Raw genomic sequence first — 57671 nt, forward strand, 5'->3', positions numbered from 1 at the left:
GACCTGGCGGCCGCGCGCGCGGCCCTGGGCGCCTCGCTCGAGGCGGCGCGGCCCTGAGGCGCCCGCCGAGCCAAACCGGCCCGGCGCGCTGTGGCTCGATCGCGTCGGACCCCATCAGCTCGCCCGGTCTGTCATTCGCATCGGTTTGCGGCCATCTGGCCGAGTTTCACAACCGATTCGAACACATCGCGGACAATGGCCATTTTGTGACTGCGCCCGTGCCCGGCGCGTCGTCCCGGCCTCGCACCCAGCCTGCCGACCGGCCCCGCTCGCGTGATAGAGTGCGACGTGATCCGTCTTATCGACCCTCGCGGGCTGCGTCCCGCCGCGAGGTCTTTGCTAAAATTCAAACCATGTCAAAGAGTTCCGATCGCATCAATCTCACCAACCAGTTCCTGATCGCGATGCCGAGCATGTCGGATCCGACCTTCTCGGGAACGGTGGTCTACCTTTGCGATCACAGCGAACGCGGTGCGTTGGGCCTCGTCATCAATCGTCCCACCGACATCGACCTCGAATCGCTGTTCAATCGCATCGACCTCAAGCTCGAGATCGAGCCTCTCCTGCATATCCCCGTCTATTTCGGCGGCCCGGTCCAGACCGAGCGCGGCTTCGTGCTGCACGAGCCGGTGGAGGGCAGCAGCTACAGCTCCTCGATGACGGTGGAGGGCGGCCTGGAGATGACCACCTCCAAGGACGTGCTGGAGGCGGTCGCCTCGGGCAGCGGGCCGAAGCGCTTCCTGCTCACGCTCGGCCATGCCGGCTGGGGCGCGGGCCAGCTCGAGGACGAGATCTCCAAGAACGGCTGGCTGACGGTGGCCGCCGATCCGCGCGTGGTGTTCGACACGCCGGCCGAGGAGCGCTTCGAGGCCGCGCTCGGCCTGCTCGGCGTGTCCTCGACGATGCTCTCGGGCGAGGCGGGCCACGCATGAGCGGTGTCCCCGCGCGCGAGGCCACCCTGCTCGCGTTCGATTATGGCGAGAAGCGCATCGGCGTGGCCGTCGGCAATACGCTGACGCGCACGGCGCGCGCGCTCGTCATCGTGTCCAACCTGAATCGCGAATATCGTTTCGAGGCCGTCGGCGCGCTGATCGCCGAATGGCGGCCGGACGCGCTGGTGGTCGGCCTGCCGATGCACCCGGACGGCACGCCGCACGAGATGACGCAGCAGGCCAAGCGCTTCGGCAACCAACTGAACGGCCGCTTCAACCTTCCCGTGAGCTGGATCGACGAGCGCTATTCGTCGGTCGAGGCGCGCGCCGGTTTGCGCGCGCGCGGCGCGAAGGCCGATGCGGCCATCGACGCCGAGGCCGCCCGCGTGATCCTTCAACACTATCTCGACCAGTTGCCCGACCATCATGAGTTCCATTGACGCCGAAGCGCTCTACCGCGCGCTGCTCGACCAGATCCGCGGCGCCTACGGCGACGCCGCCTTCGCGGCCAGCGACGGCCCGGCGATCGCCGGCATCCACAGCGGCGGCGCCTGGCTGGCCGAACGGCTGGCGCGCGACCTGAAGGCGCCGGGCTTCGGCGTGGTCAACGTGGCGCTGCATCGCGACGACTATGCCAAGAAGGGCCTGCACAGCCAGGCGAGCCCGACCTCGCTGCCGTTCGCGGTGGAAGGCCGCCGCATCCTGCTGGTCGACGACGTGCTGTACACCGGCCGCACCGTGCGCGCGGCCCTCAACGAGCTGTACGACTACGGCCGGCCCGCCGCGGTCGAGCTCGCGGCGCTGGCCGATCGCGGCGGGCGCGAGCTGCCGGTGGCGGCGCGCTTCGTGGGCGGCACGCTCGAGGTGCCGGCCGAGGCGACCCTGGTGCTGGCCCACGACGCCGACCTCCATTTCACGTTCGAACTCGAGGCGCGCGCCCACTGAGCGCGCCTCAACCGGCGCCCGCCGCGCGTGTTCGCGCGCGGGCGCTGCCCCGGCAACACCTTGGATTCACGTACACCATGACCACCGACACCTCCGGCCGCAGCGGCGCCCAAGCCGCGGCCGCGCCCGCCCAACGCTTCCGCCCCGGCTTCCTGAAGGGCAACCCGCAGCTCACGAAGAACGGCGAGCTCAAGCATCTGCTGTCGATCGAGGGCCTGCCCAAGTCGATCGTCACGCACATCCTCGATACCGCGGAGCAGTTCGTCAGCGTGACGGACCGCGAGGTGAAGAAGGTGCCGCTGCTGCGCGGCAAGTCGGTGTTCAACCTGTTCTTCGAGAATTCGACGCGCACCCGCACCACCTTCGAGATCGCCGCCACGCGCCTGTCGGCCGACGTGCTGAACCTCAACATCAACGCCTCCTCGACCAGCAAGGGCGAGTCGCTGCTCGACACCATCAACAACCTCTCGGCGATGCACGCCGACCTGTTCGTGGTGCGCCATGCCTCGAGCGGCGCGCCCTACCTGATCGCCGAGCACTGCGCGCCACACGTGCACGTGATCAATGCCGGCGACGGGCGCCATGCGCACCCGACCCAGGGCCTGCTCGACATGTACACGATTCGCCACTACAAGCGCGACTTCACGCAGCTGCGCGTGGCGATCGTCGGCGACATCCTGCACTCGCGCGTGGCGCGCTCCGACATCCACGCGCTGACCACGCTCGGGGTGCCCGAGATCCGCGCGATCGGCCCGCGCACGCTGCTGCCTGGCGGGCTCGAGCAGATGGGCGTGAAGGTCTATCACAACCTCGACGAAGGCCTGAAGGGCGTCGACGTGATCATCATGCTGCGCCTGCAGAACGAACGCATGAGCGGCGCGCTGCTGCCCTCGGCGCAGGAGTACTTCAAGAGCTGGGGCCTCACGCCCGAGCGTCTCGCGCTGGCCGCGCCCGACGCGATCGTGATGCACCCGGGCCCGATGAACCGCGGCGTCGAGATCGACTCGCAGGTGGCCGACGGCCCGCAGTCGGTGATCCTCAACCAGGTCACCTTCGGCATCGCGGTCCGCATGGCCGTGATGGGCATCGTCGCGGGCAACAGCGACTGACCGGCGCGGCCCGGCGCCACGCCGGCCGGCCATCGAATTCAACGCATCCAACGCATTCGCAGGCAGCACATGAAGATTCATATCAAGGGCGGCACGCTGGTCGATCCGGTCGCCGGCACCGAACAACAGGCCGACGTGTTCATCGCCGCCGGCAAGGTGGTCGCGATCGGCGCGGCGCCGGCCGATTTCCACGCGGCCAGGACCATCGACGCGAGCGGCCTGATCGTCGCGCCCGGCCTGGTCGACCTCTCGGCGCGGCTGCGCGAGCCCGGCTACGAGCACAAGGCCACGCTCGAATCGGAGATGGCCGCGGCGGTGGCCGGCGGCGTCACCAGCCTGGTCTGCCAGCCCGATACCGACCCGGTGCTCGACGAGCCGGGCCTGGTCGAGATGCTGAAGTTCCGCGCGAGCAAGCTGCACCAGGCGCACGTCTATCCGCTGGGCGCGCTGACGGTCGGCCTGAAGGGCGAGGTGATCACCGAGATGGTCGAGCTGACCGAATCGGGCTGCATCGGCTTCACCCAGGCCAACGTGCCGATCCGCGACACCCAGGTGCTGCTGCGCGCGCTGCAGTACGCGAGCACCTACGGCTACACGGTCTGGCTGCGCCCGGTGGACGCCTTCCTCGCCAAGGGCGGGGTCGCCGCCAGCGGGCCGCTCGCCTCGCGGCTGGGCTTGTCGGGCGTGCCGGTCTCGGCCGAGACGATCGCCCTGCACACGCTCTGCGAGCTGGTGCGCGTGACCGGCGCGCGCGTGCACATCGCGCGCCTGTCCTCGGCGGCCGGCATCGAGCTGGTGCGCCAGGCCAAGGCCGAGGGCCTGCCGATCACCTGCGACGTCAGCGCCAACCACCTGCACCTGATCGACCTCGACATCGGCTACTTCGACGCGCAGTTCCGCCTCGATCCGCCGCTGCGCGCCGAGCGCGACCGCGCCGCGATCCGCGCGGCCGTCGAGGACGGCACGATCGACGCGATCTGCTCCGACCACACCCCCGTCGACGACGACGAGAAGCTGCTGCCCTTCGCCGAGGCCACGCCCGGCGCGACCGGCCTGGAGCTGCTGCTGTCGCTGACCGTCAAGTGGGCCCAGGAGGCCGGGCTGCCGCTGGCGCGCGCGTTGAACCGCATCACCGCCGGCGCGGCCGACGTGCTGAAGCTGCCGGCCGGGCGCCTCGTGCCGGGCGGCGTGGCCGACCTGGTGGTGTTCGATCCGGCCGCGCACTGGCAGGTCGAGCCGAGTGCCCTGAAGAGCCAGGGCCACAATTCGCCGTTCCTCGGCTACGAGCTGCCGGCCCGGGTGCGCGCGACCCTCGTCGCCGGCCAGGTCGCCTTCGAGCGTCGCTGAGCGGGGCGGGCATCATGAAAGCGTTGCGCAAGCTGCGCCTGATCGTGCACCTGCTGCACGGCATGGCGACCATCGCCCTGCGGTTCGGCGGGGCGAGCCCGGCGCGCCGGCAGGAACTCACGCGTCGCTGGACCCTGAAGATGCTGGCACTGTGCGGCATGCGCCTGGTCGTGCATCACGACGAGGCGCGGCTCGACGCGGGGGCGCTGGTGATCGGCAACCACGTGTCCTGGCTGGACATCTACGTGATCAATGCCTGGCGGCCGACGCCCTTCGTCTCGAAGGCCGAGGTGCGGCAATGGCCGGTGGTGGGCTGGCTGGCCGAGAAGCTCGGCACCATCTTCCTGCAGCGCGAGAAGCGCAGCGAGGCCAAGCGCATCATGCACGAGCTGGCCGAGCGGCTGCGCGGCGGCGAGCTGATGTGCGTGTTCCCCGAGGGCACCACCTCGAACGGGCTCGAGCTGCTGCCCTTCCATGCCAACCTGTTCCAGGCCGCCGTCGAGGCCGGCAGCCCGGTGCAGCCGGTCTGCATCATGTACGAGGACGGGCAGGGCAGGCAGTCGCTGGCGCCCGCCTATACCGGCAAGATGTCGCTGGGCAAGTCGCTCGATCGCGTGCTGCGCGACCGGCCGCTGGTCGCGCATCTCTACGTGGGCGCGCCGATCGAGGCGGGTGAGGATCGGCGCGGGCTGTCGGCGCGGGCTCGCGCGGCGGTGGCCGATGCGCTGGCCGAGATGCAGGCCGGGTGCGGGCGGCCGAGCGCCGAGGCGCTCGCGCAACTGGCGATCGATGAAGTGCCGGGGGGGGGCGAGGCAGCCGCCGCGCCGAGCGCCTCGACCGAGACCGCCGAGGCCGCCGTGGCGTCCACGGTGGCGGCGAATGCCGCGGGCGAGACCGAGCCGGTCGCGCGTCGCGACGCCTGAAGCCCGATCGGGCAGCGCGAGGTCGGGGCGGCATCGATGCGCCTCGCCTCGCGCGATCCAATCACGCGCGAGGCGCCGTGTCCGGCGCCCCTCCTTCCTCAGTCCTTGCCTGAACCGCAGCGCTCGCAGGCCACCTGCGTGACGCGTCGCGCGGCCGGATCGTCGCTCAGCTCGACGGCCGACAGGCGATTGCCCCACACGCAGCCCGAATCGAGCGCGACCAGGTTGTCGCGCAGCATCAGCCCGAGCGCGGCCCAGTGGCCGAACACCACGGTCACGTCGGCGCTGCGCCGCCCGGGAACGTCGAACCAGGGCAGATGACCTTCCGGCGCCGAATCGGGGCCGCCGTTGCCGCGAAACTCCATGGCGCCGTCCGGCGTGCAGAAGCGGATCCGCGTGAAGGCGTTGAAGGCCACGCGCAGCCGCTCCGGCTTCGACAATCCTGCCTTCCACTGATTCGGCTCGTTGCCGTACAGGCCGCGCAGCGTCTCGCGCCAGTCGGGCGCGCGCAGCGCGCGCTGCAGCTCGTCGGCGAGTTCGAGCGCGAGCGTGACATCCCATTGCGGCAACAGCCCCGCATGCACCATCAGCTTGCCGTGCTCGAAATGCGCGAAGGGCCGCTGGCGGACCCACTCGAGCAGGGCTTCGGCATCGGGCGCCTCCAGGATCTCGGCAAGCGTGTCGCCCGCCTTCAACTGGCGGATGCCGGCCGCGGCGGCCAGCAGGTGCAGGTCGTGGTTGCCGAGCACGGCCACGCGCCGCTCGCCCAGCGCGATCACCTCGCGCAGCGTGGCCAGCGAGGCCGGGCCGCGGTTGACGAGATCGCCGGCGAACCAGAGCGGGGTGTCGTCGGAGGGCGCCAGGCGGGACAGCAACTCGACGAGGGGGGCGTGGCAACCCTGGAGGTCGCCGATGGCGATCGGCACGGGGCCGGGGGCAGAGGTCATTGCGGGATGGATGTGGTGCGATTTAACAGGGCTTTGCAGGCTGCACACACGGTATCACAGGCGCGTGGCTCGTCGTCACAGCCGTGTCACGAGTAAAAAATATCCGGATAACCCGACTTTTGAGAAAAATAAACCAAAAACTGGTGTCTTCTAACATTTGTCAAGCTGTTGCAAGATGTTAGAGCCGTGTTTTCCCGGACTCAACTGGCCGTATAATCGCGGTCTTGTGGGGTAGTGGCGACATGGTTTGTCTTCGACAGCCAGGCATAACAGACACGCGCACGTATTCATGATGCGCATTCCGGGGAGCTGGCGCGCGTCGTCGCGAGCGGCTGATCACACTTCGTTTTTCGACAAAAGGGATCCCATGATCTTGGTGACGGGCGGCGCCGGTTTTATCGGCGCCAATTTCGTGCTGGACTGGTTCGCGCAGTCGGACGAGCCGGTGCTGAATATCGACAAGCTCACGTACGCCGGTAACCTGGGTACGCTGAAGTCGCTGCAAGACGATCCGAATCATGTGTTCAGCCGTGTCGATATCTGCGATCGGGCGGCCATCGATGCGCTGCTGGCGGAGCATCGTCCGCGCGCGATCCTCCATTTCGCGGCCGAAAGCCATGTGGACCGGTCGATACACGGTCCCGCCGATTTCGTGCAGACCAACGTGGTCGGCACCTTCACCCTGCTCGAGGCGGCCCGCCAGTACTGGAACACGCTCGACGCCGGCGCGAAGGCCGCGTTCCGCTTCCTGCATGTGTCCACCGACGAGGTGTTCGGCTCGCTCTCGGCTACCGATCCGCAGTTCTCGGAAACCACGCCGTATGCGCCCAACAGCCCGTATTCGGCGACCAAGGCCGGCTCCGACCACCTGGTGCGCGCCTATTTCCACACCTACGGCCTGCCGGTACTGACCACCAACTGCTCGAACAACTACGGCCCGTACCAGTTCCCCGAGAAGCTGATCCCCCTGATGATCGCCAATGCGCTGGCCGGCAAGCCGCTGCCGGTCTACGGCGACGGCCAGAACGTGCGCGACTGGCTCTATGTCGGCGACCATTGCTCGGCGATCCGCGAGGTGCTTGCGCGCGGCGTGCCCGGCGAGACCTACAACGTGGGCGGCTGGAACGAGAAGAAGAATCTCGACGTGGTGCATGTGCTGTGCGACCTGCTCGATGAGCTGAGGCCCAGGGCGGCCGGTTCGTATCGCGAGCAGGTCAGCTTCGTCACCGATCGCCCCGGCCACGACCGCCGCTATGCGATCGATGCGCGCAAGCTCGAGCGCGAGCTCGGCTGGAAGCCGGCCGAGACCTTCGAGACCGGCATGGCGAAGACGGTGCGCTGGTATCTCGACAACCAGGCTTGGGCGGCCGAGGTTGCCTCGGGCGAGTATCGCAATTGGGTCGAGATGAACTACGCGCAGCGCGCGTGACGAGGAACGAAACCATGGCACGCAAGGGCATCATCCTGGCCGGCGGCTCCGGCACGCGTCTGTACCCGATCACGCACGCGGTGTCGAAGCAGTTGCTGCCGGTCTACGACAAGCCGATGATCTACTACCCGCTGTCGACCCTGATGATCGCGGGTATTCGCGATGTGCTGATCATCTCGACGCCGCAGGACACGCCGCGCTTCGAAGCCATGCTCGGCGACGGCGCGCAGTGGGGCATGAATATCCGTTACGCGGTGCAGCCGTCTCCCGACGGCCTCGCCCAGGCCTTCCTGATCGGCCGCGAGTTCATCGGCGGCGATCCGTCGACGCTGATCCTCGGCGACAACATCTTCTACGGCCACGACCTGGTCAGGCACCTCCGGCATGCCGACCAGCGCGCCGACGGCGCGACCGTGTTCGCCTATCACGTGCAGGATCCCGAGCGCTACGGCGTGGTCGAGTTCGATGCGGATTTCCGCGCGCTGTCGATCGAGGAAAAGCCGGCGAAACCGCGCTCGAACTATGCGGTCACCGGGCTGTATTTCTATGACAGGCAGGTCTGCGACATCGCCGCCGACATCAAGCCCTCGGCGCGAGGCGAACTCGAGATCACCGACGTGAATTCGCGCTATCTCGAGCTCGGCCGGCTCGACGTCGAGATCATGGGTCGCGGTTATGCGTGGCTCGACACCGGCACGCACGATTCGCTGATCGAGGCCGCCACCTTCATCGCGACGCTGCAGAAACGCCAGGGGCTGGTGGTGGCCTGTCCCGAGGAAATCGCCTACCGGCATGGCTGGATCGATGGCGAGCAGGTACTCAAGCTGGCGCAGCCGCTCGCCAAGAACGCCTACGGCCAGTATCTGAAGAATCTCCTGACGGAACAGGTGGCATGGCAATCCAAGTAAGCGCAACGGCACTGCCGGAAGTCAAGATCATCGAGCCGAAGGTGTTCGGCGACGCACGCGGCTATTTCTTCGAAAGCTTCAACGCGCGCGAATTCGAGGAACAGGTCGCGCCTGGCGTGGTGTTCCTGCAGGACAATCATTCGCGCTCGGCGCGTGGCGTGCTGCGCGGGCTGCATTACCAGATCGAGCATGCGCAGGGCAAGCTGGTGCGCGTGGTCGAGGGCAGCGTATTCGATGTCGCGGTTGACATCCGGCGCGATTCGCCGCGATTCGGGCAATGGACGGGTTATGTGCTGTCGGCCGAGAACCAGCGGCAGATGTGGGTGCCGCCGGGCTTCGCGCATGGTTTCCTGACCTTGTCCGAGGCGGCGCAGTTCCTCTACAAGACCACCGACTACTGGTATCCGGAGCACGAGCGCTGCATTCGCTGGAACGATCCCGAGATCGGCATCGAATGGCCGTTCGACGGCGAGCCGATGCTGGCCGCGAAGGATGCGGCAGGCCTGAGCCTGGCACAGGCCCAGGTGTATGCATGAAGGCGCCGGCATGACGGCCGCGACCGGGGCTCGACCGCGCATTCTGGTGACCGGGGCCAACGGCCAGCTCGGCTTCGAGCTAGTGCGAACGCTGGCGCCGCATGGCGAGGTGGTGGCGGCGGACCGCTCGCTCGTCGATCTGTCGGATCTCGACCGGCTGCGCGGCACGATTCGCGATATGCAGCCGGACCTGATCGTCAACCCCGCCGCCTATACCGCGGTGGACAAGGCCGAGAGCGAGCCGGATCTCGCGATGCGCATCAATGGCGAGGCGCCCGGCGTGATTGCCGAGGAGGCGAAGCGGGCGGGCGCGATCCTGATTCACTATTCGACCGACTACGTGTTCGACGGCAGCAAGGACGAACCGTATCTCGAGACCGATCCGACCGGGCCGTTGAGCGTCTACGGCAGGACCAAGCTGGCCGGCGAGCAGGCGATCGCCGCGGTCGGCGGCAGGCAGCTGGTGTTTCGTACCAGCTGGGTGTACGGCACGCGCGGCAGGAACTTCCTGCTGACCATGCGCGCGCTGGCGGAGAAGCACGACAGCCTGCGTGTCGTGGCGGACCAGGTCGGCGCGCCGACCTGGTCGGAAACGCTGGCCGAGCTGAGCGCGCGGATCGCGGCGCAACTGCTGGCCGAGCGGCGCGACGATGCCGCATGGTGGGCGGCGCACGCCGGGCTTTACCACATGACGGCGAGCGGCAGTACCAGCTGGGCGGGATTCGCCGAGGCGATATTCTCGACCAGCCGGCTGGCCCGCCGGCCGTCGGTGGTGGCGATTCCATCGGAGCAGTACCCGACGCCGGCCGCGCGGCCGCGTAACTCGCGGCTGTCGAACACGAAGCTCGAACGTGTGTTCGGCGTAAACGCGCCGGATTGGCGCGACGCATTGCAGGCCTGTTGCCGGCGTCTCGATGCCGGCACCGATCCTGCCGGTTCGTGAGCAGGGCATGAGAGAAGACGTCGGTTTGGCCGACTCAATATGAAGAGTAATGTAGTACCCATGGATTCAAGCAATCGACATCCGGCCGCCGATGCGCGGCCGGCAGCGTCCCACGGTGCCGACGAGCTGTCCGCGCGCGTCATCGAACTCGAGGCGGAACTCGCGAAGGCGCATGCCCAGGCACGCGAGGCGACTTTGCAGATGCGGCGCGCCGGCTATGAAGCGTCGGCGGCGCGAACCCGCGCGGATGCCGCCGAGCGGCAGTTGGGCGATGTCCTGTCGAGCGGCTCGTGGCGGATCACGGCGCCCTTGCGCGGCGGCGTGCGCGTTTCGAGATCGGCGCTCAGGTTCGCGCGCGATCCGTCGTGGGCGGTGCTCAAGCGCCGCGGCACGACGCTGCTGCGCGAGACGGCGCGCCGGAGCACGCTCGCACGCAAGCTGGCGTTCTGGGTGCGCGACAATCATCCCGGGATCTGGGCACGCGTCGCGCATCTCGCGGCGCCGCGCTTTGCCGGCACGCAGACCATTTCGGTGACGCGCTGGAAGGAAGGTGGCATTTCGCGCCGGAATTACGCCGAGCGAATGGCGGCACGCGTGCCGCGCTGCGATCACGCGACCATCGAGCGCTTGCTCGATACACGGGTGGCCGGCGTGGATGCCGGCAAGCTTGCCGCGCGGCTGACCGAGATCTGTGCAAGCACCGATCCCGATGGCGCCGCCACGCAGCGGTGAGCGTACCGGCTCGGCATCCCGGCCAGAATATTATGCAGAACGGAGCAACAGCCGCCGTGGCTTCCCCCTCTAGCGCAGTACCAGGCACGCACGACACGAAGGACGCATCGCAGGGCGCGCGTCCGAGGCGCGTGCGCGCGATCAACCAGTTTCACTCCGGCAGCGCGATCGCGGACGCGGTGACCAACAGCATGCTGATGATCCAGGCGATGCTGCGCGAACTCGGTTTCCAGTCCGAAATATTTGCCGAGCACGTCGCGCCGGAACTGACCGGCAGCGTCCGGTATTTCCGCGAGTATGCAGGATCCGTCGACGACGTGATGCTGCTGCATCACTCGATGGGCCATGACCAGGACGAATGGATCCTCGGCCTTCCCGGCACGACCTTCCTGGTCTATCACAACATCACGCCGGAATCGTTCTTCGACGAGCGCTCGCCGTTCCGGCATTACTCGGTCAAGGGACGTGCGCAGCTCGACACGTTCCGCGAGCACTTCGCGGCCGCCATCGCGGTGTCCAACCTCAACGCCGAGGAGCTTCGCGAGCGCGGCTACGACAAGGTCGAGACGATCCCGCTGCTGGTCGATGCGCAGCGCGTGCGCATGGCGCCGTGGAACGATGCGCTGGTCCAGGAGCAGTCCCAGATCCCGACGGTGCTGTTCGTCGGGCGTGTGTCGCCGAACAAGGCGCATCGCGACCTGGTCGAGGCGGCGGCCCAGTTGCGCGCGATCCTGCCGGGCCCGTTCCAGTTCGTCTTCGTCGGCGGATACGGCGAGGAGGAGCCTTATTACCTCGAGCTGCGCAAGCTGATCGACGAGCTCGATCTTGGCGAGATCGTCCGCTTCGCGGGGAAGGTGTCCGATGCCGATCTGTATGGCTGGTATCGCGCCGCTTCCCTGTTCCTGTGCCTGAGCGATCACGAGGGCTTCGGCGTGCCGTTGATCGAGGCGATGAGCTTCGACCTGCCGGTGATCGCCTATGCGAGCAGCAATATCGAATCGACCCTGGGCGGCGCCGGCCTGCTGGTGCACGACAAGCATCCGCGAGCGGTGGCCTCCCTGGTGCGCGTGTTGATGGAGGATCATGCCCTGCGTCGCGCCGTGGTGGCCGAGCAGCGCAAGCGGGTTCGGCAGTTCGAGCGTCCCGCGCTGCTCGAGCAATTGCAGCACTTCCTGCGCCAGCAGGGTATCGAGATTCCCGATCCGATCGAAGCGGATCCGGCGGACCAGATCAGCTCCGCGCCGCGCTACCAGGTCGAGGGACCGTTCGAGACCTCGTACAGCCTCGCGCTGGTGAACCGCGAACTGGCATTCGCGCTCGATCGGGCCCATCCCGGCGAAGTCGGCCTGTTCGCGACCGAAGGTCCCGGCGACTATGTTCCCGACCCGCAGCGGATCGCGGCGATCGCGGGGCTGCCGGCGCTCGCCGCGCGCGGCAGCAAGCGCAGCGGTGCCGATGTGGTGATTCGCGATCTCTATCCGCCGCGCGTGAACGACATGGACGGGCAGGTCAACTTCCTGCATTTCGCCTGGGAGGAGTCGGAGCTGCCCGCCGCGTGGATCGCGTCGTTCAACGAGAATCTCGACGGTGTCGCCGCGATCTCGACGTTCGTGGCGAAGGTCGCGCGCGACAACGGTTTTGCCGGCGCGATCGCGAACGTCGGCCTGGGCGTCGATCACGTCGCGCGCACGCCGCGCCGCGAGTATCGCGGCCCGCTCGGCAAGGGTTTCCGCTTCCTGCACGTGTCCTCGTGTTTCCCGCGCAAGGGCGTCGACGTGCTGCTCGAGGCGTTCGCGCGCGCGTTCAGTTCGCGCGACGAGGTTTCGCTGGTCATCAAGACCTTCCCGAATCCCCACAACACGGTGGCCGAACAGATCGCCGCGCTGCGTCGACGCCATCCCGACTGCGCCGAGATCGTCCTGATCGACGCCGACCTCGACGCGGGCGAGATCGTCGATCTCTATCAGCGCTGCGATGCCTTCGTGGCGCCGACCCGGGGCGAGGGTTTCGGTCTGCCGATGGGCGAGGCGATGTGGTTCGGGCTGCCGGTGATCACCACCGCGTTCGGCGGCCAGGCGGACTTCTGCACCGACGAGACGGCGTGGTTGGTCGATTACCGCTTCGAACGTGCCCGGTCGCATCTCGGCCTGTTCGATTCGGTCTGGGCCGAGCCGTCCGTGGACAGCCTGGTCGCGCAGTTGCAGGCGGTGCGGGCAGCGACCCCGGAGCAGCGGCTGGAGAAGACCGGGCGCGCCGCGGCGCTGGTCAAGGCCGAGTTGACCTGGGACCGCTGCGCGGCGCGCATCGCGGCCCTGGACACCGAGGTGCGCCGCATCGAGCCGGCCGCTTCGGGTCGCACGCGCCTGGCATGGATCTCCTCGTGGAATACCAAGTGCGGGATCGCGACCTATTCGTCGTTCCTGCTCAGCGGTCTCGATCCGGCGCAGTTCGACGTGCGCATCCTGGCGTCGCGCGATCCTGCCGTGGTGGTGGCGGACGGCCCCGAGGTGACCCGTTGCTGGACCGACCAGCGTGGCCGGGTCGACGAACTGATCGCCGCGCTCGATCGATGCGCACCCGAGGCGATCGTACTTCAGCATAACTACGGTTTCTTCAGCATGGCGTCGACGGCCCTGCTGGTCGAGTATGCGCATTCTCGGGCGATTCCGATCGTCATTACCTTCCATGCCACCAAGGATGTCGACACGCCGGAATACCGCGCCTCGCTATCGGAGATCGCCGACACGCTGCGCCTCGCCGATCGCCTGCTGGTGCACGGTGTCGATGACCTGAACCGGCTGCGCATGCTCGGCCTGGCGGATAACGCCACGCTGTTCCCGCACGGCGTGCATGCGCGCGTCGCCTCGGATCGCCTGGCGAGCCGGGCGGCGCTGGATATCCCGGCCGATGCGCCGGTGATCGCGACCTATGGTTTCCTGCTGCCGCACAAGGGCCTGGAGGAGGTCATCGAGGGCTTTGCGCTGCTTTCGCAGGATCTGCCGCAGGCGCGGCTGCTGATGGTGAACGCGCTCTATCCGGTCGCGGATTCCGAGGCGGTGGCCGAGCGCTGCCAAAAGCGGATCAAGGCCCTGGAGCTCGGCGAGCGGGTGCGCATGATCACCGACTTCCTGCCGGATCGGGAGAGCTTCGCCTACCTGGACGCCGCGGACCTGATCGTGTTCGCCTACCAGGACACGGCCGAATCCGCGAGCGGCGCGGTCCGATACGGCCTTGCCGCCAATCGTCCGGTTGCCTGCACGCCGATCCCGATCTTCGACGATCTCGGCGAACTGGTGCATCGTTTCGCCGGGACCGACGCGCAATCGATCGCGCTCGGGCTGGGCGAATTGCTGGCCGACCCGGCCCTGCTCGGCAGCAAGGCCGACGCGCAGGCCGCCTGGATCCGCGCCCGCTCATGGGACGAGATGTCCGCGCGGCTCGGCGGGATGGTGCGCGGATTGGCTACCGAGCGGTCGGTCGATCGGGACGGACTGATAAAATGACGCCGGTGCGCCCGCCAGGCGCGGGCCGAAACCCTGTTTCGTCGGGCTTCGCGAGCAGGGATCGCGCCGGTCCTGTCCAGGAGACATCAATGCCATCACCCCTCTCGACGCGGCACGCATGTGCCGGCGATCGGCGGCAAGACCGGGTTGCGGTCAGCGCGTCGATGCTTGCGCCGAGGACGAGATAGGCGCTTTCGTGTGTCTCGTCGCATGCGCGACGCGGCGCTTGGCCGTCGAGTCCGTGGACGACGAGACCCCATTTAATCAGGTATTGAAAAATCGATGCAGGAAAAATCACAACACTCGGCCGCGAGCTCGCTGAGGCTGGCATGGATGCTGGCAAAGCGGGACCTGAAGAATCGCTACGCGAGTTCATACGCGGGCACGGCGTGGAACGTCGGCGTGCCGCTGCTCTATTCGCTGATCAACGTGGTCGTGTTCTCGATCCTGATGCGTGGACGAATGGGCTCGCAGTACGGTGACATTCCGTTCGCGCTGTTCTATTTCGTCCCGTTCTCGCTGTGGACGGTGTTTACCGAGGTCACCGGGCGCAGCACCGGCATCTTGCGCGAGTACAGCTACCTGATCAGCAAGATCTCGTTTCCGGTCTGGGTCCTGCCGCTGATTCCGCTGATGTCCGCGCTGATCAGCCAGGGCATCATCTTCGTGTTCGTGATCGGCCTGCTGATCATCAAGGGGGTCGTGCCGGGCACGATGATCTGGATGTTCCCGGTGATCTGGGCGCTCTCGCTGGCGATTTCCATCGGTTTCGCGTACGCGATCTCGGCCATCTCCGTCTACGTGCCCGACATGGTGCCGGTCGTTCCGCTGTGCACCAACATCATCTTCTGGCTCACGCCGATCCTGTATCCGGCCGCCGTCGTCGATTCGTCGCGCATGATCTGGATGCGCAACATCGTGATGACGCTCAATCCGTTCTACTACATGGTCGAGGCCTCGCGGCAGTCCGTTTTCCCGGGTATTCCCTTCAATTGGGAATACATCGGCGTGCTCGTTGTCGTGGCCGCCGTGACGGTCGCGATCGGCGCGTACATTTTCCGCAAGCTGAAGCCCGGCTTCGCGGACGTTCTTTAAGGCTGAAGAGTTAGCTCATGTCGACACAAGATCGCTCGAAAATCATCGAGCTGGACAACATCAGCAAGATCTACCGTTCCTATTCCTCGCCGCGACATCGCCTGCTGGAGCTGATGTCGGCGGGCAAGCGGCAATACTTTCGCGAGACGAGGGCGCTGGACCAGGTGTCCTTCTCGCTCGAGCGGGGCGACAGGTTCGGCGTGGTCGGCGAAAACGGCAGCGGCAAGAGCACGCTGCTGAAGATTCTGGCCGGCGTGCTGAATCCGAGCATCGGGCAGGTGAATGTGTCCGGCCGCGTATCCGCGCTGCTGGAGCTGGGCGCCGGCTTCAATCCCGAACTGTCGGGCCGCGAGAACATCATCCAGTTCTGCATGCTGCACGGCATCCACCAGGAGCAGGCCCTGGCCGCGCAGCCCGAGATCATCCGCTTCAGCGAACTCGGGGACGCGGTCGATCATCCGGTCAAGACCTACAGCAGCGGGATGGCGGTCCGGCTGGGCTTTGCCTGCGCGGTCTACGTGCAGCCCGACATCCTGATCGTCGACGAGGCGCTGAGCGTCGGCGACGCGTATTTTCAGAACAAGTGCCTGCACAAGATCCGCACGATGCTCGACGAGGGCACGACCTTCATCTACGTCACGCACGCGGCGGATTCGATTCGCGCGCTGTGCAATCGGGGCCTGTGGCTCGATAAAGGGCGGGTTCGCCAGATCGGCAGTTCGAAGGATGTCGGTGCCGCCTACCAGAGCGAAGTGTTCAGCCGGATGGTGCGCGCCGGGATTGGTGCGACGGCGGCGGACGAGGGCGATGAGCCGACGGTCGACACGGCGGTGGCAGCAGGCAATGGGACCAACGGTGACGCATCGGCGAGCGGCGCGGGCTCGCGTCCGGACAAGGCGCGTACCAGCGCCTTTTCATCCCGTGTCGAACCGCTGCGTACCGGCACCGGCGAGATCCGGATCGACGATATCAGCGTGATCGATCCGGAAGGCAACGAATGCGATACGGTCGACATCGAAAAGACCATGCGCGTTCGGGTGTTCTTCCATGTCGAATCCCCGACGCAGCAGCGCTGTTCGCTGGCGCTCGGCATCACGGACTCCTCGGGCCGGCAGATCCTGCATTTCAGCTCGGAGGTGCAGGGCGTGTCTCCGTCGGAAGCGGCGCCGCACATCCAGCACATGATCGAGTTCTCGTTCGAGAATCCGCTGTGCCCGGGTGAATACGGTCTGATCGCTGGCATTGGCGTGACCACCGAGCATCCGGAAAACCGCGGGCAGAGTCTGGTCATGAACGTGATCGATTACTGCGTGGGTGGTGCCCGCTTTGCCGTGCGGTTTCCAGACGAAGCCGGGAAGCGCGATCTGTGGGGCGTCGTGCACATAGATTACGCAGTCTCGATGCAATCGCTGGACTGACCAGTTGTGCCTATCACCTGGACCTTCGCATGTTTCAGCGTTTGAGGACAAAAATCCGTGATCGCCTGGTCGAGGCCGTGATCGAGCGCGTGGCGGCCCGGCTGGAGCGGTCGCCGGAATTCGCGGACCGGATCGCGCGGCAGGTGGCGGCGAGGCAGTCGGCCGACCTGTTGGCGTCCGATGCTCTCATCGAAAGTCTCGCCGGGCGCATGACGCCGGCCATTGCCCGAGGACTTGTCACGACACCGGTCCTGTTCGGCGGCGAGTGGGATCGCGTCAAGTTGGGAGAGGGCGTCCAACTGGTCAATACATTGATGAACGTGTCGTCGGGAAGCATCGTGATCGGCGATCAGACGTTCTTCGGTCATAACGTCAGCCTGATCACGGGAACGCATCCGGTAACGGAGAAGTTGTCCGCCCGGCATGACTACCCTCGCGACGGGCACGACATCGTGATCGGGTCGGGGGTTTGGATTGCGTCCAATGCGATTGTCGCCGGTCCTTGCACGATAGGCGACCACGCCGTCATCGCGGCAGGGGCGGTGGTCACCTGTGGCCAGGTCGAAGCCGGCTGGCTGTACGGGGGCGTTCCGGCGCGAAAGATCCGGAAGCTGGTTTGAGACCGGCGCCCAGGTGAGCGATTGCCTGGGTGCCTCCGGCACGAGAGCGCATTGGGTTGGCCGCCCGTCATGCCGGCGTGTGATGTCATCGGAATAACGCCTTGGGCGCTGCGCCGAGAGCGCGGCAGCGCTTCACTTAGCGAAATTTGAGAGTTGAATGAAATGAAGGCAAAAGTCAGGAAAGCAGTCCGCGCCGTTGCGAGCTTGCCGGTGGTGGGGCGGCTGATGCGCATCGCGGTCGCAATCGTTCGATTGCCGGAATTCCGCGCCGAGATTCTGCGCCGCCAGGATGTGTACGAGAGAGAGCAATTGCCGATGTTGTTGCGGACGTTGTCGGAGTTGAACGATCGTCAACGGATGCTCGACAACGATCGCGACAATCTGGTCCGGTCGGTACCGGTGGCCTTGCGGCGGCTGCATGGCGACGTCAAGACCCTGAAGTCACTGATCGGGGGAGGCAATGCCTTGGGCCACGAGAACTTGCAGCAGGGTGACATCGTGGATGACTCGCCTCAGGCCAAGGTGCTTGCCGAGCAGTTGAACGAGCGTCTGAATGGCATCGACGAGTCGGTGCGCTATCTGCTCGGCCGCGTCGAATTCGTTCGTCGCGAAGTGATGTTCGAAATGCGTTATGGCGCATCGTCGCCTGTCGAACACGACGATACGCTCAAGGTGAAGGCCGAAGTCATTTCGAAGGAGAAGCTGGCTGCTGCGGCCGGCAAAGGGGAGCTGCGGCTCAATCTGGGCTGTGGCCACATCGCCTTGGACGGCTACCTGAACGTGGACCGCCGTGCGCTGCCCGGTGTGGATGTCGTGTCGGAAGTCGACGAACTGCCGTTCAAGAGCGGGGAGTTGTCGGAGATTTTCTCGGCCCATCTTCTCGAGCATTTCCCGCAGGAACAGATGACCCGTGAGCTGTTGCCGTACTGGCTGGATCTTCTGAAGCCCGGTGGCGAGTTCCATGCGGTCGTGCCGGATGCGCAGGCGATGATGCGGAACTATGTCGATGGTCACTATCCGTACGCTTACCTGCGTGAGGTGACCTTCGGCGGCCAGGATTACGATGGCGATTTCCATTTCAACATGTTCACGCCTGAATCCATGTCGGCGACCCTGAAGGAAGCAGGGTTTGTCGACATCTCGTTGATCGAGGCGGGGCGTCGCAATGGAAACTGCTACGAATTCGAAATCGTCGCGAAGCGTGCCGCGGCGGCGTGAAGCGATGGCCGGCTCGTCTGTCGTCTGCTCGGGGGGCCGGGCGTCGACGAGTACGACTTGCCGAGGCAATGCATGCGCCGAACGGCGACATGCTGCGCACGTTTCATCATTAAATTAAATAATGTACCGCTAGATCGAGGTAACCCATGTTGAGCTTTTCGATAGTCGTAAATACGCTCAATCGTGCCGGATTATTGCAGAAGACTTTGGAAAGTTTTCGCTGGATTCGCTATGCCGGCGATTTCGAAGTGATTGTGGTCAATGGTCCCTCGACCGACGCGTCGGCGGAAGTGATTGCATCGTGGGAGCCGTTCGTGCGCGCCGGAACCTGTCCGGTCGCCAATGTGTCGGTGTCCCGGAATATCGGCATCTGCATGGCGCAAGGCGACATCGTGGCCTTCATCGACGATGGCGCGATACCCGAGCCGGAATGGTTGACTCAACTGGCAGCGGCCTACGACGCCCCGGAGATCGGTGGTGCGGGTGGACTGGTGTTCGATCAAACGGGCTATACATACCGGTACAAATACAGTAGCGCTGATCGCCTCGGCAATCTCGGCCGGGCTGCCGAGAGAAGTGCGGAACACCGGTGTTTTCCAGGATCCTACGAATTCCCGTATCTCCCGGGAATCAACGCATCGTTTCGTCGTTCGGCTTTGATGGAGGTCGGCGGTTTCGACGAGGAGATCGAGTGCTACTTCGACGAAGCGGACTTGTGTTGTCGGCTGGTCGATGCTGGATACGTCATCCGCCAATTGCCGAACGCGCATGTCCACGATAAGTTTGAGCCGAACCATGTGAGAGACGAGCTCAGGATTACGCGATACCGGTATCCGCTCATCAAGAACAAGGTCTACTTCTCGCTCAAGCATGCCCGCAAGTATCTGTCGCTGGATGAGATTTTCGATGATAGTCGGAAATTCTCGCAAGAGCACGAGAACAATATTCGCTCCCATATCGATGAAGGCGGCCTCGACACGTCCGATCTCGAGAAATTCAAGGAAGAGAGTGCCCGAGCCTGGGACGCGGGCGTCGAGCGGGGGCTGCATGGGCATGCCGAACTGATCACGGCGGAAAGGCAGGCACGCGTGGTCGGCCAATTCAAGAAGTTCGAGACCTTCGGCGCGCTCGACCAGGATGCGATCGTGCTGATCGCGCGCGATTATGCGCCGGCACAGTCCGGGGGAATCGCCACTTTCAACAAGGACCTGGCTGAAGGATTAGGGGCCGAAGGGCGAATCGTCCACGTCATCACGCAGAGCCCGGATTTCAATCGCGTGGATTTCGAAAATGGCGCGTGGATCCATCGTCTCGTGACGAGGGAGATAGCACCGTCGCCGGCTGCGGCCAAGCGCAATATTCCGGCTCACATCTGGAACTGGTCCGCGACGGCGCTGGAGGAGGTCAAGCGCATCGCATCGCATCGCAAGATCGGCGTTGTCGAGGGGCCGATCTGGGATTGCGAGGGCTGTGCGTTCCTGCTCGACGGCCGGTGGCCGGTGGTTACCGCACTGCATACGACGCTTCAGGTCTGGCTTCAGACGCATCCCGAGCATGCCGCCGACGCTGGATGGATGACATCGTTCGGCAAGCCGATGCTCGCCCTGGAGGCCGAACTGATGACGCGTTCGGATGCGGAGCGCGTGGGCAGCCGCGCCATCGTGACCGAACTCGAGGCCGCGTACGGATTGAAGCTCGATCCGGGCAAGATCGTCTTCATCCCGCATGGCCTTGCGGCGAAGACGGCTATCCACGAGGAACAGCCCGTGGTGAAGTCCGTGGTGAAGTCCGATACCGTGAACCTGTTGTTCGTCGGTCGGCTCGAGCCACGCAAGGGAATTGACGTGCTGCTGGAAGCACTGTCGGAGGTCATGCCCGACCTGCCGAACCTGAAGGTGCGACTGATCGGTGATGACACGCTTCCCGGACCGGATGGACGTACCTATAAGGACGCGTTCCTCAAATCGGCCGCCGGCCGCGAGTTGGGAGAACGTATCGTATTCGAAGGCAAGGCTCCGGAAGGCGTCGTACGGGCGGCTTATGCGCAATGCGATATGTTTGTCGCGCCAAGCCGATTCGAGTCGTTCGGCCTGGTCTTTCTCGAAGCGATGCGCGAAGGAAAGCCCGTCATCGGATGTGACGCAGGCGGGATGCCGGAAATCATTTCGGCCGATGTTTCGGGCTTGCTTGCGGTACCGGGCGATGTGAAATCGCTTGCCCAAGCGATCCGGGCGCTCGCCGGTTCGCCGGATCTGCGTGAACGCATGGGGGCCGAGGGTAAAAGATTGTTCGAGGCGCGATTCACGTCCACGCGCATGGCGTCAGACAGTGCTGCACTTTACGCGCTGGCGGCTCGCAATCGGCTCGAGTCGGTCACGCAATGAAAATTTCATACCTGAACGGCGTTTGCGTAAGGAACGATGCGATCTCGAACAATATTCGCGACGAGATACGAGCCTTGCGTGGGAGCGGTGTCGATGACATTCGTTTATTCGCCTATGCATGTGAACATGAAGACATTCCGTCGAAGCTGGTCAACGACATCTCGGAGATCGCTTTCGACGAGCATTTCCTCGCAAGTGATGTAGTGATTTTTCACTTCGGTATTTACTATCCCCTGTTTGACCTGCTGCCGATCGTTCCTGCCCGAGCACGGCGCATCGTGGTATTCCACAACGTCACGCCTCGTGAGGTCGTCAAGCCGGAGAACCGTGCCTTGATTGATCGGTCCTTTTCGCAGATGTCGAATATTGCGTGGGCCGATCATGTCATCTGTGACAGCGATACCAACCTGGACGTGCTGCGCAAGGCAGGTATCAATACGCCTGCCACGGTATTGCCGCTCGCTATCCACTCGATTTCGCATGCGCCCTCGCGCAAGCCGAGTGTCGAAGACGATATCGTCCGGATAGCGTTCATCGGCCGGTTCGTCGAGTCGAAGGGGCCTCATGAATTGTTGATGGCGCTCGACCAGGTCCTGGTATCGAATCCGGCGTGCCGGCTCATGCTCGACATGGTCGGCAACCTGCTGTTTTCCGATCCTGAGCTGCTGGTACAGATCGAGACGATGATGGCGTCGCTCACGCAACGGTACGGTGAGCGCATTGCCTCGAGCATTCACGGGAATGCCTCGGATGTGCGCAAGCACGAGATCCTCCAGGATGCGGACCTGTTCGTATTGCCGACCTATCATGAAGGGTTCTGCGTGCCGATCGTCGAAGCGATTTCGAACGGGTGCCACGTCATCGCGTATGACAACTCCAATGTGCCGTCGATACTCAACGGCTTCGGGCGGCTGGTCGACACCGGCAGTATCGATGGTCTTGCCGCGGAGATTGGCCAGGCGGTCGAGATGGTGACTTCGCGGAGGTGGCGCGGGAACGGAGAGGGGAGCTACGAGGCGTTTGCCGCTCGGGCGACCCAATATGGGGAACAGTTCTCCCCCGACAAGATTGCTCGACGATTCGTCGATCTCGTCAATTGCAGCCGATGACTTGAGGCTGTCGAGTTCGCGAGCGTGCAACGAGCCCCGCTGACGCGGGCGCGGCATCTTTGTCTCCCATATCCAACGATGGCAAACGAGAAGACACCCTATTTCCCGTATATCGACGGCTTGCGCGCGTTGGCGGTGTTGTCCGTCATGCTTTTTCACCTTGACGCGCGCTGGCTTCCCGGCGGGTTCTCAGGTGTCGACGTGTTTTTCGTCATATCCGGCTTTGTGGTCAGCGCCTCGGTCGGGAACCTGGGGGCGGTATCGCCCTGGCGGCTTCTGCTGATCTTCTACGCGCGCCGGATGAGGCGGATCCTGCCGGCGCTGATCGTGGTGCTGCTGGTGACGGGTTTCGTCTCGGCGCTCTTCATCCCGTCCTCCTATCTGAGTGACAAGAGCCAGAAGACGGGGTTGTATGCGTTCTTCGGCCTGAGCAATTTCATCCTGGGCTCGGTCGGCAATGATTATTTTTCGCCGACAGCCGAATTCAACCCGTACACGCATACCTGGTCGCTCGGCGTCGAGGAGCAGTTCTATCTTGCGTTCCCCTTCCTGTTCTGGGCCTGGCTCGCACGCAAGCACTGGCGCCATCTGTCCGTGATCCTGATCGCGGCGGGCCTGGGTGCCTCGCTGGCGTGGGGGCATTGGCTGGGGCAGACCAACCAGACGCAAGCCTTCTATTTCATCTTCGGTCGATTCTGGGAGTTGGCCGCCGGCGTCCTGCTTTACCAGTGCTTCGTGCTTTCCGGATTCGTCGCGACGATCGAGTCGGCGCGCGCGCCTGCCCCCATCGGCATCAGGCTTGGCGCCTGGCTGTCTCTGCTCGTCGTGATCGCCGGTTTCGTGGTGTCCAGGTCGGATCATTACCCTTTTCCCGGCGCGATGCTTCCTGTCGCCGGCACGGTCGGACTGCTGGGATTCCTGTACGGCCGGCAGCATGCGGGCCTGATCTCGACGATCCTCGAAAGCCCCCCCATTCGTTTCATTGGCCGGATTTCCTACTCGCTCTACCTGTGGCATTGGCCGATCTACGTGGTGCTGCGCTGGACGACCGGGCTCGACGCGCCGCTTGCCATGGTCGGCGCGGTCGTGCTGAGTTTTGCGCTCGCGATTGCTTCGTATCGTTTCATCGAGGAGCCGTTCCGTCACGGATGGAGGGCGGCCGGCATGCCGCGCCTGGCCGTCGTGGTACTCGGACTATGCGTGATGTTCGGAGGCGCTTGGGCCTCGTCGAAGATGGCCGGTGCACAAGCGAGATTCTCGCTCAGTACCGTTGCCAGGCACGCGAATGACTGGTATCCGTACGGAACCGATACGAATCCCGAGTTCCCCGGCTGTCGCGCCGACGTCGCGTCGCAAGACGTGCAGGGCGGTCATCTCTGGGTCTACGCACGCAACAACTGCGATCTGCCGCAAAAGAGTCGGCACCGTGTATTCGTGATCGGTGATTCGCATGCGATGGCCTACTCGGCCATGTTCAAGCAGTTTGTGGTTCAAACAGGTGTCACGGTCTATGCGTACAACAACGCCGGGTGTCCATTCCTCAGCCTGCAGCCGTGGCGGGAGGTCGGCGATCCCGTTTGTCATCAATACGGGGATTCGGCACTGAAGGACATGCTGACCAGGCTGCAGCCAGGCGACCTTGTGTTTCTGCCGTCCCTGCGCTTGCCCCGCATGATCGATCAATGGGTGTTTTTCGGTGATGAGGCCGCGAGAACGCAGTTGTTTGGCGGCGACGCAGTCAAGGGGCGGGAGCAGGCGACCCAGGACGCCATTCCGGTGTTGGAGGATATCGAGCATCGCGGCGGCAAGGTCGTGCTGGAAGCGCCGACGCCGATTTTCCGGACGATTCCCTATCGTTGCTCCGACTGGTTCAATCGGAACAATGCCATCTGCGAGCATGGCCCGACAATCAGCCGGAGCGAAATCGATGAAATGCGGGCGCCGGTACTGGCATCGTATTCACGATTGGAGGCCGCCGTGCCGAGCGTGTACACATGGGACCCGCTGCCGTCGTTATGCTCTGCCGAAACGTGTTCGGTATATGAGGGTGATCGACCTCTGTTTTTTGATGGAGATCACATCAGCGGTTACGGAGATCTGAAGGTTCTGCCAAGCTTTGCTTCGTTCATGTTGCGACTGCTCTGATGCACCGGTTGTTCGACGCCACCCACCCGAATTTCTCGTGGATGGCTTGAATCATCCGCGAATTTCGCGTGCGATTCGTCGAGAATATTCGGCAGCATTTCACGAAGCGAGGATATATTTCCAGCGTCGAGCGATGAGGAAGAATCAGGCTGGCTGGTCGAACGGGGGCGTCATGTCCTTACGCAGGATGATCCGGCTGCGCCGGGGCGTTCGCGGTTCATGCGGAATCTTTCATTTTTTACGGAGCGTGGAAAGGAATTTGTCGGACGGGTAATGGTGAGGCCGACGAACGGATGGTCGCCGTGTATCGCACATCGGTGCGAAGGAGGCGCGTGCCTGTCGGGGTCTGTCGCTGTTGGCGGCGGCGATGGAGATGGAGCGGATTTTTTTATTGCATTGTGACCAGATGAAAGAACAATTGAGAAGAGTTGCCCGGGAAATGGCGAGCTGGCCTGTCATCGGCCGATTGATTCATATCGGCGTCGGCATCGTGCGCCTGCCGCAGATTCGCGAGTCGGTGGTGAGCGTGAGCCATCGCCAGCACGTATTCGAGGTGGAGCATATGCCGGGGCTGTTGCGCGCGCTATCCGCCGCGGATCATCATCAGGTCGATATCGACAATTTCGCGCAAGCGATGCCGATGAACTTTCGCCGGCAGGCGCGCGATATCGCGGAACTGAAGTCGAAGCTCGATGCGCTGCTGTCCGACGTATCGTCCTTGCGAGGACGTATGGAGCATGGCGAATCGGTCCGGAACGACCACGCCCAGTCGATCGACTATCTGCTCGGCCGGACCGAATTCGTGCGTCGCGAACTGATGTTCGAAATGCGTTACGGGGCACGGGAAACCCAGCGGGACGGTGACGCGATCGAGGTCAAGGCGGAAATCCTGTCGCTGGACAAGCTGGAAGTCGCCCGTCGAGACGGCATCCGCCTGAATATCGGCTGCGGTCACGTTCCGCTGGACGGTTACCTGAACGTCGATCGGCGTGCGCTGCCGGGCGTGGATATCGTGTCGGAGGTCAACGGCTTGCCGTTCGGCAAGGGCGAACTGGTCGAAATCTTCTCGGCCCACCTGCTGGAGCATTTCCCCGAGGAGCAACTGCGCCGTGAACTGCTGCCTTACTTCTTCGGGCTGCTGCGCGGCGGCGGTGAACTGAAGGCGATCGTTCCCGATGCGGAAGCGATGATCCGCGAATACTCGAATGGCACGTATCCCTACGATGACCTGCGAGAAGTGTTGTACGGCGGACAGGACTACGACGGCGACTTTCACTTCAACATGTTCACGCCGGACTCGATGATCAAGCTGCTGGTCGAAGCCGGCTTCGAGACACCGACGATCATCGAACGTGGTCGCAAGAACGGCCGATGCTACGAGTTCGAGATTGCAGCGAAGAAGCCCGTGACGCAGGTGGAGGCAAGCTGAGACCATGCCCATGCACCCGCGTATCTCCATTGTCATCAATACACTGAATCGAGGCCCGGTACTCCAGAAGACGCTCGAGAGTTTTCGCTGGCTCCGTTACCGGGGCGAGTTCGAAGTCATCGTGGTCAATGGCCCGTCGACGGATAATTCGGACGAGGTCATCGCATCCTGGTTGCCCGGCATCCGGGCCGGCAAGTGCGACGTCGCGAATCTGTCGGTGTCGCGCAACGTCGGCATCTGCATGGCACAGGGCGACGTGGTGGCATTTATCGACGACGATGCGATTCCCGAGCCGGAATGGCTGGAGCAGCTCGCCGAACCGTATCGCGATCCGATCGTCGGCGCGGTGGGCGGTTTCGTCTACAACCATACCGGCTACGATTTCCAGTACACCTACGGCGTGGTCGACCGCTATGCGCGTCCTTACCTGGACCTGACCGAGGCGAGCCCGCACCTGTCCTTTCCGAAGAGCATGCGTTTCCCGCACCTGCTGGGATGCAATTCCTCGTTCCGGCGCTCGGCCCTGCTGGAGGTTGGCGGCTTCGACGAGGAGTTCGAATACTTCCTGGACGAAACCGATGTCTGCCTGCGCATCGTGGATGCGGGTTTCCTTATTGCGCAACTGCCGCGCGCCTTCGTGCATCACAAGTATGCGCCGAGCAATATTCGCGGCGAGAACAAGGTCCCGCGCTACCGCTACCCCGTCATCAAGAACAAGATCTATTTTTCGCTCAAGCATGCGCGCGAGTTTTTCCCGACCGAACACGTGATGGACGAAGTCGCGGAGTTCATCGAGAAGCAGCGCGCCGAGGTGATCTGGGCCGAGGGCGAAGGCCTGCTGACGCGCGATGATGTCGTCAGGTTCGAGGAAGACGCGAAGCGTGCCTACGACACCGGCATGCAGCGCGGTTTCGAGGGCGTCAAGCCCGACGCCATGATCGATGCGGGCAAGCTCGCGCGGTATGCCGGCGAATTCCTGCCGTTCGAGACCTTCAACAACGGCCGCACCATCGTGCTGATCTCGCGCGGTTTTCCGCCGGATCAGGGCGAGGGCATCGCGACCTTTACGCGGGATCTGGCCGAGGCGCTCGCCGCCGAGGGCAGCATGGTGCACGTGATCACGCAGAGCCCCGACTCGAATCGCGTGGACCTCGAGCGTGGCGTCTGGGTGCATCGGATCGTGCCGGCAGAGGTCGAGTTGACGCCGGCGGCGCGCGAGCGGAAGGTGCCGCAAGCGATCTGGAACTGGTCGGCGACGGCGCTGGTGGAAGCGCGCCGGATTGCCGATCATCGCGACATCGAGGTGATCGAGGCACCGATCTCGGATGGCGAGGGCATCGCCTTCCTGCTCGACGGGACGTGGCCCTTGGTCACCAACCTGGACACGCCCCTGCATGTCTGGCTGGCGTCCCACCCCAAGAAGCGGCGGGACGAGGCATGGATGGGATCGTTCGGCGCGCCGATGCTCGCGCTCGAACGCGAGCTGATGACTCGCGCCGATGCGGTGCGCGCGGACAGCCGTGCGATCGTCGACGAGGTCGAACGGCTGTACGAGCCGCGCTTCGACCATGCCCGCCTGCGCGTCGTGCCGCATGGAACGACGGCACCGGTCGCGGTTCGATCGGAGGACGTGCCGCGCGCGGCCGGCGAGCAAGCCCCGTCGTCCGAGGCGAAGTTCACCGCTGCCGACATGGCGCGCGGCAGCCTCGAGTTGTACGAACTGGCCCGCAGGACCTGAGCCAGCGCCGCGTATTGCCCGGCGGATGTGCACCCGGGCGATACGCGACGGCAAGCCGTCAGCTCCGCGCTTTCCCTACGAGCCGCTGGTACAGGTCGACATAGCGCCCGACCATCTGTTCGGACGTGAGGTGTTGCTCGAATCGCTGGCGCGCCTGCTGCCCCAGCCGCGAGGCCAGCTCGGGGGCGTCCCACAGCTTCTGCATCGCGCCGCGAAAGGCCGCGGGATCGCTGGGCGGCACCACCAGGCCGGTAGTGTCCGCGAGATTGACGAAGGAGGTGCCCGTGCCGATCTCGGTCGAGATCAAGGGCTTGCCGAACATCGCCCCTTCCACCAACGAGATGCCGAAGGCCTCGGAGCGCAGGTGCGACGGGAATACCAGGCCGTAGCACAGGCTCAGCAGCGCGACCTTGTCCTCGTCCGGCACCGCGCCGACGAAGCGCAGGTTCTCCTCGCCGAGCGAGAGCCGCGTCGCCTGCGCCTTCAGCTCGCCTTCGACCGGGCCGGCGCCGATGATCACCGCTTTCATCGAGGTGCCGGCCAGGGCATCCAGCAGCACGTGCAGACCTTTGTAATAGCGCAGATTGCCGACGAACAGGAAGAACTTCGGCCCCACCTGCTCGCGCCAGTAGGCGACGCGCGCGGGGTCCGGACGTGGGTAGCGGTGTTCGTCCAGGCCGATCGGAATCACCTCGACCTTGTCCTTGTACTGCCGCAGCACCGGGCTGGTCTCGAGGTAGTTGGGCGAGGTCGCGACGATGCGATCGACGTCGCGCAGGAATCGCTTCTGCAAGGGCTTGTAGGCCTGCAGCAGGAATTTCTGACGCGTGATGTCGGCGTGATAGGTGACCAGCGAAGGTTTGCCCGAGCGCGTCGCGAAATGGACCACGTCCATGAACGGCCAGGGGAAGTGGTAGTGAATCAGGTCGGCGCGCCTGGCGAGTTCGGCGAAGCGCCGGAAGGCCGCCATCGAGAACGGCGACGAGGCCAGCTGCAGGTCGACCTTGGCGCGATGGTGGACATGGTCGCCGAAATCCACCGAGCTGGTGTCGCGGCTGACCGTCAGGACTTCGCTGGTGACGCCGCGCTTGCTCGCTCCCGAGCAGACCTGCCCGATGAGCTCCTCCACGCCGCCCATCGAATCGGGGCGATAGGTCTTGTAGAAATGTAGGACGTGCATAGGGCTTCAGTTTGCGGGGCGGATGCCGGAGCGGGGCAAGGGCGACGAGCGAGCCGCCGGCCTTGCCTTGCCCGGCCCTCAGGCGGCGGGAGCGCGCCCGTAGACGTCCTCGAAACGGACGATGTCGTCCTCGCCGAGATACTCGCCGCACTGCACTTCGATCAGGATCAGGTCGACCACGCCGGGATTGATCAGGCGATGCTTGTGGCCGGCCGGGATGTAGGTCGATTCGTTGGGCTGCAGCGAGATGACCTGCTCGCCGTTGACCACGTCGGCGCAGCCGCGCACGACGATCCAGTGTTCGCTGCGGTGATGGTGCATCTGCAGGGACAGCGCCGCGCCCGGCTTCACGACGATCCGCTTCATCTTGAAGCGATCGCCTTCCTCGAGCACGGTGTAGGTGCCCCACGGACGATGGACCGTGCGATGGATGCGATAGGCATCGTGGTTCGAGTGCTTGAGCTGCGCGACGATCTGCTTGACGTCCTGCGCGCGATCGCGTTTCGCGATCAGCAGCGCATCCGGCGTGTCGACGACGACCAGGTCCTCGACGCCGACGGCACCGATGGTCCGCTCGTCGGAGCGGAAATAGCAGTTCGCGGTATCGTGCAGCAGCGCCGCGCCCTCGATGCGGTTGCCGCGCGCGTCCGGCTCCGTGAGGTCGCTGATGGCGAGCCATGAGCCGATGTCGCTCCAGCCGATGTCGCAAGGCACCACGGCGGCCTGTTGCGTATGCTCCATGACCGCGTAGTCGATCGAGATATCCTTGGCGGTGCTGAATGTCGAGCCGGCCAACTCGACGGCGTAGTCCTCGTCGACGCTGCTCCAGCTGCCGGCGGGAATCGCCTGCAGCACCGGGCCCGCGACGTCCGGCGCGTGCACGGCCATCTCGTCGAGCATGGTCTGCGCGGCGAAGCAGAAGATCCCGGCGTTCCAGGCATGCTTGCCGTCGCTCGAGAGCCGGGCCGCCAGCTCGGCGTTCGGCTTCTCGATGAAGCTGACGATGTCGTGGCTGCCCGTGCTGCCGTTGCCGTCGTGTTCGTACTGGATGTAGCCGAAGCCGGTTTCGGCGCGGGTCGGCTTCACGCCGAAAGCGACGACCTTGCCCATGCTGGCGGCTTGCGCGGCTTGCAGCACCGCGGCGTTGAAGGCGTCGAGATCGTTGATCAGGTGATCCGCCGGCATCACCAGCATGATCGCTTCCGGGCCGTGCCGCTCCCGCACCACGGCCGCCGCGGCCTCGATGGCCGCGGCCGTGTTGCGCGACACGGGTTCGAGCACGAAGCCCATGCGCACCCGGTCGCGCCGGATTTCCGCACACTCGTCCTTGGTCAGGAAATAGGTGTCGCGATTGGTGACGAACAGGACTTCGCTGGCCTCGGGAACACCGCAGGCGCGCAGGTAGGTCTTCTGGAGCAGGGATTGCCCGTCGGCCAGCTTGAGCAGCGGCTTCGGGAAGGCTTCGCGGGATACGGGCCAGAGGCGTGTGCCCGCGCCCCCGCAGATGATGACAGGAATGATGTTCATGAAACCGGGTGGCGCTATTCGATAGGCTAAACGACGATTTTAGCTGAATTTCCCCTCCCGAATTCCGGCTCGGCGGGGCGTCGTCGTGAATTTTCCACGGATCGTCAAGGAATTCGCCGCATTGTTAAATTGCCCCTCGGGTGTCGTCGGCGCTCATTTTGCAATGCAGCAGAACAGCATCGGCGATTGGTGGCTCGCGTGGTTTTTACCGAGGTTTGTCGGCATAATGGCGCCAATTTCACGCTTGCGGCGCACGTCGCGGCCAGGGCCCGCCGGCGAATCTCGCGCGGCCGCGCGCGGCCCGCGCCGATTCATACTCATTGCGCGCCTCGCGCCGACTGCATGAAGCTGCTTTTCGACCTGAATTCCCTGCGGCCGCCGCGTAGCGGTGTCGGCTACTACACGCAACACCTGCTCGAAGGCCTGCGGTCCCGGCCGGATGTCGAAACGCTGGCGGGTTGGTCGGGATCGGCCATCTACGAGGGCGGGGATCTCGAGGCGCTGATGCGCGACGATGCCGTTGCCGCGAAGGCCGCGCGTGCCGCGCGCGGGCCGGTGGCCGCCGCGGTGCGGATGGCGCGCGCCATGCCGGGCGCCTACCGGGCCCGCACCTTCCTGCGCGATCGCGTGTCGACGCGCCTGCGCGACGACTACGCGCGTCGCGGCTTCGTGTACCACGAGACCAACTTCATCGCCTCGCGCTATCGCGGGCCGACCGTGGTGACGATCCACGACCTGTCGCATCGGCCTCATCCGGAGTTTCATCCGCGCACCGCTGTCCGCTACCTGGACGAGGGCCTGCCGCGCACGCTCGAACAGGCGAGCCGGGTGATCGCCGTGAGCCGCTACACGAAGCAGGCGATCCACGAGCAGTTCGGGCTGCCGGACCACAAGGTGGTGGCGATCCATCTCGGCGTCGAGCCCTCGTTCCGGCCGTACGACGCGTCCGAGTGCGCGCCGGTGCTGGCCCGCTACGGCCTGCGGCGGCGCGGTTTCGTGCTGTCGGTGTGCACGCTGCAGCCGCGCAAGAACCTGCTGCGGCTGGTGGAGGCGTTCGGGCGGCTGCCGGCCGGGCTGCGCGAGGCGTTCCCGCTGGTGCTGATCGGCGCGGACGGCTGGATGAATTCGGCGCTCACGCAGGTGATGGCGCCGCTCGCGCGAGCCGGGCAGGTGATCGCGCCCGGCTACGTATCCCGTCACGAGCTGGTACGCCTGTTCGCGTCGGCCGCCGTGTTCGCCTATCCGTCGCTGTACGAGGGCTTCGGCCTGCCGGTGCTCGAGGCGATGGCCAGCGGCGTGCCGGTGCTGACCTCGAACCTGACCTCGCTGCCGGAAGTCGCCGGCGGCGCGGCCTGGGAGGTCGATCCCCGCTCGGTCGACCAGATCGCGCACGGTCTCGCGACCCTCGGCGAGGATGCCGACCTGCGAAACCGGCTGGCCGAACGGGGATTGCGACGGGCCGCCGAATTCACCTGGGCGTCGACGGTGGAGAAGACCTGCGAGGTCTATCGCTCGCTGCTCGCCTGATCGACCTCGCCCGGCCGCCTCGACGAAGGCGGCCGGCCAAACGGATGGAAACCTCGAACCAGTTCATGCGAATCGTAATCAGTGGTGCCAACGGATTTGTCGGCAAGGCGGTGACCGCTCTCGCGGTCGAACAGGGCCATCAGGCAGTCGCGCTGGTGCGCCGTCCCGGTGGCGGCGACCGGCGCGCGCAAGAGTGCGTGATCGGCGACGACAATTTCGCCGGGATTGCGGCGCAGGCCGGCGAGCGCCTGGGCGCCTGCGACGCGTTCGTCCACCTCGCCGCGCGTGTCCATGTGATGCGCGACCAGGCGGCCGATCCGCTCGCCGAATTCCGGGCGGTCAATGTCGACGGCGCGTTGAACGCCGCCATGGCCGCGTTGCGGGCCGGCGCGCGGCGCTTCGTGTTCGTCAGCAGCATCAAGGCGCTGGGCGAGGGCGAGCCGGGCCGGCCCTGGCGCGAGGACGATCCGCCGGCGCCGGCCGATCCTTACGGCGTCTCCAAGCACGAGGCGGAAGTGGCCCTGCAGGCGTTCGGGCGCGAGCATGGCATCGAGGTCGTGGTGGTCCGTCCGCCGCTGGTCTACGGCGCCGGCGTCGGCGCGAACTTCCTGGCCCTGATGCGCGCCGTCGACAAGGGTATCCCCCTGCCGCTGGGCGCGGTCGCGGCCCGGCGCAGCCTGGTGCATGTCTACAACCTCGCCGATGCCTTGCTGCACTGCGCCACCGACCAGCCGGCGGCCGGCGAGTGCTTTCATGTCGCCGACGAGGCGCCGCCGACCGTGCCGGCGCTGTTGCGCATGATCGGCGCGGCGCTGGGCCGGCCGGCGAGGCTGTTTCCCGTGCCCGTCGCGGCCCTGCGGCTGGCCGGCGCGCTCACCGGCAAGCGGGCCGCGATCGAGCGGCTGACCGACAGCCTGAGGCTGGATACCGGCCACATCGGCGCGACGCTCGGCTGGCGTGCGCCTCGGACGACGGAGCAGGGTCTCGAAGCGACGGCCTTGTGGTATCGTTCGCGCCACACTCGACGACAATAAATCCATGCACCTCGCAATATCGACGTGGGCCATGGCCATGGCGGTGGGGTTGGCCACCTGCATCGCCTCGGGGGCGATTCTGCGCGCGCTGCTGGCGACCGGGATCGCATGGCGGCTCGCAACCGATATCCCCAACGCCCGCTCGCTCCATGAACGGCCCACGCCGCGCGTCGGCGGCTGGGGCATCGTGCCGGTCGGCGTGGCCGCGCTGCTGTGGCTGGCTTCGCCGATGTGGCTGATCGCCTTGATGGCTGCCGGGCTGGCGCTGATGTCGCAGATCGACGATCGTCGCGGCTTGCCGGCACGCGTGCGCTTCGGCGGACATGCCGTGGCGGTGATCGTGCTGCTGGCGGCCTATCCCGCCGCCGTGCCGTGGTGGGCCCTGGCGGGCCTCGGCTTCCTGATGCTGTGGCTGATCAACCTGTACAACTTCATGGATGGTGCCGACGGCCTGGCCGGCGGGATGGCGCTGTTCGGTTTCGGCGCCTATGCCGTGGCGGCGCTCACGGGCGCGGCGCCGTCCCACGATCTGGCGATCGCCGGCGCCGCGATCGCCGGCGCGGCGCTGGGCTTTCTGCTGCTGAATTTCCATCCCGCGCGCCTGTTCCTCGGCGACGCGGGCTCGATTCCGCTCGGCTTCCTGGCCGGCGCGTTCGGCTACTGGGGCTGGCGCGAGCAGGTCTGGCCGATCTGGTTTCCGGCCCTGGTGTTCTCGCCCTTCATCGCGGACGCATCTGTAACACTTTTGAGACGTCTGTTACGCGGGGAAAAGTTCTGGCAGGCGCACCGGGAGCATTATTATCAGAGGGTCATCCGCTCTGGCGTGAGCCACGGGCGTGCCGCCGTTTATTCGTACCTCATCATGCTCTGCGGCACCCTGGTTGCCGTGTGGGCGAAAGGCCGTCCCGAGCCGCAGCAGTGGCTGTCGTTCCTCGGGTGGTATGCCGTCCTGGCGTGCCTCGGCCTGGCGATCGACATGCGTTGGCGCAGGTTTCAGTCGGCCGACAACAACAACTACAACCCGTGAGGTTTCCTGTCGATGTTGCGATCCAAGGCGTCGTGGCTGTCGCTGAGCGCGTTCCTGTTTGACCTGCTGGCTGTGGCGGGCGTCTGGCTGGTTGCCTACGTGATCCGCTTCAACGGCATGATTCCGCACGACTTCCTCGAGGGCGGCGTGCTCGCGCTCGCCTGGGTGCTGCCGGTCTACGGCCTGATGTTCTGGACCTTCGGCCTGTATCGCGGGCTGTGGGTGTTCGCCAGCCTGCCGGACCTGTTGCGCATCTCGAAGGCCGTGGTCGGCGGCGGCGGCATCGTGATGGCCTGCGCGGTGATGTTCCAGCCGATCCCGATCATCCCCCGCTCGGTGCTGCTGCTCTCGCCTATGCTGCTGTTCCTGGCGATGGGCGGTGCCCGCGCGCTCTACCGCGCCACCAAGGAGTTCTACCGCTACGGCGGCCTGGTCGGCCAGGGCAAGCCGGTGCTGGTGCTGGGCGCCGGCGGCGCGGGCGCGAGCCTGGCCCGCGAGCTGTCGCGTTCCGGCGAATGGCGCCTGGTCGGCCTGCTCGACGACGAGCCGGCCAAGCGCGGCCGCGAGGTCTATGGCTACAAGGTGCTCGGGCCGATCACCGAACTCGCCCACTGGGCCGAGCTCACCAAGGCCGAGCACGTGATCATCGCGATGCCGTCGGCCTCGGTCGAGGTGCAGCGCCGCGTCGCCACGCTGTGCGTGCGCGCCGGTGTCAACGCGATGGTGCTGCCTTCGCTGACCACCATGCCGCAAGGCCAGGGCATGCTCTCGCAGGTACGCCAGATCGACCTGGAGGACCTGCTGGGCCGCGACGAGGTGAGCATCGACACGCCGCACGTCGATGCGCTGCTGCATGACCGCGTGGTGATGGTGACCGGCGCCGGCGGCTCGATCGGTTCCGAGCTGTGCCGCCAGATCCTGAAATTCTCCCCGGCGCAACTGATCGCCTTCGATCTCTCGGAATTCGCCGTCTACCGCCTGACCGAGGACCTGCGCGAACGCTTCCCCGACAGCCACGTGGTGCCGATCATCGGCGATGCCAAGGATTCGCTGCTGCTCGATCACGTGATGGCCAGCCACACGCCGCACATCGTGTTCCATGCGGCCGCCTACAAGCACGTGCCGCTGATGGAGGAACTGAACGCCTGGCAGGCGCTGCGCAACAACGTGCTCGGCACCTATCGCGTGGCGCGCGCGGCGATCCGGCATGGCGTGCGCCACTTCGTGCTCATCTCGACCGACAAGGCCGTCAACCCGACCAACGTGATGGGCGCCAGCAAGCGCCTGGCCGAGATGGCCTGCCAGGCGCTGCAGCAGACCAGCCCGAACACGCAGTTCGAGACCGTGCGCTTCGGCAACGTGCTGGGCAGCGCCGGCAGCGTGATCCCGAAGTTCCAGCAGCAGATCGCCAAGGGCGGCCCGGTGACGGTCACCCATCCCGAGATCACGCGCTTCTTCATGACCATCCCGGAAGCCTCGCAACTGGTGCTGCAGGCCTCGAGCATGGGGCAGGGCGGCGAGATCTTCATCCTCGACATGGGCAAGCCGGTGCGCATCGTCGACCTGGCGCGCGACCTGATCCGCCTCTACGGCTTCGACGAGGATCAGATCCGCATCCAGTTCACCGGCCTGCGTCCGGGCGAGAAGCTCTACGAGGAACTGCTCGCCGACGACGAGACCACCACCCGCACGCCGCATCCGAAGCTGCGCACGGCGAAGGCGCGCGAGGTGCCCGACAACCTGCTCGACGAGTTGCTGCCCTGGCTGATGCAGCACCGCGTGCTCGGCGACGACGAGGTGCGCCGCGACCTGCGCCGCTGGGTGCCGGAGTACCAGCCGGCCGTCAAGCCGACCTTGCAGAGCGTGCCGGGGCGGGCAAAGGCCTGAAGCCCAGAAGCTCGCGGCGAACATGCCGGCGATGCGCAAAAACGAAAGGCGTCCAGTGGACGCCTTTTTTTCATGGCCGCGCGCGGCGCCTCAATGGCGATGCTGCTGCTGCCGCGCGCGCGTCTTGCGCACCACCATCCAGCGCGGCGCGCGAAAGCGCACGATGCTGACGTAGAGCCACACATAGGTGAAGGCGAACACCAGCACGAAGGCGAACAGGTGCACCGTGTGCCGCCAGAACAGCGTGGCCGGGATCACCGCGATCAGGCACAGCAGCCACAGGTAGGGCGAGGTCAGCGAATTGCGGCGCGTCAGCTCGTGCGCGACCTGGGTGCCGACGGCCCAGCGCATCAGGCGCTTGTAGACCAGCATGTGCAGGTGCACGCCGTCGGGGATGCCGGGCGAGATGCCGCGGATGAACTTCTTCCGGTAGATCGAGAAGCAGGTCTCGAAGATCGGGTACATGAACAGCAGCACCGGGTACCAGGCCGATACCTCGCGATGCCGCATCACCAGCAGGATCGCCAGCTCGCCGAGCATGAAGCCGATGAAGTAGGCGCCGCCGTCGCCGAGGAAGATCAGGCCGGCCGGGAAGTTCCAGATGAAGAAGCCCATGATCGCGCCCATCATCAGCAGCGAGGCCGACAGCACCACCGGCTCGCCCACCTGGAAGGCCACGTAGGCGAGCGAGGCCAGCATCATGAAGGCGACCATCGAGGCCAGGCCGTTGAAGCCGTCGATGATGTTGACGGCATTGGCGAGCGCGGCCACCGCCAGCACCGTCACCACCGCCGAGACCGCCGTGTAGCCGAGCAGGAAATCGAGCGGCGGCACGCTGATGCGCGTGATCGCCACGCCCACCGCGCCGAACGCGATCGCGGCGGCGGCCATGGTGCAGAGCAGGCGCGCGCGCGGCGAGACCTTCTTGGTCAGGTCCTCGATCAGTCCCGAGGCGAAGGCCGGGATGCCGCAGGCGGCCAGCCCGGCGATGCTGCCGGCCACGGTCGGGTAGCGCAGCGCGAGCGGGATGCAGCCGATCAGCAGGCCCGCGACGATGCCGAGGCCGCCGACGCGCGGCACCGGATGGGCGTGGAATTTCTGCACGCCGGCGAGATCGCTGTCGATCGAGAATTTCTCGTGCAGGTGCGCATAACGGATGATGAGCAGCGTGACGAGCAGGGAGGCGACGAACGCAACGGCGAAGCTGAGCATGGACGGGCCGGAAAACGGGACAGCGGATTATACCGGAGCCGGGTTCGTCCCAGAAGGCGGGCGAGGCGGGTATTTCCCTTGCCGGACAAGGACTTGCGAGAGGCCTGGTGGCGCCGCGGCAAGGCTTTCGAAGCGGCTCCTGCGGCGAGCCGCGCCGGGCGGCGGCAGGTGCGTCGCGCGTGCCGCCGAGGCTTGCCGGCCGGGAAAGCGACAAGGCCCCGCCGGGGCGGGGCCTTGTCGGATCGATCCGCCGCCGGGCCTCAGGCGAAGCCGCGCGGATTGCGCTCCTGCCAGCGCCAGTGGTCGGCGCACATGCGCTCGATGTCGTACTCGGCCTGCCAGCCGATCAGCTCTGCGGCGCGCGCCGGGTTGGCATAGCACTCGGCCACGTCGCCGGGGCGGCGCGCCACCAGCTCGTAGGGTACCGGCCGGCCGCTGGCCGTCTCGAAGGCCTTGACGATGTCGAGCACGCTGTAGCCGCGCCCGGTGCCGAGGTTGACCACGAAGCTGGCGTCGCGCCGGCGCAGCGCGTCGAGCGCCTTCAGGTGGCCGCGCGCCAGGTCGACCACGTGGATGTAGTCGCGCACGCCGGTGCCGTCGTGGGTCGGGTAGTCGTTGCCGAACACGCGCAGCTTCTCGAGCTTGCCGACGGCGACCTGGGCCACATAGGGCATCAGGTTGTTCGGCAGGCCGGCCGGGTCCTCGCCGATCAGCCCGCTCTCGTGCGCGCCGACCGGATTGAAGTAGCGCAGCGTGGCGATGCGCCACGACGGATCGGAGATCTCGAGGTCGCGCAGGATCTGCTCGGCCATCAGCTTGGTCTGGCCATAGGGATTGGTGGCCGACAGCGGGAACGACTCGTCGATCGGCGAACGCTCCGGCACGCCGTAGACGGTGGCCGAGGAGCTGAACACGACGTGCTTGACCTGACGCTCGCGCATCACCTTGAGCAGGGCCAGCAGGCTGTCGAGGTTGTTGCGGTAGTACTCGATGGGCTTGGCGACCGATTCGCCGACCGCCTTGAGCGCGGCGAAGTGGATCGCGGCGCTGATCGGGTGCGCGTCGAACACGCGGGCCAGCGCGGCTTCGTCGCAGGCGTCGACCTGGTGGAAGGCCGGCGCGCGGCCGGCGATCCTGGCGATCCGGTCGACGGCCTCGCGCTTGCTGTTGACCAGGTTGTCGACGATCACCACGTCGTAGCCGGCGCCGAGCAGTTCGACGGCCGTATGCGAGCCGATGAAGCCCGCGCCGCCCGTCACCAGAATCGTGCCCTTGTCGCTCATTGCGCTCATTGTCATGCCCTCCTCAGAGTGCCGTGCCTGTCAGCGCACGGATGGTTTGTCGATAGCGTTCGACGACATTCGCCTCGTCGAATTCGCGCAGTACCTTCTGGCGGCCGCGCTCGCCCATCGCGCGGCGCGCCTCGGCCGGCATGTCGAGCATGGCGGCCATCTTCCCGGCCAGGCTCGCGCTGTCGCGCGCGGTGCAGAGCAGGCCGGTCTCGCCGTCGTCCACCACGTCGCGGCAGCCCGGCACGTCGGTGGCGACGATCGGCCGGCACATCGCCGAGGCTTCCATCAGCGTGCGCGGCACGCCCTCGCGATACGAGGGCAGCACCACGCAGTCGGCCGCCGCGATATGCGGGCGGACGTCGTGCGCCTCGCCGAGATAGTCGATCACGCCCTCGCGCACCCATTCGTCCAGGTAGGTGCTCGATACCGCGCTGGGGTTGTCGACGCCGACCGGGCCGAGCAGGGCGAAGCGCGCTTGCGGATAGCGCGCCTTGAGCGCGCGCGCGGCGTCGACGTATTCGCGCACGCCCTTGTCCCACAGCAGCCGGCCGATCAGCAGGAACTGGAAGCTGTCGCGCTCGGGCAGCGGGGCGGGCGCGAACTGCTCGATATCGACGCCCTCGCCGTGCAGCAGCCGCGCGCGATCGGGATGCGCGAGCAGGCGGCCGGCCTCGAAGGTGGCGAGGTCGTCGCGGTTCAGGAACCAGACTTCGCGCGGGAAGCGGAACGCGAAACGATAGAGCCGCTTGGCGATGCTGGCGGCCCGGCTCTCGCGGATGAACACGTAGCCCAGGCCCGTGGTGACGGCCACCGAGGGCACGCGCGCAAGCCAGGCCGCGATCGAGCCGTAGATGTTCGGCTTGATCGTGTAGTGGAACACCAGGTCCGGGCGCAGCTCGCGATAGTGGCGGCGCATCGCGGCCAGCATGCGCAGGTCCTCGAGCGGATCGGTGCCCTTGGAGGCGACGCGCAGCTCGAGATAGCGGCAGCCCATCGCCTCGAGCGGCTCGACCGTGCGATCGCGCGGGGCCAGCACGATGACCTCGGCGCCGCTGGCGACCAGCATGCGGATCAGGCCTTGACGATAGGTGTAAATCGCCCAGGCGGTGTTGCAGACCAGGACGATGCGCAGCGCGGAAACAGGACTCATGTCGAAGCAGTGGACGGGAAGCGGGACGAAGCGCGTCAGGCCGGCGGGCGCTGCGCGAACGAACGGCGTTTCAGCTTGTGCAGCAGCGAATACGGCGTCACGAGATGAAGCAGGTACTTGGCGAGGCCGCCCCAGTCATACGGGTTGCGCGCATCGAAGTAGCGCAGCACCAGCGCGAGCGTCGAGCGGATCTGCCGGCGCCGCCGGGTGGCGCTGATGCCCCCTTCGTTCAGTTCGTAATATAGGCCGAGTTCGGGCAGGTTCGCGCAATCGTAGCGTTCCATTAAGCGCAAAAAAATGTCCAGGTCCTCGGCGGCCGGATATTTGATCCGATAGTTGCCGACCTCCAGTACCCGCTGGATATCGAGCATCACCGAGGGATGGACCAGCGGCGAACGCAGGAAGCGGGTGCGGCGCAGCCGGGCCGGATCGGCCGGCGGCGTCAGCATGAACAGCGGGCGGCCGTCGCGCGACACCACCTGGGTCCAGGTGCCGACACAGGCCACGCGCGGATGGGCGGCCAGGAACGCGCGTTGCTTGGCCAGGCGCCCCGGCGCCGCCAGGTCGCCGGCGTCGAGCCGGGCCGCGTAGCGGAAACCGCGCGCGGCCAGCGCCTCGATGCCGGCCGCCAGCGCGCGCTCGATACCGCCGTTACGCGGCATGCGCAGCACCTCGATGTCGAGCCCCGCGCGCGGCGCCGGCGCGATCGGCGGCGTGCTGCCGTCATCGACCACCAGCACGTGCACGGGCGCGGTTTCGGCCAGCGAGGCGAGGCTGCGCTCCAGGTCGTGGTGGCCGTTGTAGGCCGGGATCAGCACCGCGACCTCATCGAGGGCGCCGGCGGGGGCGAGGGAGGAGCTCATGTGCGCAGCTTCAGGCGGATATAGGTGAAATTGACCGCGGCGGCGGCCAGGTAGCCGGCGGCCAGGCCTACCAGGGCGCCGTACAGGCCGAGCGCGGGGATCGCGATGGCGTTGGCGATGGCCGCCACGGCCAGCGCCAGCAGCCACTTGGCCAGCAGCACGAACCTGGCCTGGAACTTCAGCACCACCAGGTTGCCGATCGCCTCGACGCCGGCCGGCACCGAGAGCCAGACCGCCCAGCGGAAGATCGAGACCGACTGCTCGTAGCCGGGGCCGAACACGCGGCCGATGATCAGCGGCGCGAGCAGGTCGAGCACGGCGGCGCCGCCGATCATCAGCGCGCTGGTCATGGCGATCAGGCGCCAGACGTTGCGGCGCAGCCGCGGCAGCTCCGAGACGCGATAGACGAAGGCCGGCGCGATGGTCTGGGCGAGCAGCAGGGCCAGCGTGATCCAATTCTCGTTCAACTGCTGGGCGGCGGCGTAGCGGCCCAGCTCGGCGAAGGAGACGTGCCGCTCCAGCATCAGGCGGTCGAGCTTGAGGAACAGGTACATGCAGACCAGGCCGATCCAGAACACCGTGCCGGCCGAGGCGAAATGCCGGAACAACGGCGCTTCCACGCGCCAGCCGAGCCGGCCGCCGTGGCGACGCCGGTAATAGAGCATCAGCGCCAGCGCGATCGCGCCGGCCTCGAGCGCCCACAGCCAGCCGTAGCTGGCCGGCGCGGCGGCCGCGCGCACCAGCAGCCACACCAGCAGCGCCTTGCCGAGCGCGGCGAACATGCTCGCGATCAGTTGCGGCTTGCTGTAGGTCATGCTCTGCAGCCAGGCGTTGATCACGCCGACGAAGGGCTCGCGCAGCACCAGGGTCACCGCCAGCCCCGCCAGCATCGCGCCGACCAGCGGATCGACCAGGCCCGCCGCGATGCCGGCCCAGGTCAGCGCGAGCGCGACGATCGACACGGAAAAGCGCAGCGCGAAGGCGCTGCCGAGCACCGCGCCGAGTTCGGCCGGGGCGCGCTGCACGATGGTCGGCACCAGGATCTCGGCGCCGCAGACCCAGGTCAGCGGCGCCAGCACCAGCAGCAGCGTGTTCGCGTACTGCCACTTGCCGAAGGCGTCGGGGCCCAGCGCGCGGGCCAGCAGGCCGCTGATCACGATCGCGACGCCGATCTGCGTGAGGCGCTCGAGGCCGAGCCAGACCAGGTTGGCGGCGGCCCGGGCGACATCGGGGTTGGCGATGCGCGTAAGCTTCAGCATGAAAAAATTCGAAAAAAAAGGGCTCGGCGCCGATCCGGCCGCCGGGCCGATTTTCTAATTTGCGGCGCTGCAACCTGCACGCATTAGAATGGGCGGCTCGTGGGCGATGCCTGCCGCACCGACCGGGCGGGTCGAAACCAGCGATTATAAGTTGTCCGGGTCCGAACCCGACATTCGTCGCAGGACGCGCCACCCGGCCGGCGTGCGAGGCCGCGGCACCCTTTTCCATGTACGACAGAGAGTGAATCGATGATTTCCCAATCCATCTTCAAGGCGTACGACATTCGCGGCGTGATCGGCAAGACGCTCGATGCCTCGGTCGCCCGCTCGATCGGGCAGGCCTTCGGCAGCGAGGTGCGCGCCCAGGGCGGCGACGCGGTGGTGGTCGCGCGCGACGGCCGGCTGTCCGGCCCGGATCTGATCGCGGCGCTGGCCGAGGGGCTGCGCGCGGCGGGCGTGGACGTGGTCGACGTCGGCATGGTGCCGACCCCGGTCGGCTATTTCGCGGCCAGCGTGCCGCTGCCGCTGGCCAGCGGCGAGCGTCGCGTGGATTCCTGCATCGTGGTGACCGGCAGCCACAATCCGCCCGACTACAACGGCTTCAAGATGGTGCTGCGCGGCGCGGCGATCTACGGCGAGCAGATCCAGGCGCTGTACCGCCGCATCGTCGCCCAGGATTACGCCGAGGGCAGCGGCAGCTACCAGCAGCACGACGTGGCCGATGCCTACCTGCAGCGCATCGTCGGCGACATCAAGCTGGCGCGCCCGCTGAAGATCGTGGTCGACACCGGCAACGGCGTGGCCGGCGAGCTGGCGCCGCGCCTGTTCAAGGCGCTCGGCTGCGAGCTGGTCGAGCTGTTCACCGAGATCGACGGCAACTTCCCGAACCACCACCCGGACCCGGCGCATCCCGAGAACCTGCAGGACGTGATCCGCGCGCTGAAGGAAACCGATGCCGAGATCGGCTTCGCCTTCGACGGCGACGGCGACCGCCTCGGCGTGGTCACCAAGGACGGCCAGATCATCTACCCGGATCGCCAGATGATGCTGTTCGCCGAGGAAGTGCTGTCGCGCAACCCGGGCGCGCAGATCATCTACGACGTCAAGTGCACCCGCAACCTGGCGCCGTGGATCCGCGAGAAGGGCGGCGAGCCGCTGATGTGGAAGACCGGCCATTCGCTGGTGAAGGCCAAGCTGCGCGAGACCGGCGCGCCGCTGGCCGGCGAGATGAGCGGCCACGTGTTCTTCAAGGATCGCTGGTACGGCTTCGACGATGGTCTCTACACCGGCGCGCGCCTGCTCGAGATCCTCGCGCGGGTGGCCGATCCGAGCGCGCTGCTCAACGGCCTGCCGAACGCCGAATCGACCCCGGAGCTGCAGCTCAAGCTCGAGGAAGGCGAGAACGTCGTGCTGATCGAGAAGCTGCGCCAGGACGCCAAGTTCGAGGGCGCCGACGAGGTCATCACGATCGATGGCCTGCGCGTCGAGTATCCCGACGGCTTCGGCCTGGCGCGTTCCTCGAACACCACGCCGGTGGTGGTGCTGCGTTTCGAGGCGAATTCGGCCGAGGCGCTGGAGCGCATCAAGGGCGAATTCCGCCGCGCGCTGACGGCCGCCAAGCCCGACGCGAAGCTGCCGTTCTGAGGCCGCGAGGCCTGGTGGCGGGCCGTGAGCGGTCCGCCGGGCCGGGCGACCTGCCTTGCGCGACGCGCAGGCAGGTCCGGCGCGTTGTTCCGTCGGGCTTGCCGGCGCCGCGCGCGGCCCCTGGCCGCCCGCCCGCCCGCCATGTTCGCCGGCGCCGTGCTCGACGGCCCCGGTCGCCGCATGTCCCCTCCCGCCGCTCCCGTTTACGGGATAAGCCCGCCGACGCGATAAAATCGCGTCTTTTGGTCCGTACCGGCCTTTCGTCGGTTTTTCTCAGCGTGCAAAAAATTCTGATCGTGCGCGTCTCGTCGCTCGGCGACGTCGTGCACAACATGCCGGTGATCGCCGACATCCACCGGCGCCACCCGGATGCCCAGATCGACTGGCTCGTCGAGGAAGGCTTCGTCGAGCTGGTGAAGCTGGTGCACGGCGTGCGCAAGGTGCTGCCGTTCTCGCTGCGGCGCTGGCGCAAGTCGCTCGGCAGCGCGCGGACCTGGCGCGAGATCCGCGCATTTCGCCGGCAGATCGCCGACGAGCATTACGACCTGGTGATCGACTGCCAGGGGCTGATCAAGAGCGCCTGGGTGGCGAGCTGGGCGCGCGGCCCGCTGACCGGCCTGGCCAACCGCACCGACGGCGCCGGCTACGAGTGGCCGGTGCGCTTCTTCTACCGCCGCCGCGTGCCGATCGCGCCGCGCACCCACGTGGTCGAGCGCACGCGCCAACTGGTGGCCGCGGCGCTGGGCGACCCGGCGCCGTCGCCCGACGACGCGCTCGATTTCGGTCTTGACACGCATCAGGCGGCGCGCGCGCTGGCGGCTGCCGACCTGAATCTTCCGGTACCGTACGTGGTCTTCGTCCACGCGACGTCGCGCGCCGACAAGCAATGGCCCGACGCCGCCTGGATCGAGCTCGGCCAGGCGCTGGTGCGGCGTGGCGCGTCGCTGGTGCTGCCCTGGGGCAGCGAGGCCGAACGCGCCACCAGCGAGCGGCTGGCCAGGGAGTTCGGCGCGGCCGCGATCGTGCCGCCCAGGCTGTCGCTGCCGGCCGTGGTGGGGCTGGTCGACGGCGCGGCGGCCACGGTCGGTGTCGATACCGGCCTCGTGCACATCGCGGCGGCGCTCAAGCGCCCGACGGTCGAACTGTACAATTTCGCCACCGCATGGCGCACGGGCGGCTACTGGTCGCCGAACGTCGTCAATCTCGGCACGGCCGGCGCGCCGCCCTCGCTGTCCCAGGTGAAGGGCGCGCTCGCGTCGTTCGGCCTCCTGTAACGGTGCGATCATGAGCGAATCCCAGATCCTCGAAGTCCTCTCGGCCGACTGGCACGGGCAGCAACTGCCGATGCCGCGCGAGCAGCTGCTCGCCGCCGTCGAGACCGGCAAGGTGCTGTATTTCCCGAACCTGCGCTTCGCCATCGAGGGCGGCGAGGAGGCCCTGCTCGATCCGGCGCTGGCCGATCCCAAGCGCAAGAACATCAGCCTCGCGCCGAACGGCGGCGCGGTGGCCGGCGTGCTCGGCGACGCGGTCACGCAGTCGGCCGTGCGCGCGCTGGTGGCGCGCTACCAGCAGCAGGCGGCCTCGCTGGTCGACGGCCTGTTCCCCGAGTATCGCGGCCGCATGCGCGTGGCGCCCACCAGCCTGCGGCTGCGCCAGGTCGAGACGCGCGAGAGCTCCTGGCGCAAGGACGACAGCCGGCTGCACGTCGATGCCTTTCCCTCGCGGCCGAACTACGGCGAGCGGATCCTGCGCGTGTTCAGCAACGTCAACCCGGCCGGCGTGCCGCGCGTGTGGCGCGTCGGCGAGCCGTTCGAGGACGTCGCCCGGCGCTTCCTGCCGGGGATTCGCCCGCAGTTGCCGGGCGCGGCCTGGCTGCTGGAGCTGCTGCACGTCACCAAGTCCAGGCGCAGCGCCTACGATCACCTGATGCTGCACCTGCACGACGCGATGAAGGCCGACCTCGCCTACCAGCAGGACTGCCCGCAGCAGACCATGCCGTTCCCGCCCGGCAGCGTCTGGATCTGCTTCTCGGACCAGACTTCCCATGCCGTCATGTCGGGCCAGTTCATGATGGAACAGACCTTTTTCCTGCCGGTCGAGGCGATGGCGCGGCCGGATCGCGCGCCGCTCGGCATCCTCGAGCGGCTGCAGCAGCGCGCGCTCGTCTGAGCACGGCGCGCAGGCACGGAGCAAACCACGGTGGTGTCATGTTGAGAGCGGTGTATCGCGCGCTTTGGTGGATCGTCGCGCCCGCCGCGGTAGTGCGGCTGTTCTGGCGTTCGCGCAAGGAGCACGGCTATCGCGAGCATATCGGCGAGCGCTTCGGCCAGCTCGCGCCGGCCATGCGCGCGCGACGCGGGCCCGACGACGCGGCGCCGCTGATCTGGGTGCATGCGGTCTCGGTCGGCGAGACGCGCGCCGCGCAGCCGCTGATCGAGGCGCTGCTGGCCGCGCGGCCCGACGCGAAGCTGCTGCTCACCCACATGACGCCGAGCGGCCGCGCCACCGGCGAGCAGTTGTTCGGCGCGCGCGTGCTGCGCTGCTATCTCCCCTACGACATGCCGCACCTGGTGCGCCGCTTCCTGCGCGCCTGGCGGCCGACGCTCGGGCTGGTGATGGAGACCGAGGTCTGGCCCACGCTGATCGACGAGTGCCGTCGCGCCTCGGTACCGCTGGTGCTGACCAATGCGCGCATGTCGGCGCGTTCGTTCCGGCGCGCCTCGCGTTTCGGCCCGGCGGTGCGCGAGGTGTTCGGCGGTTTCTCGCGGGTGCTGGCGCAAAGCCCGTCCGATGCCGAGCGGCTCGGCGCGCTCGGCGCGCGCAACCTGGCCGTGCTCGGCAACCTGAAGTTCGACATGAGCACGCCGCCGGAGCTGGCCGCGCGCGGCCGGGCCTGGCGCGAGGCGATCGGCTCGCGGCCGGTGTGGGTAGCGGCCAGCACGCGCGAGGGCGAGGAGGCGCTGGTGCTGCGCGCCTTCGCGGCGCTGAACACGCCGCATGCACTGCTGATCCTGGTGCCGCGTCATCCGCAGCGTTTCGACGAGGTGGCCGCGCTGGCCGCGCGCGAGGGGCAGGCGGTGCTACGCCGCTCGGCGCTGTGGGCGGCAGGCGCGGCGGCGGCGGGGCAGGCCCACTCGGCGCTGGCGGCCGACACCACGGTGCTGCTGGGCGATTCGATGGGCGAGCTCGGCGCCTATTACGCGGCGGCCGACGTGGCCTTCATCGGCGGCAGCCTGCTGCCGCTGGGTGGGCAGAACCTGATCGAGGCCTGCGCGGTGGGCGTGCCGGTGCTGATCGGCCCGCACGTGTTCAACTTCACGCAGGCCACGGCCGATGCGGTGGCGGCCGCGCTGCCGCCGCACGATACGGCCTTCGCGCTGACGGTCCACAAGTCGCAGGGTTCGGAGTTCGACGAGGCGGCGCTGGTCCTGCCGGCCGCGTTCGGGCGCGTGCTGTCGCGCGAGCTGGTCTATACCGCGATCACGCGCGCGCGTTCGCGGGTGCAGGTGATCGGGCCGCGCACGGTGCTGGCGCAGGCAATCGCCACGCGCACCCAGCGCGACTCGGGCCTCGCCGCGCGGATCGCCGAGGCCGCCGCGCGGCACGCGAGCGCCGGCGCCGGCAAGACAGTCGATCAGGAGAACGGAACATGATCCGCTACACGCTCGATCCCGCCGAGGTCGAACTCTCGGCGATGCGCGCGCAGGGCGCCGGCGGCCAGAACGTCAACAAGGTGTCGAGCGCGATCCACCTGCGCTTCGACATCCGCGCCTCCTCCCTGCCCGAGCTGTTGAAGGAGCGCCTGCTCGCGCTGTCCGACCAGCGCATCACGCGCGACGGCGTGGTGGTGCTGAAGTCGCAGGAATATCGCACCCAGGAGCAGAACCGCGTGGCCGCGCTGGCGCGGCTCGATGCGCTGATCGCGAGTGTCGCCGTGGTGCGGCGCGCGCGGGTGGCGACGCGGCCGACGCGCGCCTCGAAGGAGCGCCGGCTCGATGCGAAGAACCGGCGCGGGACCGTCAAGGCCGGGCGGGGCAAGGTCGTGGATTGAGGCATCGAGCCGGTTGCGGCTCGAATCGCGAGGGAACGGCGCGCATGAACGCGGCTCAGGCCTCGTCGGTCGCCTCGAATGCGTCGCCGTCGTCGTGCGGGTCCGACACGAACTCCACGCAGAGCACCACCTTCACCTCGCTGCCTTGCGGCGCGCTCGCCGCGAGCGCCGCCGCCCAGGCGTTGCGCCCCTCGGTCAGCGAATGCTGCGGGCCGGCCATGATCACGCGCCCCGGCGTCTGCATCGCGCGCTGCCAGACCGGCAGGCGCGACCAGTTGCTGTCGGTATCGGGAAACAGCGGCGCGAGGCGCGCCGCCTGGGTCGGCGAGACCGCGTCGGGGCGCGCGATCGAGGGGGCGGGCTGGCGGCCCTGCGGGTCGGTCACGAACACGCGCCGGATCTCGGGCAGCTCGAACAGCGGCGCGGCCGCGGCGGCCAGCTCGCCGTTCGCGAGCCAGTCCTGCGCGGCCGCCAGCAGCCGCCGCTCGAGCTCGCCGAAACAGGGGCCGTTGCGCAGCGCCCGCGCCTCGCGGCGCGCGGCGTGCCGCGCCCATGCCTCGTCGATATGGCGCGTGCCGCCTGCGCCGGCCCGTGCCAGCGAGGCATCGGGCTGCCCGAACAGGAAACCCTGCACGAAGTCGACGTCGGCATCCATCAGCACCTGCAGCGCGTGGGTGGTTTCTATGCCCTCGGCCAGCACCAGCGCGCCGGCCTGATGCAGCATGGTCACCAGGTGGCGGATGTTGCGGCGCGCGTCGCCGGGCTGCTGCGCGCGCTCGACCAGCGAGCGGTCGAGCTTGACGATGTCGGGATGCGCCTGCCAGACGCGGTCGAAGTTCGAGAAGCCGGTGCCGAAATCGTCGATCGCGATCAGGAAATCGCGATGCTGGATCCGGTCGATGGTGCGCGCCAGCGCGGCTTCGTCGCGCACCGGCTGCTCGATCACCTCGAGCACCACGCGGGTGGGCGGCAGCGAGAAATGCGCGCAGAGCTCGTCGATCGATTCGCGCTGCGCGCTGCCCGAGTCGAGCATCTGCGGCATCACGTTGAGGAACAGCCAGCCGTGGCCAGGGTCCTGCGCGGCGAAATTGGCCGCGTGCAGGCAGCGCGTCATGCGATCGAGCAGCGGGGCGTCGCCGCGCGTGTGCGCGAGCGCGAACAGCGCTTCCGGTTCCAGCGAGGCATCGCTCGAAGCCTGCGCGCGCACCAGCGCCTCGTAGCCGACGATGCGCCGGTGCGTGATCGAGAGTACCGGCTGGAATGCCGAGGTCAGGCGCATGCCGCGATAGTTGGCGGTCCAGCCGCCGGCACCGTCGGATACGAGCAGGCTGACGAGATGGTCTAGCGTCAGTTCGGCGGACGGTCGCATTGCGCGTGAGTTCGGTGGGGGCGGGCGTCGTGCGATCCGGGGGGATCGGCGGCGGCACCGCGCGGTCGTGTGTGGCTACCCGAGGCTGCGTGAGGCTGTGTGTGGCAGCGCGCGGCCGGCCGGGTTGGCGCGGAGGCCGCCGCGTCGCGTGCCCACGTACTCTACACCGAATGGACGAGCACGGAAAATGCTCGGCGCTACGAATCATCGACGCTTCGCACACCTGTTGTTCGGCCGCGCGCGGGGCCCTCGGCGCGGAGCTGGCCGGCCGTGCGCGAAAGCCCGGGCGCAAACGATTGAAGTGTCGAAAAAGCCGGAAAGCGCGGAAAAAGAAAGGCAGCGTTGCAGTGGCGATGCGCGGCGCGGATGCGAAACGTCGCGGCCGCGCATCGCGGTTCAGGCGGCCGTGTCGCGTGCCGACCCGAAGCCCGGGATGCGCCGGATCGCGCCGGTCGCGAGCGCGGTGCCGAGCAGCACCACCGCGCAGCCGGCGAGCATGATCGGCGCGACCGTTTCGTCGAGGAACAGCGCGCCCCACAGGATGCCGAAGATCGGGATCACGAAGGTCACGGTGATGGTGCGCGACGGCCCGACATGCGCGATCAGGTAGAAGAAGATCAGGTAGGCGACGCCGGTGCACAGGATGCCGAGCGCGATCACCGCGCCCCAGGCCTGCGCCGAGGCCGGCGCGGCCGGCCAGGTGGCCAGCGCGAAGGGCAGCAGCAACAGCGTGGCGCCGCTCATGGTGCCGGTCGCGTTGATCAGCGGGTCGACGCCGGACAGCTTGCGCTTGGTGTAGTTGGCGGCGATCCCGTACAGCAGGGTCGCGCCGAGCGCGGCCGCGGCGGCCAGCGCGGTGGCGCCGGCGCTCGCGCCGCCGGTGCTGCCCTCGGGCGCGAGCACCTGGTTGCCGACCAGCAGCACGCCCGCGAAACCGACCACCAGGCCGAACACGCGCGGCATCGAAAGCCGTTCGCCGAGCCAGAGATAGGCCACCACCGCGGCCCACAGCGGCGCGGTGGCATTGATCACCGAGGTGATGCCGGCCTGCAGCGTCAACTCGGCGAAGGCGAACAGGCAGAACGGCGCGGCCGAGTTGAGCAGGCCGCAGACCAGCAGCGGCCAGGCATGGCGGCGCAGCGTGCGCGCCAGTCCGGCCGCGCCGTTGCGCGCCAGCGCGAGCACCAGCAGGAACAGCGCGCCGAAGCCGACGCGCAGCACCATCAGCGGGGCGACGCCGAAGTCGGCCACGCCGACGCGGATGAACAGGAACGAGGCGCCCCAGAAGGCGGCGAGCAGGATCAGCAGCGAGAGATGGCGGGTGGACATGGCGGGCTCGAATGGGGGCGCGGGATGCCGAGGCATGGTAGCGCCGCGCCGGCCGCCGATGTTACAGGAACGGATGAAATGGCAAAAAGGCGGAGATAGGTCTGAGGAATCGTCGAGGCCGACTGGCAGGCTGGCCGGGGAAGGCGGTAGGTGGGGCACGTGGGGGCGCGTTGCAAGGCGAAGGGCCTTGAACTCCGAAGGCCGGCTCTCGCAGCCGCACGCACGAGCGGGCGCCCGGCGCGCCACGCTGACGATGGATCGGGCCACGCACGGCGGCGCGGCCGCGATCGCTCAGGCGCGGGCGAGGCGAACCGGCCGCCTGCGCTCGCGAGGCTCAACGATGGCCGTGCCAGCCGCCCCAGCGTCCGCCGCGTCCCCAGTAGCCGCCTCCGCCGAAGCGGAAGCCCAGCGAGACCGACGGCCCCCACCAGCCGCCATAGGCCGGATAGTAGGCCGGCGCCGGGTAGGCCGGGTAATAGGCCGGATAGGCGGGCGCGACATAGGCCGGCGCGGTGTTGTAGGCCGGTGCCGGGTAGGTCGGATCGGTCGCGGCGGGCGCGACCGGCGTGGCGGCGTAATAACCGCCGGCCGGGTAATAGCCGTAAGGGTAATAGCAGCCGGCGAGGGCGACGGTGGCGAGGCCGGCGGCGACGAAAGTGCGGGTTTTCATGGCGGACCTCCGGACGGAGGCGTCCTGTGACGGTGGCGATACGGGGAGCTTAGGCGCGTCGCGCATGAAACGCTGTGTGAAACAGTAACGGCAGATTTCAACACGCGCGAGCCCGCATCGTGTCACGAGGCGAACTGTAGGGGAGCGAGGGCGGCAGGACGAGTCGACCCGCCCGCGAACGCGCGGGCGGGTCGACCAACGGGTTCAAGCCCGGGCGGGCGCTTACTTGCCGACCTGGTTACCGATGATGCCGCCGGCGGCCGCGCCGCCCAGCGTCGACAGCGCGCTGCCGCCGATGGCCGCGCCGGCCACGCCGCCGACACCGGCGCCGATCGCCGTATCGCGCTGGCGCGTCGTCATCGAGTCGCAGGCCGACAGGCTCGCGATGGTGGCGACCAGCAGCGCCCCTATCCCAACACGTCGGATCGAGTTCATGGTGTGTCCTCGGAAAGAGTGAAGAGTGAGTCGTGGCGCGCGGCCCGGGAAATCCGATTCGCACGCGACACTATCAATCTAGAGGAGCCGCGAACCGGCTGCTGTAAGGACTTGTTAAGCCTCTTTTCCGGCGTAATCAAATGTATCGCCGCGGGTACGCGGCTTGCATCGGCCGCGCCCCGGAGGCCGCGCATGCTGCGGCGCAGCGAGGCCGCGCGCGGCAACGGCCGCGCCGGTGCCGCTCACTGGCGGTGGTAGATCTCGGCGCCGGTCTTGACGAACTCGACCGCCTTGACTTCCATGCCCTTCTTCAGCGCCTCGCTTTCCGACACGCCCTGCTTGGCCGCGAAGTCGCGCACGTCCTGCGTGATCTTCATCGAGCAGAAGTGCGGGCCGCACATCGAGCAGAAGTGCGCGACCTTGGCCGAATCCTTGGGCAGGGTCTCGTCGTGGAATTCGCGCGCCTTGTCCGGATCGAGGCCGAGGTTGAACTGGTCCTCCCAGCGGAACTCGAAGCGCGCCTTGGACAGCGCGTTGTCGCGCACCTGCGCGCCCGGATGGCCCTTGGCCAGGTCGGCCGCATGCGCCGCCAGCTTGTAGGTGATGATGCCTTCCTTGACGTCGTCCTTGTTCGGCAGGCCCAGGTGCTCCTTGGGCGTCACGTAGCAGAGCATCGCGGTGCCGAACCAGCCGATCATCGCCGCGCCGATGCCCGAGGTGATGTGGTCGTAGCCCGGCGCGATGTCGGTGGTCAGCGGCCCGAGCGTGTAGAACGGCGCTTCCTTGCACCAGTCGAGCTGCAGGTCCATGTTCTCCTTGATCAGCTGCATCGGCACGTGGCCCGGGCCTTCGATCATCACCTGCACGTCGTGCTTCCAGGCGATCTGGGTGAGCTCGCCCAGCGTCTTGAGCTCGCCGAGCTGGGCCTCGTCGTTGGCGTCGTAGATCGAGCCGGGGCGCAGGCCGTCGCCGAGCGAGAAGCTCACGTCGTAGGCCTTCATGATTTCGCAGATGTCCTCGAAGTGCTCGTAGAGGAAGCTTTCCTTGTGATGCGCGAGGCACCACTTGGCCATGATCGAGCCGCCGCGCGAGACGATGCCCGTCATGCGGTTGGCGGTCAGCGGCACGTATTGCAGGCGCACGCCGGCGTGGATCGTGAAGTAGTCGACGCCTTGCTCGGCCTGCTCGATCAGCGTGTCGCGGAAGATCTCCCAGGTCAGGTCCTCGGCTTTGCCGTTGACCTTCTCCAGCGCCTGGTAGATCGGCACCGTGCCGATCGGCACCGGGCTGTTGCGGATGATCCACTCGCGCGTCTCGTGGATGTGCTTGCCGGTGGACAGGTCCATCACCGTGTCGCCGCCCCAGCGGATCGCCCAGGTCATCTTGTCGACTTCCTCGCCGATCGAGGAGGTGACGGCCGAGTTGCCGATGTTGGCGTTGATCTTCACCAGGAAGTTGCGGCCGATGATCATCGGCTCCGATTCCGGGTGGTTGATGTTGGCGGGGATGATGGCGCGGCCGCGCGCGATTTCCTCGCGCACGAACTCGGGCGTGATCTCGCCCAGCGGGTTCTCGCCGAAGGCGGCGGCGCCGAAGGCCTGGCCGCGGTGCTGGCGGCCCATCATGGCGGCCAGCTTGGCGCCGTTCGGGCCGCTTGCCTCGAGGCTGGCGAGGTATTCGGCGCGGCGCTGGTTCTCGCGGATCGCGATGTATTCCATCTCCGGCGTGACGATGCCCTGGCGCGCGTAGTGCATCTGCGTCACGTTCCTGCCGGCCTGCGCGCGGCGCGGCTGGCGGTGCAGGCCGGGGAAGCGCAGCTCGGCGGTGGCCGCGTCGGCGGCGCGCTCGCGGCCGTAGGCGCTGCTCAGGCCGTCCAGCGTCTCGGTGTCGCCGCGCGACTCGATCCAGCCCTGGCGCAGCGCCGGCAGGCCCGAGCGGATGTCGATGCTGGCTTCCGGGTCGGTATAGGGGCCCGAGGTGTCGTAGACGTAGATCGGCGGATTCTTCTCGCCGCCGAAGCCGGTCGGCGTGTCCGCCTGCGTGATCTCGCGCATCGGCACGCGGATGTCGGGCTGCGAGCCCGTCACGTAGACCTTGCGGGAATTCGGCAGCGGGGCGATCGCGGCGGCGTCGACGCGGGCATCGGCGGACAGGAACTTCGGGTTGGCATTCATGCGGTCATCTCCTGATGTGGGGCGCTAAGCAGGAGACGAGAGAGGGCGGCAGGCCGGCCGGAGGTACCACGTGTGGCGAGGCCCGTACGCTTCCCTGCGCTGGCATTATCCAGATCAGGTTCAAAGGGTATTTCTCACCCGCGATGCGCCGCATTCCGAATGGCGCAACGCAGGACCCCCGCGTTAGCAAGGGCGAACGATACACCCGGACGGCCGAGGTTTCAACCGCTCGCTTGGCCGGCGCGCCGCCGAATTCGCCGGGCAGGGCCGGCGGGCCTGGCGCGCGGGGTCTTGCCGGGATGGTTTGAAATGCGGCGGCGGCTGTCGTTTTGCGGCAGATTCGCGTCGGGTCGCGACAAGGGCGAGCGGGGGCTGTCGCGCCGAAACGTCAGCGTCGAGCTTTTCCTGATTGACCCCGATTCGCCTTCCTGGCTGTCATGCATAATGCTTTCAAAGGCGCCGTCGGTCGCGGCGCGCCCATTCTTCTGGGTCAGTTCGACTTCTCCGGTTCCGTTCTCGACGACATGCCGTCCCGCTCGTTTTTCCCCGCCGCATCGGCTTCGCGCCGGTCGCCCTCGCACGTCCGCATTGCCCGCCACGATGGTTTCGCCGCGCTGCCCGCCGCCTTGGCGACGACTGCGGCTGTCGCTGCCATGCCGGGCCCTCGATCCGTCCCGTCTTCCCGATCCGCCAACGAGCCGAGCTGAGCCATGACCTTGCTCGACCGTCTGCTCGCCGTCGCGGGCCGAGTCCGCATCCGCCTGCCGCAAAGCCGCGGCGGGCGCATCGCGCTGGCGCTGGCCTTCATCTATTTCGTCTGGGGCTCGACCTACCTGGCGCTGCATATCGCGCTCGAGTCGTTTCCGCCGCTGCTGCTCTCGGGCATGCGCAACGGCCTGGCCGGCATCGGCCTGTTCGTGTTCGCGATGCGACGCAAGCCGGTGATGCCCAGCCTGGTCGAGATCCGCAACGCCGGCATCGTCGGCACCATGCTGGTGGCGGCCTCCTCGGGGCTGATCGCGCTCGGCATGCGCACCGTCAGCAGCGGCTCGGCGGCCGTGATGGTGGCTACCGTGCCGCTGTTCGCCACCGTGATCGCCGCCATCGCCGGGCGCCAGGTCGCGCGCGGCGAGTGGGTGGCGGTCGGGCTCGGCATGGTCGGCATCGTGATCCTGAACTCGGGCGGGCCGTCCACGCCGGGCTCCACGCTGGGCAGCATCTCGGTGCTGTGCGGCGGCCTGTTCTGGGCCGGCGGCGTGCATCTGTCGAGCCGCCTCAAGCTGCCCAGCGACCTGTTCCTGTCCACCTCGCTACAGATCGGCCTGGGCGGCACCATGTCGACCATCGCCGCGATGTTCCTCGGCGAGCGCAGCGTGCAGTGGGCGGTGCTGCCGACCTTCGCGTTCCTGTACCTGATGATCTTCGGCACCATGATCGCGTATGTCGCCTACGGCTACCTGATCCGCAACACCAGCCCGGTGCTGGCCAGCAGCTGCATGTACGTGAACCCGATCGTCGCGGTGGCGCTGGGTGCGCTGCTGCTCGGCGAGCCGGTCACGGCCGCCACCGTGATCGCGACGCTGGCGATCCTCGGCAGCGTGGGCTTGTCCTTCGTCTGCGATCCGGCGCGCAAGGCGGTGAAGTAGGGCGCGCGGCCTCGGCCGGCTCGGGGCGGCCCGAGGCGGCCTGCTAGGCACGGATTCCTCAGGATCATGCTCGGGGCCGCGAGATCCGGACAGGCTCGGGCAACCCGGCCCGATTCGCGGGCAAGCGCGCCCGCCGCCGGCCCCCGGCAGCGCCTGCCGATTCGCGGCAGCCGAGCCGGCAGGGCCGGGTTCGCGGCGGCCCGCTCCGCTCAAGCCCGGCGGCGCGCGCCGAAGTGATGGATCGCGCCGGCCAGGCAGGCGAACAACAGCCCCACCACGCTCACACCCAGCCATCCCCCGGCATGCCAGGCCTCGACGCCGGCCGATGAGCCGATCGCGCCGCCGATGAAATAACAGACCATGTAGACCGTGTTGACGCGGCTGCGCGCCTCGGGCTTGAGCGCATAGATGCGCGACTGGTTCGAGATCTGCGCGGCCTGCACGCCCACGTCGAGCACGATCACGCCGATCACCAGCCCCGCCAGGGAACTGGCCGAGACCGCGAAGATCGCGAACGAGATCGCCACCAGCCAGATGCCGAGCGCGATCACCGCGTGCGGCCCGCGCTTGTCGGCCGATTTGCCGGCATAGGGCGCGGCCAGCGCGCCGGCCGCGCCGACCGCGCCGAACAGCCCGGCCGCCTGCGGCCCGTAATGGAAGGGCGCGCCGGCCAGCAGCAGGGTGAGTGCCGGCCAGAAGGCGCTGAACGCGGCGAACATGGCCGCGCCGGTGGCCGCCGCGTAGCGCAGCTCGCGCAGTTCCACCGCCAGGTGCCAGAGCGAGGCCAGCAGTTGCGGATAGCGCAGCGTCGAGGTCGGCGTGCTGCGCGGCAGGCGCAGCATGATCACCACCGCCAGCGCCAGCAGCGCCGCCACCGAGGCGCAGAACACCGCGCGCCAGCCGAGATATTCGGCGATGAAGCCGGCCGCCGTGCGCGCCAGCAGGATCCCCAGCAGCAAGCCGCTCATCACCGTGCCGACCGCCGCGCCGCGTTCGGCCGGCGGCGCGATCTCGGCCGCGAAGGGCACCGCCTGCTGGGCGATGGTGGCCAGCACGCCGATCGCCAGGCTGGCCGCGGCCAGCACCGGCAGCGCCGGCGCGGCGGCCGCCACCAGCAGCGCGACCGACAGCCCGGCGATCTGCAGCAGGATCAGCTTGCGGCGGTCGAAGCGGTCGCCCAGCGGCGCGAGCAGCAGCATGCCGGCCGCGTAGCCCAGCTGGGTGGCCGTCGGCACCACGCCGATCCAGGCCGCGCCGTCGGGGAAGGACAGGCGCAGCGCGCCGAGCAGCGGCTGGTTGTAGTAGATGTTGGCGACCGACACGCCCGCGATGGTCGCGAGCAGGAGCAGCAGGCCGCGCGAGTAATGGCGATGGGCGGCGGACGGCGAGGCGATGGCGGAAGGCGGCGTGGACATGGGCGATCGGGAAGAAGCGGGGCGCGCGAAGCCGGGCGCGCCGGAACGGCGGGGCCGAGGCAGCGCGAGGACGGCCGCGCCGGCGAGGCTGCCGATCATACCGGAGCGCCGTGAACTCTGCCGGTGCCGGGCTCGCGTCGCGTCGGCATCCTGGGCCGCCGGGCCGCTGGCCCGTGCCGCGTGCACGGCGAGGCGCGTCGTCGTCCCGCCTTCTGCCGTTTCAGTCGATCAGCGCGCCCGAGGCGTCGTAGAACGGATGCGGGCCGTCGCTGTCGTCGACATACACATGATGGGTGGCCAGGCCCTCGACGGGATCGTAGCGATGCACGGCAAAGGCCGGCGGCTCGATCGCGAAGGCCGAGGGGCCGTCGGGGCGCAGGTCGAAGGCCACCTGGTGCGCGGGCGCCGGCACCGCCAGGGCGATGGTGCCGCCGAAGCGCGCGAACATGGTGCGATGCACGTGCCCGCACAGCACGCGCTCGACGTTCGGATGGGCGCGCAGCAGCGCATCGAGCCGGCGCGCGGCTTCGGGATCGAGCCGCTGGCGATCCATGTGGGCGATGCCCGAGGCGAACGGCGGATGGTGCAGGGCGACCACGGTCGGGCGCCCGGCGGCGGCCTCCAGCTCGCGTGCGAGCCAGTCGAGGCGCGCCTCGCACAGCGTGCCGGCGCTCTGGCCGGTGATCTGCGAATCCAGCGCGATCACCCGCAGCGGGCCCAGGTCGAGCGCGTACTGCACGAACTCGCTGCCCTGCAGCTCGGCGCGCTCGGCGAACACGCGCCGCAGCGCGCCGCGCTCGTCGTGGTTGCCGATCAGCAGGTAATAGGGGATCTCGAGCGGCGCGAGCAGGCGCTTGAGGTGCTGGTACTCGTCGTCGTGGCCGAAGTCGGTCAGGTCGCCGGTCACCAGCACCGCGTCGGGACGCGGCACCAGCGCGTTCAGGCGCGCGACGGTGCGCGCCAGGCTCGCGGCGGTATCGACGCGGCGATAGGCGAGCGCGCCCGGGCGCTTGATGTGCAGGTCGCTGATCTGGGCGAGCAACATGGGGAAATCCTCGTGGGTACTTGTGCGGGGTCAGGGAAGCGCGATCAGCCCCTCGGGGGCGATCGCCAGGCCGACGGCGGTGCCGCGCGCGAGCGCGATCCGGCCGGGAACGTCGATCACCAGCGCGTCGGGCGCGGCCTGCTCGATCGTCAGGCGCGTGCGTTCGCCGAGGAAGGCGCAGCCGGCCACCGAGCCGCGCAGCGGCGCCGTGCCGGGGTCGACCAGCTGGGCGTCCTCGGGGCGGAAGAACAGTTCGGAAGCCTGACGATCGCTCGGCACCGCGCCGCCGGTGGTGACCAGCGCGCCGTCGCGCCAGACGCCCTCGATGCGGTTGAGCGTGCCGATGAACTGCGCCACCGCGCGGCTGGCCGGGCGGTAGTAGATGTCGCGCGGGGTGCCGATCTGCTCGATGCGCCCGGCGCCCATCACCACGATGCGGTCGCCCAGTTCCATCGCCTCGGCCTGGTCGTGCGTGACGTAGACAGTGGTCACGCCGAGTTCGCGCAGCAGGGCATTCATGTCGCG

Annotated in this window: 47 protein-coding genes, 1 pseudogene and 1 riboswitch (1 of these 49 running past the window's edge); of the genes and pseudogenes, 31 read left to right on the forward strand and 17 right to left on the reverse strand. The window is 67.4% G+C overall.

What is annotated here, in order from left to right:
* Positions 1-353: 353 nt before the first annotated feature.
* The 6 genes from F3J18_RS09110 to F3J18_RS09135 all read left to right on the forward strand — a co-directional run bounded on the left by F3J18_RS09110 (position 354) and on the right by F3J18_RS09135 (position 5256).
* Positions 354-932: a YqgE/AlgH family protein gene (locus F3J18_RS09110; protein WP_013696822.1), complete on the forward strand. Its 579-nt coding sequence runs from the start codon at positions 354-356 to the stop codon at positions 930-932.
* Positions 929-1372, forward strand: a complete 444-nt coding sequence (gene ruvX / locus F3J18_RS09115; RefSeq protein ID WP_025098733.1) for a Holliday junction resolvase RuvX — start codon at positions 929-931, stop codon at positions 1370-1372. The genes F3J18_RS09110 and ruvX overlap by 4 nt, the downstream gene beginning before the upstream one ends.
* A complete protein-coding gene (gene pyrR / locus F3J18_RS09120; protein ID WP_025098734.1) occupies positions 1359-1877 on the forward strand; it encodes a bifunctional pyr operon transcriptional regulator/uracil phosphoribosyltransferase PyrR in 519 nt (172 codons plus the stop codon). Before ruvX ends, pyrR begins: the two co-directional genes overlap by 14 nt.
* Positions 1878-1954: 77 nt before the next feature.
* Entirely contained in the window at positions 1955-2986 is a 1032-nt protein-coding gene (locus tag F3J18_RS09125; protein ID WP_013696825.1) for an aspartate carbamoyltransferase catalytic subunit, read from the forward strand.
* 69 nt (positions 2987-3055) lie between these two features.
* Positions 3056-4333: a dihydroorotase gene (locus tag F3J18_RS09130; protein ID WP_025098735.1), complete on the forward strand. Its 1278-nt coding sequence runs from the start codon at positions 3056-3058 to the stop codon at positions 4331-4333.
* Between the two features lie 14 nt (positions 4334-4347).
* A complete protein-coding gene (locus tag F3J18_RS09135; protein ID WP_166912619.1) occupies positions 4348-5256 on the forward strand; it encodes a lysophospholipid acyltransferase family protein in 909 nt (302 codons plus the stop codon).
* Between the two features lie 98 nt (positions 5257-5354).
* Here the strand turns inward: F3J18_RS09135 and F3J18_RS09140 are convergent, their stop codons facing one another.
* Positions 5355-6203: a symmetrical bis(5'-nucleosyl)-tetraphosphatase gene (locus F3J18_RS09140; protein WP_025098737.1), complete on the reverse strand. Its 849-nt coding sequence runs from the start codon at positions 6201-6203 to the stop codon at positions 5355-5357.
* Between the two features lie 367 nt (positions 6204-6570).
* On the opposite strand from F3J18_RS09140, the gene rfbB reads away from it, so the two are divergent.
* The 15 genes from rfbB to F3J18_RS09215 all read left to right on the forward strand — a co-directional run bounded on the left by rfbB (position 6571) and on the right by F3J18_RS09215 (position 27410).
* Positions 6571-7632 (forward strand): dTDP-glucose 4,6-dehydratase, encoded by a 1062-nt coding sequence (gene rfbB, locus F3J18_RS09145; protein ID WP_025098738.1) that lies wholly within the window; start codon positions 6571-6573, stop codon positions 7630-7632.
* 14 nt (positions 7633-7646) lie between these two features.
* Positions 7647-8540 (forward strand): glucose-1-phosphate thymidylyltransferase RfbA, encoded by an 894-nt coding sequence (gene rfbA, locus F3J18_RS09150; protein ID WP_025098739.1) that lies wholly within the window; start codon positions 7647-7649, stop codon positions 8538-8540.
* On the forward strand, positions 8525-9076 hold the full coding sequence (rfbC, locus tag F3J18_RS09155) for a dTDP-4-dehydrorhamnose 3,5-epimerase (RefSeq protein ID WP_025098740.1): 552 nt from the start codon (positions 8525-8527) through the stop codon (positions 9074-9076). Before rfbA ends, rfbC begins: the two co-directional genes overlap by 16 nt.
* A gap of 10 nt (positions 9077-9086) precedes the next feature.
* A complete protein-coding gene (gene rfbD, locus F3J18_RS09160) occupies positions 9087-10019 on the forward strand; it encodes a dTDP-4-dehydrorhamnose reductase (protein WP_025098741.1) in 933 nt (310 codons plus the stop codon).
* 60 nt (positions 10020-10079) lie between these two features.
* Positions 10080-10751, forward strand: a complete 672-nt coding sequence (locus F3J18_RS09165) for a hypothetical protein (RefSeq protein ID WP_166912620.1) — start codon at positions 10080-10082, stop codon at positions 10749-10751.
* On the forward strand, positions 10748-14254 hold the full coding sequence (locus F3J18_RS09170) for a glycosyltransferase (RefSeq protein WP_166912621.1): 3507 nt from the start codon (positions 10748-10750) through the stop codon (positions 14252-14254). Before F3J18_RS09165 ends, F3J18_RS09170 begins: the two co-directional genes overlap by 4 nt.
* A gap of 333 nt (positions 14255-14587) precedes the next feature.
* Positions 14588-15349: an ABC transporter permease gene (locus F3J18_RS09175; protein WP_160293419.1), complete on the forward strand. Its 762-nt coding sequence runs from the start codon at positions 14588-14590 to the stop codon at positions 15347-15349.
* Positions 15350-15366: 17 nt separating this feature from the next.
* Positions 15367-16767 (forward strand): ABC transporter ATP-binding protein, encoded by a 1401-nt coding sequence (locus tag F3J18_RS09180; RefSeq protein WP_025098745.1) that lies wholly within the window; start codon positions 15367-15369, stop codon positions 16765-16767.
* A 29-nt stretch (positions 16768-16796) separates the two neighbouring features.
* Positions 16797-17387: an acyltransferase gene (locus F3J18_RS09185; RefSeq protein WP_051598273.1), complete on the forward strand. Its 591-nt coding sequence runs from the start codon at positions 16797-16799 to the stop codon at positions 17385-17387.
* A 162-nt stretch (positions 17388-17549) separates the two neighbouring features.
* The gene (locus F3J18_RS09190; RefSeq protein ID WP_166912622.1) at positions 17550-18605 is read left to right on the forward strand and encodes a hypothetical protein; all 1056 of its coding nucleotides are present in this window, start codon (positions 17550-17552) and stop codon (positions 18603-18605) included.
* Positions 18606-18751: 146 nt separating this feature from the next.
* Positions 18752-20989 carry a glycosyltransferase gene (locus tag F3J18_RS09195; RefSeq protein WP_166912623.1) on the forward strand — a complete coding sequence of 746 codons (2238 nt, stop codon included), beginning with the start codon at positions 18752-18754 and terminating at the stop codon, positions 20987-20989.
* Entirely contained in the window at positions 20986-22098 is a 1113-nt protein-coding gene (locus F3J18_RS09200) for a glycosyltransferase family 4 protein (protein ID WP_084152487.1), read from the forward strand. The genes F3J18_RS09195 and F3J18_RS09200 overlap by 4 nt, the downstream gene beginning before the upstream one ends.
* A 78-nt stretch (positions 22099-22176) precedes the next feature.
* Positions 22177-24243, forward strand: a complete 2067-nt coding sequence (locus tag F3J18_RS09205) for an acyltransferase family protein (RefSeq protein ID WP_025098749.1) — start codon at positions 22177-22179, stop codon at positions 24241-24243.
* A 406-nt stretch (positions 24244-24649) separates the two neighbouring features.
* Positions 24650-25672 carry a hypothetical protein gene (locus F3J18_RS09210; RefSeq protein ID WP_152554383.1) on the forward strand — a complete coding sequence of 341 codons (1023 nt, stop codon included), beginning with the start codon at positions 24650-24652 and terminating at the stop codon, positions 25670-25672.
* A 10-nt stretch (positions 25673-25682) separates the two neighbouring features.
* On the forward strand, positions 25683-27410 hold the full coding sequence (locus tag F3J18_RS09215) for a glycosyltransferase (RefSeq protein WP_166912624.1): 1728 nt from the start codon (positions 25683-25685) through the stop codon (positions 27408-27410).
* 58 nt (positions 27411-27468) lie between these two features.
* On the opposite strand, the gene F3J18_RS09220 is transcribed toward F3J18_RS09215, so the two are convergent.
* Together F3J18_RS09220 and F3J18_RS09225 are read right to left on the reverse strand one after the other, a co-directional pair.
* Positions 27469-28590 (reverse strand): glycosyltransferase family 4 protein, encoded by a 1122-nt coding sequence (locus F3J18_RS09220; RefSeq protein WP_025098752.1) that lies wholly within the window; start codon positions 28588-28590, stop codon positions 27469-27471.
* Positions 28591-28668: 78 nt separating this feature from the next.
* The gene (locus F3J18_RS09225; RefSeq protein WP_025098753.1) at positions 28669-30117 is read right to left on the reverse strand and encodes a mannose-1-phosphate guanylyltransferase/mannose-6-phosphate isomerase; all 1449 of its coding nucleotides are present in this window, start codon (positions 30115-30117) and stop codon (positions 28669-28671) included.
* A gap of 342 nt (positions 30118-30459) precedes the next feature.
* On the opposite strand from F3J18_RS09225, the gene F3J18_RS09230 reads away from it, so the two are divergent.
* The 4 genes from F3J18_RS09230 to F3J18_RS09245 all read left to right on the forward strand — a co-directional run bounded on the left by F3J18_RS09230 (position 30460) and on the right by F3J18_RS09245 (position 35592).
* The gene (locus F3J18_RS09230) at positions 30460-31644 is read left to right on the forward strand and encodes a glycosyltransferase family 1 protein (RefSeq protein ID WP_166912625.1); all 1185 of its coding nucleotides are present in this window, start codon (positions 30460-30462) and stop codon (positions 31642-31644) included.
* A gap of 65 nt (positions 31645-31709) precedes the next feature.
* Positions 31710-32678 carry an NAD-dependent epimerase/dehydratase family protein gene (locus F3J18_RS09235; protein ID WP_166912626.1) on the forward strand — a complete coding sequence of 323 codons (969 nt, stop codon included), beginning with the start codon at positions 31710-31712 and terminating at the stop codon, positions 32676-32678.
* A gap of 4 nt (positions 32679-32682) precedes the next feature.
* A complete protein-coding gene (locus F3J18_RS09240; RefSeq protein WP_025098756.1) occupies positions 32683-33705 on the forward strand; it encodes a glycosyltransferase family 4 protein in 1023 nt (340 codons plus the stop codon).
* A gap of 12 nt (positions 33706-33717) precedes the next feature.
* Positions 33718-35592 carry a nucleoside-diphosphate sugar epimerase/dehydratase gene (locus tag F3J18_RS09245; RefSeq protein WP_025098757.1) on the forward strand — a complete coding sequence of 625 codons (1875 nt, stop codon included), beginning with the start codon at positions 33718-33720 and terminating at the stop codon, positions 35590-35592.
* Positions 35593-35682: 90 nt separating this feature from the next.
* On the opposite strand, the gene F3J18_RS09250 is transcribed toward F3J18_RS09245, so the two are convergent.
* From F3J18_RS09250 to F3J18_RS09270, 5 genes are all read right to left on the reverse strand, one after another.
* Positions 35683-36804: a glycosyltransferase gene (locus F3J18_RS09250; RefSeq protein WP_013696846.1), complete on the reverse strand. Its 1122-nt coding sequence runs from the start codon at positions 36802-36804 to the stop codon at positions 35683-35685.
* A gap of 260 nt (positions 36805-37064) precedes the next feature.
* On the reverse strand, positions 37065-38087 hold the full coding sequence (gene galE / locus F3J18_RS09255; RefSeq protein WP_025098758.1) for a UDP-glucose 4-epimerase GalE: 1023 nt from the start codon (positions 38085-38087) through the stop codon (positions 37065-37067).
* Between the two features lie 22 nt (positions 38088-38109).
* On the reverse strand, positions 38110-39246 hold the full coding sequence (locus F3J18_RS09260) for a glycosyltransferase family 4 protein (RefSeq protein WP_025098759.1): 1137 nt from the start codon (positions 39244-39246) through the stop codon (positions 38110-38112).
* A 35-nt stretch (positions 39247-39281) separates the two neighbouring features.
* Entirely contained in the window at positions 39282-40109 is an 828-nt protein-coding gene (locus F3J18_RS09265) for a glycosyltransferase (RefSeq protein WP_166912627.1), read from the reverse strand.
* Positions 40106-41368: an oligosaccharide flippase family protein gene (locus F3J18_RS09270; protein ID WP_036038056.1), complete on the reverse strand. Its 1263-nt coding sequence runs from the start codon at positions 41366-41368 to the stop codon at positions 40106-40108. Before F3J18_RS09270 ends, F3J18_RS09265 begins: the two co-directional genes overlap by 4 nt.
* A 249-nt stretch (positions 41369-41617) precedes the next feature.
* On the opposite strand from F3J18_RS09270, the gene F3J18_RS09275 reads away from it, so the two are divergent.
* The 5 genes and pseudogenes from F3J18_RS09275 to arfB all read left to right on the forward strand — a co-directional run bounded on the left by F3J18_RS09275 (position 41618) and on the right by arfB (position 47063).
* A complete protein-coding gene (locus F3J18_RS09275) occupies positions 41618-43012 on the forward strand; it encodes a phosphomannomutase/phosphoglucomutase (RefSeq protein WP_025098762.1) in 1395 nt (464 codons plus the stop codon).
* 242 nt (positions 43013-43254) lie between these two features.
* The gene (gene waaC, locus F3J18_RS09280) at positions 43255-44286 is read left to right on the forward strand and encodes a lipopolysaccharide heptosyltransferase I (protein ID WP_161783284.1); all 1032 of its coding nucleotides are present in this window, start codon (positions 43255-43257) and stop codon (positions 44284-44286) included.
* A 10-nt stretch (positions 44287-44296) separates the two neighbouring features.
* Positions 44297-45181: a Kdo hydroxylase family protein gene (locus F3J18_RS09285; RefSeq protein ID WP_166912628.1), complete on the forward strand. Its 885-nt coding sequence runs from the start codon at positions 44297-44299 to the stop codon at positions 45179-45181.
* A gap of 38 nt (positions 45182-45219) precedes the next feature.
* Positions 45220-46512: pseudogene (gene waaA / locus F3J18_RS09290) on the forward strand (lipid IV(A) 3-deoxy-D-manno-octulosonic acid transferase); the annotation flags it as partial.
* Positions 46513-46661: 149 nt separating this feature from the next.
* Entirely contained in the window at positions 46662-47063 is a 402-nt protein-coding gene (arfB, locus tag F3J18_RS09295) for an alternative ribosome rescue aminoacyl-tRNA hydrolase ArfB (protein ID WP_013697209.1), read from the forward strand.
* 55 nt (positions 47064-47118) lie between these two features.
* Here arfB and F3J18_RS09300 read toward each other — a convergent pair whose 3' ends face one another.
* The 6 genes from F3J18_RS09300 to F3J18_RS09325 form a co-directional block, all read right to left on the reverse strand.
* The gene (locus F3J18_RS09300) at positions 47119-48432 is read right to left on the reverse strand and encodes an EAL domain-containing protein (RefSeq protein ID WP_166912630.1); all 1314 of its coding nucleotides are present in this window, start codon (positions 48430-48432) and stop codon (positions 47119-47121) included.
* 396 nt (positions 48433-48828) lie between these two features.
* Complete coding sequence (locus tag F3J18_RS09305) at positions 48829-49761, reverse strand: DMT family transporter (protein WP_166912631.1); 933 nt, start codon at positions 49759-49761, stop codon at positions 48829-48831.
* A 334-nt stretch (positions 49762-50095) separates the two neighbouring features.
* Positions 50096-50431 carry a hypothetical protein gene (locus F3J18_RS09310; RefSeq protein ID WP_166912632.1) on the reverse strand — a complete coding sequence of 112 codons (336 nt, stop codon included), beginning with the start codon at positions 50429-50431 and terminating at the stop codon, positions 50096-50098.
* A gap of 222 nt (positions 50432-50653) precedes the next feature.
* Complete coding sequence (locus F3J18_RS09315; RefSeq protein ID WP_025101413.1) at positions 50654-50866, reverse strand: glycine zipper 2TM domain-containing protein; 213 nt, start codon at positions 50864-50866, stop codon at positions 50654-50656.
* A gap of 242 nt (positions 50867-51108) precedes the next feature.
* A complete protein-coding gene (thiC, locus tag F3J18_RS09320) occupies positions 51109-53040 on the reverse strand; it encodes a phosphomethylpyrimidine synthase ThiC (protein ID WP_166912633.1) in 1932 nt (643 codons plus the stop codon).
* A 73-nt stretch (positions 53041-53113) separates the two neighbouring features.
* Positions 53114-53230, reverse strand: a riboswitch (TPP riboswitch).
* Between the two features lie 300 nt (positions 53231-53530).
* Positions 53531-53752, reverse strand: coding sequence for a hypothetical protein (locus F3J18_RS09325; RefSeq protein ID WP_166912634.1), 222 nt, complete (start codon positions 53750-53752; stop codon positions 53531-53533).
* Here F3J18_RS09325 and F3J18_RS09330 point away from each other — a divergent pair.
* Positions 53751-54686, forward strand: coding sequence for an EamA family transporter (locus tag F3J18_RS09330; protein ID WP_166912635.1), 936 nt, complete (start codon positions 53751-53753; stop codon positions 54684-54686). The two genes, F3J18_RS09325 and F3J18_RS09330, sit on opposite strands and share 2 nt — an antisense overlap.
* 209 nt (positions 54687-54895) lie before the next feature.
* Here the strand turns inward: F3J18_RS09330 and F3J18_RS09335 are convergent, their stop codons facing one another.
* The 3 genes from F3J18_RS09335 to F3J18_RS09345 form a co-directional block, all read right to left on the reverse strand.
* A complete protein-coding gene (locus tag F3J18_RS09335) occupies positions 54896-56101 on the reverse strand; it encodes an MFS transporter (RefSeq protein WP_166912636.1) in 1206 nt (401 codons plus the stop codon).
* 220 nt (positions 56102-56321) lie between these two features.
* Entirely contained in the window at positions 56322-57146 is an 825-nt protein-coding gene (locus F3J18_RS09340; protein WP_166912637.1) for a phosphodiesterase, read from the reverse strand.
* A 30-nt stretch (positions 57147-57176) separates the two neighbouring features.
* A protein-coding gene (locus F3J18_RS09345; RefSeq protein WP_025101418.1) for an ABC transporter ATP-binding protein crosses the window boundary here: on the reverse strand, positions 57177-57671 show its 3' end. The gene runs 534 nt beyond the window's last position; 495 of the gene's 1029 nt are visible here — the last part of the coding sequence; its start codon lies beyond the right edge, outside the window; its stop codon occupies positions 57177-57179.

This window comes from Burkholderia sp. Ax-1720, from assembly GCF_011753035.1.
GTDB classification, from domain to species: Bacteria; Pseudomonadota; Gammaproteobacteria; order Burkholderiales; family Burkholderiaceae; genus Burkholderia; species Burkholderia gladioli.

Excerpts from the sequence above, each read along its gene's own strand:
- rfbB (WP_025098738.1), top strand. The coding sequence starts at position 6,571 with ATGATCTTGGTGACGGGCGGCGCCGGTTTTATCGGCGCCAATTTCGTG.
- rfbC (WP_025098740.1), top strand. The coding sequence starts at position 8,525 with ATGGCAATCCAAGTAAGCGCAACGGCACTGCCGGAAGTCAAGATCATC.
- F3J18_RS09210 (WP_152554383.1), top strand. The coding sequence starts at position 24,650 with ATGAAAGAACAATTGAGAAGAGTTGCCCGGGAAATGGCGAGCTGGCCT.
- F3J18_RS09275 (WP_025098762.1), top strand. The coding sequence starts at position 41,618 with ATGATTTCCCAATCCATCTTCAAGGCGTACGACATTCGCGGCGTGATC.
- F3J18_RS09310 (WP_166912632.1), bottom strand. The coding sequence starts at position 50,431 with ATGAAAACCCGCACTTTCGTCGCCGCCGGCCTCGCCACCGTCGCCCTC.
- F3J18_RS09245 (WP_025098757.1), top strand. The coding sequence starts at position 33,718 with ATGTTGCGATCCAAGGCGTCGTGGCTGTCGCTGAGCGCGTTCCTGTTT.
- F3J18_RS09330 (WP_166912635.1), top strand. The coding sequence starts at position 53,751 with ATGACCTTGCTCGACCGTCTGCTCGCCGTCGCGGGCCGAGTCCGCATC.
- F3J18_RS09140 (WP_025098737.1), bottom strand. The coding sequence starts at position 6,203 with ATGACCTCTGCCCCCGGCCCCGTGCCGATCGCCATCGGCGACCTCCAG.
- F3J18_RS09265 (WP_166912627.1), bottom strand. The coding sequence starts at position 40,109 with ATGAGCTCCTCCCTCGCCCCCGCCGGCGCCCTCGATGAGGTCGCGGTG.
- F3J18_RS09125 (WP_013696825.1), top strand. The coding sequence starts at position 1,955 with ATGACCACCGACACCTCCGGCCGCAGCGGCGCCCAAGCCGCGGCCGCG.
- F3J18_RS09270 (WP_036038056.1), bottom strand. The coding sequence starts at position 41,368 with ATGCTGAAGCTTACGCGCATCGCCAACCCCGATGTCGCCCGGGCCGCC.
- F3J18_RS09180 (WP_025098745.1), top strand. The coding sequence starts at position 15,367 with ATGTCGACACAAGATCGCTCGAAAATCATCGAGCTGGACAACATCAGC.
- F3J18_RS09300 (WP_166912630.1), bottom strand. The coding sequence starts at position 48,432 with ATGCGACCGTCCGCCGAACTGACGCTAGACCATCTCGTCAGCCTGCTC.
- F3J18_RS09190 (WP_166912622.1), top strand. The coding sequence starts at position 17,550 with ATGAAGGCAAAAGTCAGGAAAGCAGTCCGCGCCGTTGCGAGCTTGCCG.
- rfbA (WP_025098739.1), top strand. The coding sequence starts at position 7,647 with ATGGCACGCAAGGGCATCATCCTGGCCGGCGGCTCCGGCACGCGTCTG.
- F3J18_RS09165 (WP_166912620.1), top strand. The coding sequence starts at position 10,080 with ATGGATTCAAGCAATCGACATCCGGCCGCCGATGCGCGGCCGGCAGCG.
- F3J18_RS09335 (WP_166912636.1), bottom strand. The coding sequence starts at position 56,101 with ATGTCCACGCCGCCTTCCGCCATCGCCTCGCCGTCCGCCGCCCATCGC.
- F3J18_RS09325 (WP_166912634.1), bottom strand. The coding sequence starts at position 53,752 with ATGGCTCAGCTCGGCTCGTTGGCGGATCGGGAAGACGGGACGGATCGA.
- F3J18_RS09240 (WP_025098756.1), top strand. The coding sequence starts at position 32,683 with ATGCACCTCGCAATATCGACGTGGGCCATGGCCATGGCGGTGGGGTTG.
- rfbD (WP_025098741.1), top strand. The coding sequence starts at position 9,087 with ATGACGGCCGCGACCGGGGCTCGACCGCGCATTCTGGTGACCGGGGCC.
- F3J18_RS09185 (WP_051598273.1), top strand. The coding sequence starts at position 16,797 with ATGTTTCAGCGTTTGAGGACAAAAATCCGTGATCGCCTGGTCGAGGCC.
- F3J18_RS09285 (WP_166912628.1), top strand. The coding sequence starts at position 44,297 with ATGAGCGAATCCCAGATCCTCGAAGTCCTCTCGGCCGACTGGCACGGG.
- F3J18_RS09230 (WP_166912625.1), top strand. The coding sequence starts at position 30,460 with ATGAAGCTGCTTTTCGACCTGAATTCCCTGCGGCCGCCGCGTAGCGGT.
- arfB (WP_013697209.1), top strand. The coding sequence starts at position 46,662 with ATGATCCGCTACACGCTCGATCCCGCCGAGGTCGAACTCTCGGCGATG.
- galE (WP_025098758.1), bottom strand. The coding sequence starts at position 38,087 with ATGAGCGACAAGGGCACGATTCTGGTGACGGGCGGCGCGGGCTTCATC.
- F3J18_RS09235 (WP_166912626.1), top strand. The coding sequence starts at position 31,710 with ATGCGAATCGTAATCAGTGGTGCCAACGGATTTGTCGGCAAGGCGGTG.
- F3J18_RS09315 (WP_025101413.1), bottom strand. The coding sequence starts at position 50,866 with ATGAACTCGATCCGACGTGTTGGGATAGGGGCGCTGCTGGTCGCCACC.
- F3J18_RS09195 (WP_166912623.1), top strand. The coding sequence starts at position 18,752 with ATGTTGAGCTTTTCGATAGTCGTAAATACGCTCAATCGTGCCGGATTA.
- F3J18_RS09305 (WP_166912631.1), bottom strand. The coding sequence starts at position 49,761 with ATGTCCACCCGCCATCTCTCGCTGCTGATCCTGCTCGCCGCCTTCTGG.
- F3J18_RS09260 (WP_025098759.1), bottom strand. The coding sequence starts at position 39,246 with ATGAGTCCTGTTTCCGCGCTGCGCATCGTCCTGGTCTGCAACACCGCC.
- F3J18_RS09130 (WP_025098735.1), top strand. The coding sequence starts at position 3,056 with ATGAAGATTCATATCAAGGGCGGCACGCTGGTCGATCCGGTCGCCGGC.
- ruvX (WP_025098733.1), top strand. The coding sequence starts at position 929 with ATGAGCGGTGTCCCCGCGCGCGAGGCCACCCTGCTCGCGTTCGATTAT.
- F3J18_RS09225 (WP_025098753.1), bottom strand. The coding sequence starts at position 30,117 with ATGAACATCATTCCTGTCATCATCTGCGGGGGCGCGGGCACACGCCTC.
- pyrR (WP_025098734.1), top strand. The coding sequence starts at position 1,359 with ATGAGTTCCATTGACGCCGAAGCGCTCTACCGCGCGCTGCTCGACCAG.
- thiC (WP_166912633.1), bottom strand. The coding sequence starts at position 53,040 with ATGAATGCCAACCCGAAGTTCCTGTCCGCCGATGCCCGCGTCGACGCC.
- F3J18_RS09250 (WP_013696846.1), bottom strand. The coding sequence starts at position 36,804 with ATGCTCAGCTTCGCCGTTGCGTTCGTCGCCTCCCTGCTCGTCACGCTG.
- F3J18_RS09205 (WP_025098749.1), top strand. The coding sequence starts at position 22,177 with ATGGCAAACGAGAAGACACCCTATTTCCCGTATATCGACGGCTTGCGC.
- F3J18_RS09200 (WP_084152487.1), top strand. The coding sequence starts at position 20,986 with ATGAAAATTTCATACCTGAACGGCGTTTGCGTAAGGAACGATGCGATC.
- F3J18_RS09175 (WP_160293419.1), top strand. The coding sequence starts at position 14,588 with ATGCTGGCAAAGCGGGACCTGAAGAATCGCTACGCGAGTTCATACGCG.
- F3J18_RS09135 (WP_166912619.1), top strand. The coding sequence starts at position 4,348 with ATGAAAGCGTTGCGCAAGCTGCGCCTGATCGTGCACCTGCTGCACGGC.
- F3J18_RS09220 (WP_025098752.1), bottom strand. The coding sequence starts at position 28,590 with ATGCACGTCCTACATTTCTACAAGACCTATCGCCCCGATTCGATGGGC.
- F3J18_RS09110 (WP_013696822.1), top strand. The coding sequence starts at position 354 with ATGTCAAAGAGTTCCGATCGCATCAATCTCACCAACCAGTTCCTGATC.
- F3J18_RS09340 (WP_166912637.1), bottom strand. The coding sequence starts at position 57,146 with ATGTTGCTCGCCCAGATCAGCGACCTGCACATCAAGCGCCCGGGCGCG.
- F3J18_RS09215 (WP_166912624.1), top strand. The coding sequence starts at position 25,683 with ATGCACCCGCGTATCTCCATTGTCATCAATACACTGAATCGAGGCCCG.